Source organism: Ruegeria sp. SCP10 (assembly GCF_040329495.1).
Lineage (GTDB): Bacteria > Pseudomonadota > Alphaproteobacteria > Rhodobacterales > Rhodobacteraceae > Ruegeria.
In genome coordinates, this window is the sequence record NZ_JBDZYF010000013.1 from 1 (window position 1) to 56954 (window position 56954).

The 56954-nt window shown below is 56.3% G+C and carries 56 protein-coding genes and 2 tRNA genes (1 of these 58 running past the window's edge); 27 read left to right on the forward strand and 31 right to left on the reverse strand.

Going from position 1 to position 56954, the window contains the following annotated elements:
• Positions 1-31 precede the first annotated feature (31 nt).
• Positions 32-108 (forward strand) — tRNA-Met (locus ABLN87_RS19355).
• 579 nt (positions 109-687) lie between these two features.
• Here ABLN87_RS19355 and choV read toward each other — a convergent pair.
• The 4 genes from choV to choX are packed head-to-tail and all read right to left on the reverse strand — an operon-like array spanning position 688 to position 4433.
• Entirely contained in the window at positions 688-1740 is a 1053-nt protein-coding gene (gene choV / locus ABLN87_RS19360; protein WP_353013421.1) for a choline ABC transporter ATP-binding protein, read from the reverse strand.
• A gap of 3 nt (positions 1741-1743) precedes the next feature.
• Positions 1744-2577: a choline ABC transporter permease subunit gene (gene choW, locus ABLN87_RS19365; protein WP_353013423.1), complete on the reverse strand. Its 834-nt coding sequence runs from the start codon at positions 2575-2577 to the stop codon at positions 1744-1746.
• A gap of 1 nt (position 2578) precedes the next feature.
• Positions 2579-3487, reverse strand: a complete 909-nt coding sequence (locus tag ABLN87_RS19370) for an alpha/beta fold hydrolase (protein WP_353013425.1) — start codon at positions 3485-3487, stop codon at positions 2579-2581.
• Positions 3488-3506: 19 nt separating this feature from the next.
• On the reverse strand, positions 3507-4433 hold the full coding sequence (gene choX, locus ABLN87_RS19375) for a choline ABC transporter substrate-binding protein (protein ID WP_353013427.1): 927 nt from the start codon (positions 4431-4433) through the stop codon (positions 3507-3509).
• 113 nt (positions 4434-4546) lie between these two features.
• Here choX and betI point away from each other — a divergent pair, with 113 nt between their 5' ends.
• Complete coding sequence (gene betI, locus ABLN87_RS19380) at positions 4547-5197, forward strand: transcriptional regulator BetI (RefSeq protein ID WP_353013429.1); 651 nt, start codon at positions 4547-4549, stop codon at positions 5195-5197.
• 806 nt (positions 5198-6003) lie between these two features.
• Here betI and ABLN87_RS19385 read toward each other — a convergent pair.
• Genes ABLN87_RS19385 through hsdR form a run of 4 tightly spaced genes read right to left on the reverse strand, consistent with a single transcriptional unit; the run spans position 6004 to position 13481 of the window.
• Positions 6004-7869 carry an ATP-dependent nuclease gene (locus ABLN87_RS19385; protein WP_353013431.1) on the reverse strand — a complete coding sequence of 622 codons (1866 nt, stop codon included), beginning with the start codon at positions 7867-7869 and terminating at the stop codon, positions 6004-6006.
• A 6-nt stretch (positions 7870-7875) separates the two neighbouring features.
• Positions 7876-9651, reverse strand: a complete 1776-nt coding sequence (locus ABLN87_RS19390; RefSeq protein ID WP_353013433.1) for a restriction endonuclease subunit S — start codon at positions 9649-9651, stop codon at positions 7876-7878.
• Entirely contained in the window at positions 9648-11126 is a 1479-nt protein-coding gene (locus tag ABLN87_RS19395; protein WP_353013435.1) for a type I restriction-modification system subunit M, read from the reverse strand. Before ABLN87_RS19395 ends, ABLN87_RS19390 begins: the two co-directional genes overlap by 4 nt.
• Complete coding sequence (gene hsdR, locus ABLN87_RS19400) at positions 11127-13481, reverse strand: EcoAI/FtnUII family type I restriction enzme subunit R (RefSeq protein ID WP_353013437.1); 2355 nt, start codon at positions 13479-13481, stop codon at positions 11127-11129.
• 113 nt (positions 13482-13594) lie between these two features.
• On the opposite strand from hsdR, the gene ABLN87_RS19405 reads away from it, so the two are divergent.
• Entirely contained in the window at positions 13595-13834 is a 240-nt protein-coding gene (locus ABLN87_RS19405) for a helix-turn-helix transcriptional regulator (RefSeq protein ID WP_353013438.1), read from the forward strand.
• Here ABLN87_RS19405 and ABLN87_RS19410 read toward each other — a convergent pair.
• Positions 13831-14052: a helix-turn-helix domain-containing protein gene (locus tag ABLN87_RS19410; RefSeq protein WP_353013440.1), complete on the reverse strand. Its 222-nt coding sequence runs from the start codon at positions 14050-14052 to the stop codon at positions 13831-13833. The genes ABLN87_RS19405 and ABLN87_RS19410 overlap by 4 nt on opposite strands.
• 88 nt (positions 14053-14140) lie before the next feature.
• Here ABLN87_RS19410 and ABLN87_RS19415 point away from each other — a divergent pair, with 88 nt between their 5' ends.
• Both ABLN87_RS19415 and ABLN87_RS19420 read left to right on the forward strand, forming a co-directional pair.
• Positions 14141-14536 (forward strand): hypothetical protein, encoded by a 396-nt coding sequence (locus ABLN87_RS19415; RefSeq protein ID WP_353013442.1) that lies wholly within the window; start codon positions 14141-14143, stop codon positions 14534-14536.
• 45 nt (positions 14537-14581) lie between these two features.
• On the forward strand, positions 14582-15148 hold the full coding sequence (locus ABLN87_RS19420; RefSeq protein ID WP_353013444.1) for a metallophosphoesterase: 567 nt from the start codon (positions 14582-14584) through the stop codon (positions 15146-15148).
• A gap of 39 nt (positions 15149-15187) precedes the next feature.
• Here the strand turns inward: ABLN87_RS19420 and ABLN87_RS19425 are convergent, their stop codons facing one another.
• From ABLN87_RS19425 to ABLN87_RS19495, 15 genes are all read right to left on the reverse strand, one after another.
• A complete protein-coding gene (locus ABLN87_RS19425) occupies positions 15188-16324 on the reverse strand; it encodes a DUF4268 domain-containing protein (protein WP_353013446.1) in 1137 nt (378 codons plus the stop codon).
• Between the two features lie 105 nt (positions 16325-16429).
• Positions 16430-17686, reverse strand: a complete 1257-nt coding sequence (locus ABLN87_RS19430; RefSeq protein ID WP_353013448.1) for a hypothetical protein — start codon at positions 17684-17686, stop codon at positions 16430-16432.
• Positions 17687-18005: 319 nt separating this feature from the next.
• Entirely contained in the window at positions 18006-18827 is an 822-nt protein-coding gene (locus tag ABLN87_RS19435; RefSeq protein ID WP_353013450.1) for a hypothetical protein, read from the reverse strand.
• A 150-nt stretch (positions 18828-18977) separates the two neighbouring features.
• Positions 18978-19187 carry a MerR family transcriptional regulator gene (locus tag ABLN87_RS19440; RefSeq protein WP_353013451.1) on the reverse strand — a complete coding sequence of 70 codons (210 nt, stop codon included), beginning with the start codon at positions 19185-19187 and terminating at the stop codon, positions 18978-18980.
• 64 nt (positions 19188-19251) lie between these two features.
• Entirely contained in the window at positions 19252-20025 is a 774-nt protein-coding gene (locus ABLN87_RS19445; RefSeq protein ID WP_353013453.1) for a hypothetical protein, read from the reverse strand.
• Entirely contained in the window at positions 20012-21160 is a 1149-nt protein-coding gene (locus ABLN87_RS19450; RefSeq protein WP_353013454.1) for a tyrosine-type recombinase/integrase, read from the reverse strand. Before ABLN87_RS19450 ends, ABLN87_RS19445 begins: the two co-directional genes overlap by 14 nt.
• A gap of 167 nt (positions 21161-21327) precedes the next feature.
• Positions 21328-21417 (reverse strand) — tRNA-Ser (locus tag ABLN87_RS19455).
• Between the two features lie 141 nt (positions 21418-21558).
• Entirely contained in the window at positions 21559-22350 is a 792-nt protein-coding gene (locus ABLN87_RS19460; RefSeq protein WP_353013455.1) for a hypothetical protein, read from the reverse strand.
• 118 nt (positions 22351-22468) lie between these two features.
• Positions 22469-23365 (reverse strand): RDD family protein, encoded by an 897-nt coding sequence (locus tag ABLN87_RS19465; protein ID WP_353013457.1) that lies wholly within the window; start codon positions 23363-23365, stop codon positions 22469-22471.
• Complete coding sequence (locus ABLN87_RS19470; RefSeq protein ID WP_353013458.1) at positions 23362-24357, reverse strand: stage II sporulation protein M; 996 nt, start codon at positions 24355-24357, stop codon at positions 23362-23364. Before ABLN87_RS19470 ends, ABLN87_RS19465 begins: the two co-directional genes overlap by 4 nt.
• Positions 24357-25619: a DUF58 domain-containing protein gene (locus ABLN87_RS19475; RefSeq protein ID WP_353013460.1), complete on the reverse strand. Its 1263-nt coding sequence runs from the start codon at positions 25617-25619 to the stop codon at positions 24357-24359. The genes ABLN87_RS19470 and ABLN87_RS19475 overlap by 1 nt, the downstream gene beginning before the upstream one ends.
• Before the next feature lie 17 nt (positions 25620-25636).
• The gene (locus ABLN87_RS19480) at positions 25637-26593 is read right to left on the reverse strand and encodes an AAA family ATPase (RefSeq protein ID WP_353013462.1); all 957 of its coding nucleotides are present in this window, start codon (positions 26591-26593) and stop codon (positions 25637-25639) included.
• Positions 26583-27893, reverse strand: a complete 1311-nt coding sequence (locus ABLN87_RS19485) for a hypothetical protein (RefSeq protein WP_353013464.1) — start codon at positions 27891-27893, stop codon at positions 26583-26585. Before ABLN87_RS19485 ends, ABLN87_RS19480 begins: the two co-directional genes overlap by 11 nt.
• Positions 27890-28591, reverse strand: coding sequence for a hypothetical protein (locus tag ABLN87_RS19490; RefSeq protein WP_353013466.1), 702 nt, complete (start codon positions 28589-28591; stop codon positions 27890-27892). Before ABLN87_RS19490 ends, ABLN87_RS19485 begins: the two co-directional genes overlap by 4 nt.
• 133 nt (positions 28592-28724) lie before the next feature.
• Positions 28725-29612, reverse strand: a complete 888-nt coding sequence (locus tag ABLN87_RS19495; protein ID WP_353013468.1) for a MurR/RpiR family transcriptional regulator — start codon at positions 29610-29612, stop codon at positions 28725-28727.
• 94 nt (positions 29613-29706) lie between these two features.
• Between ABLN87_RS19495 and ABLN87_RS19500 the strand changes: the two genes are divergently transcribed.
• From ABLN87_RS19500 to ABLN87_RS19520, 5 genes are all read left to right on the forward strand, one after another.
• On the forward strand, positions 29707-30789 hold the full coding sequence (locus ABLN87_RS19500) for an alcohol dehydrogenase family protein (RefSeq protein WP_353013470.1): 1083 nt from the start codon (positions 29707-29709) through the stop codon (positions 30787-30789).
• Positions 30786-31364: a dimethylsulfonioproprionate lyase family protein gene (locus ABLN87_RS19505; RefSeq protein WP_353013472.1), complete on the forward strand. Its 579-nt coding sequence runs from the start codon at positions 30786-30788 to the stop codon at positions 31362-31364. The genes ABLN87_RS19500 and ABLN87_RS19505 overlap by 4 nt, the downstream gene beginning before the upstream one ends.
• Before the next feature lie 124 nt (positions 31365-31488).
• Complete coding sequence (locus tag ABLN87_RS19510) at positions 31489-31773, forward strand: cupin domain-containing protein (protein ID WP_353013474.1); 285 nt, start codon at positions 31489-31491, stop codon at positions 31771-31773.
• Positions 31770-32876, forward strand: coding sequence for a mandelate racemase/muconate lactonizing enzyme family protein (locus tag ABLN87_RS19515; RefSeq protein WP_353013476.1), 1107 nt, complete (start codon positions 31770-31772; stop codon positions 32874-32876). The genes ABLN87_RS19510 and ABLN87_RS19515 overlap by 4 nt, the downstream gene beginning before the upstream one ends.
• A gap of 33 nt (positions 32877-32909) precedes the next feature.
• On the forward strand, positions 32910-34181 hold the full coding sequence (locus ABLN87_RS19520) for an aspartate aminotransferase family protein (protein WP_353013477.1): 1272 nt from the start codon (positions 32910-32912) through the stop codon (positions 34179-34181).
• Between the two features lie 218 nt (positions 34182-34399).
• Here the strand turns inward: ABLN87_RS19520 and hemC are convergent, their stop codons facing one another.
• A complete protein-coding gene (gene hemC / locus ABLN87_RS19525) occupies positions 34400-35371 on the reverse strand; it encodes a hydroxymethylbilane synthase (protein ID WP_353013479.1) in 972 nt (323 codons plus the stop codon).
• Between the two features lie 107 nt (positions 35372-35478).
• Here hemC and hemE point away from each other — a divergent pair, with 107 nt between their 5' ends.
• Complete coding sequence (hemE, locus tag ABLN87_RS19530) at positions 35479-36513, forward strand: uroporphyrinogen decarboxylase (protein WP_353013481.1); 1035 nt, start codon at positions 35479-35481, stop codon at positions 36511-36513.
• 61 nt (positions 36514-36574) lie between these two features.
• Here hemE and ABLN87_RS19535 read toward each other — a convergent pair whose 3' ends face one another.
• Positions 36575-37684 (reverse strand): CaiB/BaiF CoA transferase family protein, encoded by a 1110-nt coding sequence (locus ABLN87_RS19535; RefSeq protein WP_353013483.1) that lies wholly within the window; start codon positions 37682-37684, stop codon positions 36575-36577.
• A gap of 159 nt (positions 37685-37843) precedes the next feature.
• On the opposite strand from ABLN87_RS19535, the gene ABLN87_RS19540 reads away from it, so the two are divergent.
• The 6 genes from ABLN87_RS19540 (at position 37844) to uvrC (ending at position 44517) form a co-directional block, all read left to right on the forward strand.
• A complete protein-coding gene (locus ABLN87_RS19540; RefSeq protein WP_353013485.1) occupies positions 37844-38773 on the forward strand; it encodes an ABC transporter ATP-binding protein in 930 nt (309 codons plus the stop codon).
• The gene (locus tag ABLN87_RS19545; protein WP_170535638.1) at positions 38770-39531 is read left to right on the forward strand and encodes an ABC transporter permease; all 762 of its coding nucleotides are present in this window, start codon (positions 38770-38772) and stop codon (positions 39529-39531) included. The genes ABLN87_RS19540 and ABLN87_RS19545 overlap by 4 nt, the downstream gene beginning before the upstream one ends.
• 103 nt (positions 39532-39634) lie before the next feature.
• Positions 39635-40432: a S49 family peptidase gene (locus ABLN87_RS19550; protein ID WP_353013487.1), complete on the forward strand. Its 798-nt coding sequence runs from the start codon at positions 39635-39637 to the stop codon at positions 40430-40432.
• Between the two features lie 168 nt (positions 40433-40600).
• Entirely contained in the window at positions 40601-41551 is a 951-nt protein-coding gene (locus ABLN87_RS19555; RefSeq protein WP_170535642.1) for a calcium/sodium antiporter, read from the forward strand.
• 21 nt (positions 41552-41572) lie between these two features.
• Entirely contained in the window at positions 41573-42352 is a 780-nt protein-coding gene (locus ABLN87_RS19560; RefSeq protein WP_353013489.1) for an SDR family oxidoreductase, read from the forward strand.
• 290 nt (positions 42353-42642) lie between these two features.
• The gene (gene uvrC / locus ABLN87_RS19565; RefSeq protein WP_353013491.1) at positions 42643-44517 is read left to right on the forward strand and encodes an excinuclease ABC subunit UvrC; all 1875 of its coding nucleotides are present in this window, start codon (positions 42643-42645) and stop codon (positions 44515-44517) included.
• Here uvrC and ABLN87_RS19570 read toward each other — a convergent pair.
• The gene (locus ABLN87_RS19570) at positions 44514-45398 is read right to left on the reverse strand and encodes a DMT family transporter (protein WP_353013493.1); all 885 of its coding nucleotides are present in this window, start codon (positions 45396-45398) and stop codon (positions 44514-44516) included. The two genes, uvrC and ABLN87_RS19570, sit on opposite strands and share 4 nt — an antisense overlap.
• Before the next feature lie 170 nt (positions 45399-45568).
• Here ABLN87_RS19570 and pgsA point away from each other — a divergent pair, with 170 nt between their 5' ends.
• The 3 genes from pgsA to ABLN87_RS19585 are packed head-to-tail and all read left to right on the forward strand — an operon-like array spanning position 45569 to position 46931.
• The gene (gene pgsA / locus ABLN87_RS19575; RefSeq protein WP_353013495.1) at positions 45569-46237 is read left to right on the forward strand and encodes a CDP-diacylglycerol--glycerol-3-phosphate 3-phosphatidyltransferase; all 669 of its coding nucleotides are present in this window, start codon (positions 45569-45571) and stop codon (positions 46235-46237) included.
• A gap of 3 nt (positions 46238-46240) precedes the next feature.
• Positions 46241-46486, forward strand: a complete 246-nt coding sequence (gene moaD / locus ABLN87_RS19580; protein WP_353013497.1) for a molybdopterin converting factor subunit 1 — start codon at positions 46241-46243, stop codon at positions 46484-46486.
• Between the two features lies 1 nt (position 46487).
• Positions 46488-46931 (forward strand): molybdenum cofactor biosynthesis protein MoaE, encoded by a 444-nt coding sequence (locus tag ABLN87_RS19585; protein WP_353013499.1) that lies wholly within the window; start codon positions 46488-46490, stop codon positions 46929-46931.
• Between the two features lie 81 nt (positions 46932-47012).
• Here ABLN87_RS19585 and ABLN87_RS19590 read toward each other — a convergent pair whose 3' ends face one another.
• The 4 genes from ABLN87_RS19590 to ubiA all read right to left on the reverse strand — a co-directional run bounded on the left by ABLN87_RS19590 (position 47013) and on the right by ubiA (position 50846).
• Positions 47013-47471, reverse strand: a complete 459-nt coding sequence (locus tag ABLN87_RS19590) for a hypothetical protein (protein WP_353013501.1) — start codon at positions 47469-47471, stop codon at positions 47013-47015.
• A gap of 107 nt (positions 47472-47578) precedes the next feature.
• Positions 47579-47899: a hypothetical protein gene (locus ABLN87_RS19595; protein ID WP_170446384.1), complete on the reverse strand. Its 321-nt coding sequence runs from the start codon at positions 47897-47899 to the stop codon at positions 47579-47581.
• Position 47900: 1 nt separating this feature from the next.
• Positions 47901-49820, reverse strand: a complete 1920-nt coding sequence (locus tag ABLN87_RS19600) for an OmpA family protein (RefSeq protein ID WP_353013503.1) — start codon at positions 49818-49820, stop codon at positions 47901-47903.
• A 63-nt stretch (positions 49821-49883) separates the two neighbouring features.
• Positions 49884-50846 carry a 4-hydroxybenzoate octaprenyltransferase gene (gene ubiA, locus ABLN87_RS19605; protein ID WP_353013504.1) on the reverse strand — a complete coding sequence of 321 codons (963 nt, stop codon included), beginning with the start codon at positions 50844-50846 and terminating at the stop codon, positions 49884-49886.
• A gap of 12 nt (positions 50847-50858) precedes the next feature.
• Between ubiA and ABLN87_RS19610 the strand changes: the two genes are divergently transcribed.
• From ABLN87_RS19610 to ABLN87_RS19640, 7 genes are all read left to right on the forward strand, one after another.
• Positions 50859-51584 carry a 16S rRNA (uracil(1498)-N(3))-methyltransferase gene (locus tag ABLN87_RS19610; protein ID WP_353013506.1) on the forward strand — a complete coding sequence of 242 codons (726 nt, stop codon included), beginning with the start codon at positions 50859-50861 and terminating at the stop codon, positions 51582-51584.
• Positions 51581-52426 carry a GNAT family N-acetyltransferase gene (locus ABLN87_RS19615; protein ID WP_353013508.1) on the forward strand — a complete coding sequence of 282 codons (846 nt, stop codon included), beginning with the start codon at positions 51581-51583 and terminating at the stop codon, positions 52424-52426. Before ABLN87_RS19610 ends, ABLN87_RS19615 begins: the two co-directional genes overlap by 4 nt.
• Positions 52423-52950 carry a hypothetical protein gene (locus ABLN87_RS19620; protein WP_353013510.1) on the forward strand — a complete coding sequence of 176 codons (528 nt, stop codon included), beginning with the start codon at positions 52423-52425 and terminating at the stop codon, positions 52948-52950. The genes ABLN87_RS19615 and ABLN87_RS19620 overlap by 4 nt, the downstream gene beginning before the upstream one ends.
• Positions 52951-53017: 67 nt before the next feature.
• Complete coding sequence (locus tag ABLN87_RS19625) at positions 53018-54388, forward strand: glutamate--cysteine ligase (protein WP_353013511.1); 1371 nt, start codon at positions 53018-53020, stop codon at positions 54386-54388.
• Positions 54389-54458: 70 nt separating this feature from the next.
• Positions 54459-55532, forward strand: a complete 1074-nt coding sequence (pheS, locus tag ABLN87_RS19630; RefSeq protein ID WP_353013513.1) for a phenylalanine--tRNA ligase subunit alpha — start codon at positions 54459-54461, stop codon at positions 55530-55532.
• Positions 55529-55969, forward strand: coding sequence for a hypothetical protein (locus ABLN87_RS19635; RefSeq protein ID WP_353013515.1), 441 nt, complete (start codon positions 55529-55531; stop codon positions 55967-55969). The genes pheS and ABLN87_RS19635 overlap by 4 nt, the downstream gene beginning before the upstream one ends.
• A gap of 234 nt (positions 55970-56203) precedes the next feature.
• Positions 56204-56954 carry the 5' portion of an alpha/beta hydrolase family esterase gene (locus tag ABLN87_RS19640; protein ID WP_353013516.1) on the forward strand. The gene runs 53 nt beyond the window's last position, so the window shows 751 of its 804 coding nt (coding positions 1-751); its start codon is at positions 56204-56206; its stop codon lies beyond the right edge, outside the window.

Here is a 56954-nt window from a genome sequence, read left to right on the forward strand (position 1 = left end):
GCCGAATAGGCGGTAGACCATACCAAAGTGTCGCGGGATGGAGCAGCCCGGTAGCTCGTCAGGCTCATAACCTGAAGGTCGTAGGTTCAAATCCTACTCCCGCAACCAACGCTTCGCATTGATCACCAGAACACGGTGAGAGGCGTTTAGTTCCCCCTACCGCAACCAACGCCTCGCACCCATCTGGGTGGAAGTTTAACAAGTCCTCGTTCAGCGAGGACTTGTTGCGTTTTGAGGCAATCGACAGAATTCCTGCCAAATCGCCAACCAGATCGATCTGTGGCTGACCAGCCTGTTCGTCAGGGGTTAGCACAATGCGATCCACAAGAGCTCTGACAAGCTCAGAAGCTTCCTCACGATGGTGTTCGTCATTCAGAGAATCGATCAGGGATGAAACCTCTTGGCGGTATCTTGATGCCATTGCGGGTTCAAAAATGAGCGGCTTCTCGGTTTTGTCTTCGAGGAGAGCTTGCAACTTGGTCATGCGTTCATGCACACGAACTGCGTCATCTTTCACGAACTCAGCAGGGGCACCGCCTCGAGTTGATTTCATGATCTCAGCCTTTTCGCGCTCAAGCGCTGCTAGCTCGCTTTTAAACGTGCCCAGAGATGAATTGTGTGGTCATTGTCGGAGTCTCCGAAACAGGGCGGAAAATCGCGCAGGACGGTCATCCGGCGCAATCCGGGTTAAGCGGCCACTTCGGCCTGTTGCGTGCGCAGCAGACAGGTCAGCGCGGCTTTCACATCGACTTTGCCGACAGGCCCATCCGCCCCCATCACAACGATATCGCTCTGCTCTTCGATCAGCATCGAGATGATGTCCTTGAGCGGTGTCGTATCGGAGATGGTCCGTGCATCGGCGGGCACCGGCCCGGTGTGCTCGACCATAATTTCCATCGCGCGCAGCACGCTCAGCGGGTTCATATGGGCGACAAACTCGGCCACATACGGCGTTGCCGGGTTCAGCACGATATCCTGTGGCTCGGCGCATTGCACGATCCGGCCGCCTTCCATGATGGCGATGCGAGACCCGATTTTCAGCGCTTCGTCCAGATCGTGACTGACGAATACAATGGTCCGGTCCAGCTTTTCCTGAAACTCCAACAGTTCATCCTGCAACTTGTTGCGGATCAACGGGTCGAGTGCCGAGAATGGCTCATCCATCAGCAGGATCGGAGCTTCGGTTGCAAAGGCGCGGGCCAGACCGACCCTTTGCTGCATGCCCCCGGACAATTCCTGAACCTTGCGGTCGGCCCAATCCTCAAGATGCACCAGCTCTAGCTGATCGCGCGCCCGTTTATAGCGTTCGTCCTTGTCGACGCCGGCCACTTCCAGGCCATAGGCCACATTGTCGATCACCGTGCGCCACGGCAGCAGGCCAAATTGTTGGAATACCATGGCAACCCGGTCGCGGCGGATGGCGCGCAGGTTGCGTGGGCTGGCCTGAACAACGTCCACAAGACCACTGCCGGTATTGACCTCGACCTTGCCGCGCACAACGGGGTTCAATCCGTTCACGGCGCGCAACAGAGTGGACTTGCCTGACCCGGACAGGCCCATTAGCACCAGAATCTCGCCATTCTTGATGTCGATCGAACAATCGTGAACGCCCAGAACCTGACCGGTCTGTTCCTGGGTCTCGGCGCGGGACATGCCCTTATCCATCATTGGCAACGCAGTTTTGGGATCGTTGCCGAACACGATGTTTACATTGTCGAAACGTACCATTGTATCAGTCATGGATCACGCCTTCCCTTTTTTGAACATCCGGTCGAAGATGATGGCGACCAGAACGATGGCGATGCCAACCTCGAACCCTTTGGCAATATTGACCGAATTCAGCGCTCGAAGGGTGGGCACGCCCAAACCGTCCGCCCCAACCAGGGCGGCAATCACTACCATGGACAGCGACAACATGATGGTCTGCGTCAGGCCAGCCATGATCTGAGGCAGGGCATAAGGCAGCTCGACCTTCCACATCAGTTGCAGCGGGGTTGAACCAAAGGCCTTGCCGGCCTCGATCAGCGCCGTGGGGGTTGAGGTGATCCCCAGATGGGTCAGCCGGATCGGGGCAGGGATGGCGAAGATCACCGTGGCGATCAGACCGGGCACCATGCCCAAACCAAACAGAATAAGTGCCGGGATCAGATAGACGAAGGTCGGGATCGTCTGCATCAGGTCCAGAATGGGCTCCATGATGCGATAGAACCAGGGCTTGCGCGCGGCGGCGATGCCCAGAGGCACGCCAACACCCATACAGACAACGGCGGCGGCAAAGACCAGCGCCAGTGTCTCGGTGGTTTCCATCCAGTATCCCTGATTGACGATCAGCAAGAGACCGAGGGACGTGAAAACAGTGAAGCCGACGGATTTTCGCACCACCCAGGACAGCACTGTGATGACCGCGATGACCACAAACGCATTCGGTGCCTGCAGCAGCCACAGGAGGGCGAGGATGATCGCCTCCAATACTGCCGACAGCCCGTCAAAAAACCAGAAAAAGTTGTCCGTTAGCCAATCGACAAAAACCTTTGCCCAAGGTCCGATCGGAATTTTATGGGATTCCAGCCACTCCATATCAGGTCCTCCCTCCTGCGTATTTCGCGGTGATCTCCGGCTGGGGGCTGAGCACTCGCCGCAACCAGGTTTCAAGATGTTGTATCGCCCGTGGATCCAGCGCGTGGCCCATGCCCTCGCACAGAACGAGGTTGGACCCGGTGATCAGGTCATGCGCATGGCGCGAACTGTCCGGCACGATGCACCGATCCTGCGCCCCGGCGATCACCAGCGCCGGAACTTTGATCTTCTTCAATTCAGCCTGCCGGTCTCCCGATCCGTAAAGGGCCAGAAGTTGCCGGGCATACCCGCCCGAGGAAAACCCACCTGCAATCATGTCCCGCGCCGCCGCGCGAGCGCCGGTCTCGGACAAAGGTGTCGGCGCCGACCACCAGACCAAATCTTCGGTCAGCCAGTTCAGCAATTCCGCTTCGGTGCCGAAAGGGCGAGCGGTGCGCATGAACCGGTCCCAGGTGTTGTCCGACGACGGTATATGCGCCTCGCCGGCGCTGCTGCACATCTGGACCATACCGGACACCCGACTTCCAGCCTGCGCCGCGATCAACTGCGCGATCATTCCGCCCATCGAGAACCCGACCACGGCAAACCGGTCGATATTCAGCGTATCGACGACGCGCAGAACATCGTCGCGCATATCGAAAAGCGTGTAGGGAACCGTTTTTGGATCGGGCCCGACGGCCAGCATCCCGGTCGCCTCTGTGTCGATATCCGGCCCGCATCGGCCAGATAACCCCATGTCCCGGTTTTCCACACAAATCAGATGAAAGTCGCGCGACAATCTGTGCAACAGATTCTGGGGCCATTCCGTGAGCCGCATGCCTAGCCCGAGGATCATGACGATGCACGGCGCGCTCACGTCGCCGTGCATCTCGATATGAATGGGGCAGTCGCCGGCGATGGTCTTGTTCATCACCGACACCCCGAACCGATCACAGGCCCAGATGTGCGCGGACAGCGTCCAGCCCGTTGCCGCCATCCTTGGTGGTCACGCCGTCAAGCCAAGCGTCCAGATACTCAGGATGCGCTTTCAGCAGCTTGGCACCCGCATCGTTGGGGTCCAGACCTTCTTCGAGGATATAGCCCATCCCTTCGCTTTCCATCGGAATGTCAAAGGTCATCTGCGTGATCAGCTTGCCGACATTCGGGCACTCGTCCAGATATCCCTTTCGCACCTGCGTATGCACGGTGGCGCCACCAAAGTTCGGGCCATAGAAGTCGTCGCCGCCGGTCAGATACTCCAGTTCAAACTGAGCGTTCATCGGGTGCGGAGCCCAGGCCAGGAAGACGATCCAGTCTTCTTTGCGCTGGTTCTTTTTCACCTGCGCCAGCATGCCCTGCTCCGAGCTTTCAACGACTTTCCAACCACCCAGCCCAAAGGCGTCGTTGGCAACGATATCCAGCATAATGTCGTTCGAGCCGGGTTCGATCCCGTACATCTGGCTGTCGAACTTGTCGGCGTTTTCCACCAAATGCGAAAAGTCGGTCACGCCCGCTTCGTAGACGTATTTTGGCACTGCAAAGGTGAATTTCGCGCCTTCCAGATTCTGGTGCACCGTCTCGATGTCGCCGGTATCGCGATAGGCCTGATAATAGGTTTCCATCGCTGGGTCCCAGTAGCCCAGGAATACATCCAGATCGTTACCGACCATCGATTCATAGATGACCGGAATGCCCAGAACATCGCTTTCCGGCGTATATCCCAAACCCTCCAGCACGGTGCTCGCGACACCGGTTGTCAGGGCCAGATCGGTCCAGCCCGGCTCAGCCATACGCACAGTGTCACAATTGGCGGCGGCTTGATGGCCGCAAACGGCCAGTACGGTGGCCATGGTTGCGTTGCGGAGTGTCATTTTCATTCGTTAGTCCTCCCGGTGGTCTTTATGCTGACCCTATGGTCAATAAAAAGACCGTATGTTTAAATTGACCGCTGAGTCAACAAAATCTATTCTCGGGTCAAAAAAGAGGCCAAATGGGACGTAAAAGCATTGCCGAAATTCGCCGCGAAGAATTCGCCGCCGCCGCGTTCGAAGTGTTGTCCTTGCACGGTATGCAAGGAACGACATTGCAGCGTGTCGCCGAGCATACCGGTGCCTCCAAGGCCAGCGTGTTGCACTATTTTTCGAACAAACAAGCCTTGATCGAAACCGCAATGCGCCGTGCCAATACCACGCTGCGCAAGGAAGCGGTCGCCCTTCTATCGTTAGCATCTACACCGTGGGAACGCTTTTATGCCGTTATCGAGGCAAACTTCTCCCCAACCACCTTCAGACCAGAGGTCGCGCATGGATGGATCGCCATGTGCGCTGAGGTTCCACACAACCCTCAGTTCCAACGCTTGCAAAATGCGATTTATCACCGCCTGCATAGCAACCTCTATTCAGCGCTGAAGGAAACAGGGGCAGATCCGGCAAAAGCCAATGTTAGCGCGCATACAGTCAGCTTGCTGATTGACGGGTTATGGATGCGCTGCGGTTTGCAGATTGGCGGGCTCAACCGGGACGAAGCAATGACTCAGATTGAAACTGTGATTGAACAGAGTTTTCCGAATGATATTGACCGGTTGGCGGCCAGGGAAAAGATGTGCACCATTGCCCAGGCATTTGTGGCGAACAAGGTTTAGATCAACGAGCAGGCTGCACCCATCGATGTGTTGAGAATAGAGTAACCTGAGAACACGATCGGGTAAGTTATTTGAGATGCAGGGAATTGGGTTCGTTTGCTGCAACTGCATCCTTTTGGTCCGCTGCTCGTTTGCCGAACATGGCCACCGCGAAAGAATTGTTTGAAACCCTGCGAGATCGACACCCTCAAGCAACCGGTTCGATAAAATCTTCTGCGCAACTGAGAATGCGAGCATTTTTGCGTCGGCGAAAGTTGCACGGAAGGAACGGCAGCTTTTTTGCGTGATCTGTGAGTTCGACCGCCGCCGACTTCTGACTTGGGGATCGGCCCATGCTGACGCCTTTTCCAAACTGAAACGGTCGCCCAGTGCTGCACCCCTCTTAGCGTCGGCCTCCATCGCCCGCACCTCAGCCAAGCGGATGTCACGCAGCTTCTTGGCGGTGGGGAGATGCCGTGTCCCGCCAAGGCTTCTTTTGATGTAGGTGCCGAACTTTTTTCCGGTGGATGGGTCGATCATTCCTTTCAGGGAGGAGGGAGTTCGTATGTTGAAACGATAGTCGGTGCCGTCGCCCCGTGGTTGAATGATATGTTTCATGCCTTCCTTCCCCGCTGCGGGTCTCGATTTGTGGGTAACAGTTACCCCCGCTTCGATATTCCCACTGGAGAATTTCGACATAATATCAGATATTTAGTTATGGTGGCGGAGACGAAGGGAGCATCACAAAACGAGTAACTTATTGTTTTTACTTACTATTTATTCATTGTTGATACAAGATACCACAAATAATACCTCACATCGATTGGTTAGCCTTTCGCTTCGACTGCCTCATTGCGCATAAACTCCAACATTGGGCGGAAGCACTCAAAGGCAGCTGCGGGAAGGTCTGCCGATACTTTCTTTGCAAATGCGACCTTGTCGCCCACGAACTGAATGACCTCACCTCCACCCATAACTTCTTTTGTCTTGAAGTGTTCGTTTAGATTGTCTGGATCGCAAAAGAGCAGCTCGATCGGGACACAAGCACTACCGTCACTATAGGGGGCGCCGTCTGCGTTCAAAGCTTGCTTGCGGATTACGGCATGGCCCGGGACAGGCAACAGAAACGCGCAGTGAGACCTATGTACCAGTCGCTTGCCGAGTCCACGAAGAGGATCTTCTTCAACCATCTCGGATTTTTTCAAACCATCCCAATCGTTAAATGCCTCATCAAAGTCGAAAAGAGCAAACATTCTACGTCCCTTGTAGTTCTTGCGAAGCTCCTCCCTTGAAAAGAGGTTCCGCAAGAAAATCCGGTCAAACGCACCCTGAACAACCAAACCTATGTCTTCGTCGGGGAACAGCTTTTCAATTGCAGCATCCAGGATGATCTTGTCACTCAAACCTTCTGTGAAGAGCACTGCATCCGTCGTATTTTCTAGGATCTCATAGATGCTGAGTTTTGCCTCCTTCTCCGAAAAGGTAATCAACCCAGCTGACAGCGACTTCACGATGCTCGCTTTGTCCTTAGAAACAACGTTTACGCCCTTTTCGCCGAACTGGAACATTCTGATTTCAGGTTCTTGAGACCGCGCAATCGTGGATGCGCTATGGCTGCTCAACAAGACATGGTTGGTCTTTGCTGCATCAGTCCCAGTGATGTCCACCACTTGCTTGAGGAAGCCAAATTGCCACTCTGGATGCAGAAATGAGTCGGGCTCATCCAAAAGCGTGATGCAGTTGCGGTCCTTAAACAACTCCGAGATCGCGAAGATGTAGACCGACTGGAATTGCCCGTCGCTGAAGTCACCAACCTTAGCCACATCGCCGTTCATGAGGCGCAGTGGCACTGACAGCCCTGCAAACATATCGATTGCTTTCAGCTGGTCGAAACTTCGGAAAAGCTCGGCTGCAGGCATCCCGGCAAAGACTTTTTGAAAAAGAGCCAAATCGATCTTGATTACATACTGCCCGCTCTCACTGTCGTAGATCGACCCAATACTGAAGCCACCCTTGATACAATCCGTCAGCCGGTCGAGAAACGTGCGCACCGCACCCTCAGCCCCCCAGAGAAAGGTTGCAGGATCACCAAGATCAACCTCTATCCGCGACGCAAACGAAGGGCGTTTAAGCGTAAGCTCGAATGCTTCTTTCGGCACCACGTCGATTTGCAGCTTCTCGCAGAGGTACTGCCGCGCCACGCAACTATCCTCTTGCATTAACAGGACGGACAGCAGCAGTTCCTTGTAGTCTGATCGAATTCCAACGAACTTGCGCGCAGCGCTGGCTTGCCAGCTTCGGCTCTGGTCTGCGAACCGCTTTTCGTAGCGCGAGACGGTTTGATTGATGGTCGGGTTGTGCCCGGAATAGTAGACGAGGACATTGTCCGGAATTGGCGCTTGGCCAACGGTTTTCTGAACACGGCCATTGATTGTGAATTGTTCGTCGTGGAAACGGATCGTGGTGTCTTTGCCGTCGATTTCATAGGTCACTTCATAGCTGAAGGCGATTTCGTCTTGTTCGGTGCGGCTGTCGAAGATGTGCCGAAAAATCTCGACCAATGCTTCGAAAAAATTGGACTTACCCGTACCGTTCTTACCGACAAAGATGTCGAGGAAGCTTCCGCCATCAAAGGCAATGGAGAAGTCGCGAATGTTCTTGTATTCGCTGATCCAGACAGATTTTAAACGCATGTTTTCTCAATGAATTTTGGAGGTAAGGGTATCGGCCAGTTTCACGCTAGCGCCTTGCGCCTCTCTGATACGCTGGCGCAGAGTCTTACAAAGTTTCAATAAATCCGACACCCGACCGCATATCCGATTTAGCTCCGCTTTTGGTGGCAGCGGAACAAGAACCTCGCCGAGGATTTCCAGATTGATATTCTTCTGTGCGGTGGATGGCGCGTAGTGTTCTAGATCGTTCTTGGCCGTACGGATGAAATAGTCGAAGTAGGTAACGTCCACGTAGTCTTCAAACGGGATGTAGCCAACTACGCTGTCCGGAAAGCAGGCATCTATCGAGAGAATCCCTGTGTCGGCAATGTTGGCCGCGATGGTGATGCAAAGTGTCCCGCTAGGCCACAGTCGGCTCTGCTGAAGGCCAAAGTCGTTATAGAAACTTTCAGACTCGACAATGAACGGATTTGCGCGGGCTACGTCCCCCGTTTGAACTAGTGGGTATTCTCCGCCGTCAAAGAGACGCCTATCATTCCGAGGCCGATGCTTTGATTTTCCCCTGGCAAGCTCGCCGACCTCGGGCAATCTGGCCCATGTCCACGACTCAGGTAAAGCATACGGCTTCGGCAAACCGTCAACATCCTTCGTTGCCTTCGGCTTTCGGATCGCCTTTGCTTTGACCAATTTGTCTCTGGTGCGGGTCGAACGCTCCAACCAAATTGCAGCTGGTTCGTCATCTGGATCTTGAGGAACGAGCAGGCCCCTAATTGCTAGTTCAAGAATGGCCGCCTCAAGCTTTGCTACGCTCTCCTCGGTCGCGAAAAGCGTGTCGAAGTGGGTTTCGATGCGGGCCCAGTTTTGGGTGAACTCTTCGGGGGATTGGCTGTTGGTGAGGGTGGCGAGGCAAGTTTCGACGAGGGTTTGGTGCGCCTTGAGACCGTCCTCGGCCTGCCGCTCCAACGCATCACACAGCCCCATCAGCTCATCCACCTTGGCGACGATACGATGTTGCTCGGCGAGTGGAGGCAGTGGGACCGGGAGTGCTATCACCGTACTTACGTTTAATTCCACTTGCTTTGTCGAACCTGACACCAAGGAACGATCATGTGTCGGTTCGATACGATCCTGGATACCCGCCGACGAAAGGTAAACCTCAAGAAACTTGGGGCATCCAGAAATAGAGCGAACAACCGTGACATGCGAATCCGCAACCAGCGTCTGATCATCTTCGACTTCGACGGCCAATACCCGACCAACTGTACCAGTGCCTGTTGAATTCCAGAGAATGTCACCGCTTCGTAAGAAACGCTCAGGACCATAGCTTTCAACACTCTCGTCGTTGATGAATCTGGCTTTCTCTAAATCGAACAGTCCCCACTGCACGCACTTTTGTGAGACAACTTGAACCCGACCGTCTTCGGCATACTTAGGGCTCTTTCCTCTTTGGATATATCCCGAGAGATCCTGCAGCCTCGCCCATGCCCAGCTTTCCGGTGCACTAAAGGGAATTTCACTTTTGGCGATTGCGTCTAACTTTTTCGCTTTCTTCGTTTTGCCATGTCTCACGAGTTCGTTGCGTAGCCGCAAAATCTCGTCAAAATAGGCTCCTACATCGCCGTCATTTTCATCCTGCGGGACCAGTTTCCCTCGAACTGCGAGCTCAAGTATCAACGCACGCAGTTTCTTGACGCCGTAAAGCGTGACCGCACCATTATTTCCTCGTCCTGCGCCAGACTTCTTCTCGGTCGCAGCCGTCCAGACGTCCAAATGCTCTGTGATGAGCTGGTTCACATCTGTCATGGGCGGCTACCGTTCAACGCGTCTGACAGGATCGATTTCAACTGGTCGCGCAGCTTTTGGATGTCGTCCTGTGCGTTCTGATAATCTGCCAACAGATCGTCGGGATTCAGATCTTTCTTAGCCTCTTCAAAGGGGTTCTTGTCGTCGAGATTGAAACCACGCTGTTCGAAGTACTCTACGCTCCGCTTCCAGGCCTGGTTGGTTTCCTTTCGCGCCTTGAACCCATCAGCCTCATCCCCCCACCAGTCAATCTCGGGCTGGAACTCCTCAAACCGCATGGGTTTGGATTTGTTGTAGTTTTTCACACCCTCCGGATATGGGTGTTCATAGAACCAGACATCCGTCGTTGGCTCGCCCTTGGTGAAGAACAAGATGTTAGTTTTGATGCCGGTGTAGGGATTGAAAACGCCATTCGGCAGGCGGACGATGGTGTGCAGGTTGCACTCGTAGAGCAGCATTTCCTTCAGCCGCGTCTTGGTGCCTTCGCCGAAGAGGAAGCCGTCTGGCAGGACGACGGCGGCGCGGCCATGCTTCTTTAGTAGCTTGATGATGATTGCGATGAAGAGGTCGGCCGTCTCTCGAGTGCGCAAACCGGACGGGAAGTTTCGTTCAATTCCGTCTTCTTCTATCCCACCGAACGGAGGATTTGTGATGATGCAGTGTACGCGATCCTTGTCACCGTAATCGCGGTATTTTCGTGCGAGTGTGTTGTCGAGCCGGATGCTCGATGGCGTGTCGATCCCATGCAGGATCATATTAGTCATGCAGAGCATGTATGGCAGCGGCTTTTTCTCGACGCCCCGGATTGTCTTAGCGAGTTTCTTCCTTTGCTCGTTCGTCTTAGCGTACTTCTCTTTTTTATGGTCGATTGTGCAGGTCAAGAAACCACCCGTACCGCAGGCAGGGTCGAACACGATCTCATCGAGTTTGGGGTCAACGCGGTTCACGATAAAACGAGTTACGGCGCGCGGCGTGTAGAATTCGCCCGCATTACCGGCGCTTTGCAAGTCTCGCAGGATTTGTTCGTAGATGCCGCCGAACGTGTGCCAATCTTCGCGGTTGTTGAAGTCGATCTCGTTGATCTTATTGATGACCTGGCGCAAAAGCGTGCCGGACTTCATGTAGTTGTAAGCGTTCTCGAACACGCGCTGGATGATAAGTGCCTGCTCCCGCTGAGGGCCTTGCACCTTCACCGGTGCCTTAAGCTTGGGAAAAAGTGTGTCTTGCACGAAATCGAAAAGACCTTCGCCGGTCAGGCCTTCGCGCTTGCCTGCCCAATTCCGCCAGCGCAGGTGATCAGGCAAAGCCGATACGAAGTGGTCGTCGATGAGTTCAAGTTCCTGCTCACGATCATCGAGGATCTTGAGGAAGAACATCCAAACCATCTGCCCAATGCGCTGCGCATCACCGTCGACACCTACGTCTTTCCGCATGATGTCCTGGATTGCTTTGATGATGCTTGTTAGGTCGCCCATTTATCCGTCTGCCTGCCTAAATAGTTGTTCTTCAAGCTCTCTTACTGCTTGTTCATATTGTTCTTTGCCGCCGAAAACATCTCTAATGATCTCGACCGGCGTTCCAATCTCATCGAAAGGTTCAAGGCGCAAGACCCGAGCGTCTTCAATGGTTTTCACGCCTTCATCGGCATATTTGTCTAACAACGCCGCCAGAACTTTTCGCGCCTGATCGCCGTACTTTGTGAAGTAGTTGCGCTTTTTTACATTGTTGACGCGCTCCGCTCGTGTCAGCGGCGGTTGATCATACGCGATGTGGCAAAGTAGATCGAAGTCTCCGAAATCCTTGCCCACCTCTTCGGCGAGGTTCTCTAGCAGAACTCCATGCTCTTCGAGCTCAGCGATGATGGCAGCTTTCTTGTCGGACTCATTCCATTTTCGGATGAAGTCATCAAGCGATGCGAACTCTGTCAGCATCTGCTTTCTGGCAAACTCCTTATAGGATTCGGTAATCAATGTGCCATCTGGCCCTATGAAGCTGACCCGCTCGGCGATGATTTCAACTTCCACGCCACTTACGACCAGTTTGGTAGTGCCCGAAATATCTGGCGCATCACCTTCATCGTCCTCTGGATCGAGTGGCGGATCTGGTGGTTCCGGTGGATCGTCATCACTCGGTTCATAGATGACTACAGCTTCGCCATCGAAGTCGGGATCATTGAAGAGCTCGGTTGCCTTCTTGAAGTCCATGATCGTGAAGTACCACTTGCCGTGCTCTTCATCGACACGCGTCCCTCTGCCAATGATCTGCTTGAAAGTCGTCATTGAGGTGATGTTTTTGTCCAAAACGATCAACTTACAGGTCTTGGCATCAACGCCAGTGGTTAGCATCTCAGAGGTCGTCGCGATAACCGGAAACTTGCTTTCTGGATCGATGAAATTGTCCAGATCAGCTTTTCCGTCTTCCTTGGTGTCTCCGGTAATACGTCGCACATACTGAGGATTGTCTATTGCGAGCTGGCCTGCCGCATTGACTATGGCTTTCCTCATACGCTCGGCATGATCGATATCTTCGCAAAAGATAATCGTTTTGCTGAAGGGGTCGGTTGCATTGAGCAGTTGCATGACTCGCGCCGCAACCAGCTTAGTCCGTTGGTTTAGGACAAGGATACGATCCATGTCTTTTTGATTGTACTGGCGATCCTCGAGTGGGTTTCCAAGATCATCAACTGTGCCAGGTGGAGGTGTCCAACCTTCGACATCTTTATCAATGTCGATTTTCATCACCTTGTATGGAGCCAGGAAGCCATCTTCGATCCCTTGCTTAAGGCTGTAGGTGTAGACTGCTTCTCCAAAGTAAGTGCTGCTTGAGACATCTTTGGTTTCCTTCGGGGTGGCAGTAAGCCCGATTTGCACAGCTCCGGTGAAATACTGCAAAATCTCACGCCATTCAGAGTTCTCCGATGCGCTCCCCCGATGGCATTCATCGACAACAATCAGGTCAAAGAAGTCGGGTGAGACAGTCTTAAAGGTCTTATCGGCGTCGGCTTGCCCAGTAAGAGATTGGTAGAGCCCCAGGTGTATTTCGTAAGATGGGTCAATCTTCCGATTGCCAATCTTGGTCATCACCGAGCCAAAGGGCTTGAAGTCATTCACCAACGTCTGATCCACAAGGATATTGCGGTCAGCGAGGAACAAAATGCGCTTCGCAGCTCCGGCCTTCCAAAGCCGCCAAATGATCTGAAATGTCGTGTAGGTTTTTCCGGTGCCGGTGGCCATTACAAGCAAGACCCGGTCTTTCCCCTTAGCAATTGCTTCAATGGTTCGATTGATTGCCTCTGCTTGATAGTATCTGGGCTCCTTGCCGGAACCGTCGTCGTGGTAGGGCTCCATCAGTAGGTCCTGTTCGTCTTCGCCGATCCCACGATACGATTTGTACCGGGCCCAAAGAACTCGCGGTGCAGGAAACTGATCAAGGCGCAGAGAGGTCTCGATTTCTTCGCCTGATTGAGGATGCTTGTTGTGTTGTTCAAACCCATCCCCGTTTGAACTAAGTGCAGTAGGAACCTGCATAATTTCAGAATAGCCAAGCGCCTGCTGCATCCCGTGCCCGACAGAGTGATTATTGTCCTTCGCTTCTAGGACCGCGACAGGGAGCGAGGGCTCCCAAGACAACACGTAGTCGGCGAATTTCTTTTTCTTCTTGTTTCGAGACGACATATTGCCCCGAACAATGATGGGCCCAGGCGTCAGTGTAACTTCTCGCCTAATCTGCGTGAAAGGATCCCAACCAGCTTGTTTAAGCGCTGGAGTAATATACAAATCGCAAATGTCAGACTCGCTGAGTTTTTTCTTTTCTTCAGGCGTCAAAGACATTTGCTAGCTAACTCCTAAGGGCGCATATTGCGCCAATATCGTGACCTCTCGGCAATGCTGTGGCTATACATTTATACGCAAAAGCGTATAGTGCCTAGTGCGAAGTGAGCTAGATGGCAGGACAAATGAGTAGTTTGATTTCAAGTCCACAAAGCTTAGGAAATGTGCTTGCCCGTACGCGCAGAGCATCGGCAATGACTCAAGCCGAGGTTGCTGAGAAAGCTGACCTGCGCCAGGCCACCGTTTCCAAAGTTGAGAACGGAGATCAAGGTGTTAGGCTCGAAACCGTCCTTGCCCTATTGGAAGCCAACGATCTAGAGCTAGTAGTTCGAGCTCGGGAAGATGCAGCTTAACCCTGCAGTCGAAAGAGGTCAGCAACATCAAGATTTAGTGCGTCTGCTATTCTGATGACAGTCTTGAGGCCGGGGTTTCGCTCCCCCCGCTCGATTCCACCAATATACGTACGATCCAAGTCAACTGCATGGGCAAAGCTCTCCTGCGAATAGCCTTGCGCCTTGCGGGCAGATCTCAGGTTTTTCCCAAAATCATGAGCTGTGAACCGATTTCTCATCCCCCTTAACGGCAAGAAAGATGTTTAATCGTCTACGGACTTATCGTATCATTTTGACAGTGATTGCTTTACACCGAGGATTTTTCACATGTTTGGCAGATACCTAGACGGTAAGATCGAAGCTGGTTCGGAGCAGTTTGCGGACATGAGCATGATTGCCAAATCCCGCCTGGACGACATCAATAATGCTCCCGGTGTTGGTCTTGGCTCAAAGCTGAAGCGCTACATTGCGATCTCTAAACTCAACGCACAGCTTTCATTCTTTGGATGGGCAATTCGTAGAGATGGAACTCTGTTTGAAGTGCGCGTGCGCGGTGAAACGGTAAATCTGTCAGTGGGCGACAAGTCTAAGCCGCCTCTCGGAAGCGTTGAAGACCTAAACGAACAGGCTAGGATCATTTATACCGAAACCGGTAAATTGGTGGATCCTACAACGGGTCGCCGCTTACCGAATTCCGAACGCCATCGCTTTGGTATCGTTTAACACTATTCAACCTAACAGAATTTTTGAATCAGTAGGAGGCCGCCTATGGCCAACTGGTATACAGCCAATACGCACTTCGGCCATGAAAACGTCATCGCCCATTGCGACCGCCCATTTAAATCGACATCCCACATGGATGGCATCCTGATTGAAAACATGTGGAAAGTTGTGGGCCCGGAGGATGTGTTATGGATCATCGGGGATTTCGCTTTTGGACCTGCAGCCAAAGACGAAAGCTATCTACTTCGAACTTTTGAACAACTTCCCGGCAAAGAAAAGCGTTTGGTCATCGGGAACCACGATGGCCCTCTTACCCTTGCGCTGCCCTGGAACTCTGTTGGACATCTATCTGAAGTGCGCGATGGCACACTTAAGCAGAACAACACGCTGTGCCACTACCCAATGATCACATGGAACCATGCTCGCCGAGGAGCACTACAGCTCTTTGGTCACGTGCATGGAAATTGGCGTGGGAGCCGGAACTCGGTGAACGTCGGTGTTGACGTCTGGGACTTCACCCCCATCTGTTTTGCCGACGTTGAGCGACGAGCACGCGGATTACCAGTCAATAAGCATTGGGCTGACGCAGAAGCGCGGAAAGAACTGTGCTGACGCACTCTTTTCCAAATCTTGCGTCGTTCGCAGTGTCTGTCACTTACCTGCTTCACCAGACTTGAGGCGGTTGTTGAGCTCTGACAAGGGGGCGGTGAATGCAGTTTCCAGCTTTTCCACGTGTACGCCCAACCAGCGGATCATTTCCGGCCACGACTCGCGATTAAAGCCGTCAAACGACTTAGAAAACTGGACTCTGCTGGACTTCTTGTCTTCCATGCGCCTCCAATCCATCTCTGCGCCAAAGGCATCGTCAATGGCAGGTCTGGCAGCTTCCAACTGATCATAGATCCACTTGTTCTCGTCTCTTGAAGAACGCTGCAGCGACAGCTCCACGCGCGCCTCACCCTTACCGAAAATCAGACTGTATACACAGCCCGAAACCCCGGTCCCTGAGCTCAACCAGTGATCTTTTGTTGGGCTTATGTTTTGATAGCGGGAAAGTCCTTGCTCTCGTAGGGCATCAAGAGCGCGCTCCCAAAACTCTAAGCGAAGCTTGTGGCTTCGGCGCTGCGCGCCTTGCGCCGATTTTTCTTCTGTTTCCTTTGACGCCATGCCGATCATGAAATCAGCCGCTTCAGGGGTTGGGATGATCTGTTGAAGGTCCACAAACAACTCTTCGGAAAATGTGTAAGGGACAACCCGGAAACACTGCGCGCGAATGCCATGGCCCAAGAGCCACATAACAGTCGATGTGACCTCCTTACGGAAATTGGCCGCGATGAACATGACACGTTGCTGGTTGCCAGGGTTCAGCACCACAGAGTCCAACTCGACCTCATCCAGAAACTCACAAATCAATGCTGATGCGTTGCCACCGCCACAGTATCGATCAAGATACTGCTGAAAAATGTCGATGATTTCAGCCTTCTTCAGGTTCGAGCAATAAGCTGCGTATTTGATCGCCTGCCAAACAACGTCTCTTCCCGAGTCATCGAGCTTGTTCTCGATAACAACCAACTGCCCATCTTTGTCGAGCGCAAGCAAATCGAGACGCTCTCTGGTATCGGCAAAGCCATCAAACTCCTTTTGTATGACGAGCAGTTCCTCTCCAAGTGCTTCCGGCATGTCAGCAAGCCATTCTTGGAGATGTTCGCGCTCCCTAAGCTGAAGATCAGAAAATTTGCGTTCTTCAAGACGGCGAAGTTTGTTTTTGGGGCGATCAACTTGAAACATAAGGACTTCTCAAATGGCATTCAGATTTCTCTTTACGCGAATTTCAAGCGTCGCACCACAACCATAGCAAATAGCCCTAGGCGAAGCGGCTGCTGCCGTTGCAGCTCAAATGCTTGGCTTGCTTTGCTCACCACTACCATTCGGTTTGGCATCTTGATTGATTCTTTCCCAACCGGCATCAAACGCGCTTCTGACTAGCTTTCGCAGCCCTGCTGGCAGGACCGTTTTCAGGACTTCGTTCAACAATTTTATTGTCTTGCCCTGACGAATGACCTCGGCCTGAAGTCGAGTATTCTCTTCTTTGATTTCCAAATACTCTTTTACATCAGTTGATAGCATTGACTGTGTGATTGCTCGCGCATCGTTCTCGGCCCCTCGGATAATGCCATCCATGAACGCATCAGCGCTCTTTTGTGCATCGGCTACAATGTTTTCGGCGGCTTGATGAGCTGCGAACTCTGCTTTTTGGCGCGCCTGTTCGATCAGTTGAGCAGCGGCCTCTTGGCGACGACCTCCCAGCTCGACCTTCTCTTTTCTATTCCGAATCTGGTGTTCAACCTCGGCCAACAGCTTTTGCCGTTCCTGTTCCGCCGCATAATCTTCGGGCGACAGGCGGTCAGGGTCTCGGCCTTTCTTAGGCTTGCCACGCTCAATCTCATATTTTCCACCAACGTGCGCTTTCAAATGTTCAAACCACGCGTCTTGAAGAGCCCTACCTTGAAAAACATCGGCATCGTTCCAAACCATGATCGGCTTACGATCAGCGCCGAAGGCCGGCTCAAACTTGTTCGTCTTCTTGTTCTTCACTTCTTTTTGGCGCTTGCCGTATCGCTTTCGCGCGTTTTCCTTGGAAAATTTTGAAAGCGATATCCATTGCTCCGTGCCCTTTGATGCAGTGTGCTTTTCGTACCTTGGCGCAAAGAAGACATCGACGCCGTGTCGGCCTTTCTCATCTCGATCAATCCGCGCATGAAAAACGGCGTTACCACCGTAAGTCTGGTTCACAAAATCCACGGCTATAGCAAGCATCAGTCGCTGATTACGATCTGTGATTTTGAAATCGGTCGGGAACTGCATGAACCCATGCAAAAACACCTTCTTGGCATTGGCACTCTTCTTCGCACCCGCGACATGCGCAGCACAAGCATCCATGATCGTGAAGTTCCTGCCCTCTGGTTTCTCCTCGACGAGCGACAAAATTTCATTGATCCGATCATCCTTTTTGGTCGAACTCTTCTTAGAGGTTTCGACAAACGGATCTGGTGCCTCTGGCCCTGCGTATGGAGAGAAGACGTAAGGGCGTGCATCGCGTATACTTCTACGATAGCCAGCTTGATCGTTGCGCTCCTCGTGATCTTGCATGACAGTTCCGTACGCAAAGTCGTGGGCTGTTACTCTTGCGGCTCCTGACTTACCCATATTTGATCCCCGCTTTTCTGTTACTCTTTTGAAAAAGAGTAACCCGCTTACCCTTTTTCTTCCTGCCGTTGGCATTCTTAAAAAGAGCGGTCGAGGGTTCCCCTTCGATCCCACTCCGGCTTCGCCTGCGCAGATCATTCTGATCTTTGCCTGCCACCCGTTGGGCGGCGCAAAACCCATCCCTCCCCTGCCTATTGGTGGGCGATGTCTGGACGGGTTTTGCTGGTTGGCATTCACGCAACCAAGGTTGCCCTATCGACGGTCACACCTTCTTTGCTGCCAATGCAAGCGGGCTGTTCAGAGTGGACGCAGTGGGCCCAATGGACTTTTGGAATCGGTCCTGACAGACAGAAACCTGCTGTGAGGCGTAAGGTTTTCCTTTGTTTTTGGTTTCAGTGTGATCTGGTGTTGTCTTGTACTCGGTGGGGGCATCAGAGCCGCTCGGAAGCCCCTTCGATGGGGCTGCGGAAATGGCCCGTGCGGCAATCGCCTCCCCCTCTATCAGACCCAGGAACACCTCATCAAAGCCGAGCTTTACACCAATTCCATGCTGCTCCATCTCAGCTAGAAGAGATGCTTCGATCTCTGGAAATTCGTTGACCGCTCTGCATAAGAAGCCTCGCAGAACCTCAAAAACCTTGGGTCCGTGATCGCTTTCTTGTCCATATCCGCTGACACCTTTCAACGAGGCCACGACGAATTCGGCAGCGGCTCTCGAAACGCTAGCAATGCGCGGCACATCCGATTTGAGAAAATCGCGTGCTGCGCGTTTTACCGTGTTCGCACTCGTACGAATGTTTGAAGTGTAGAACCAATCCCTAAGCCGGAGGTTTTCCTCTTCCAGATCATACTCGATCAACCCAACGTCCTCGAGATGACCTACGACACCAACCAAATCTTCTACGGGAATCTTGGATTCGCTTGAGAACCAGTCGAGAGGATACCTAAAAACGCCGATGTAATTGGCCTGGCTGCTCAATGTCGCTGTTAGGTAAGCATTTCTCTCTGAGCATGTCTCAAGCGAATGGAAGCTCTTCCTTCGAAGTAGGGCGGTCTCGATCATCACAAAATCCTTTTTGGCCATTTGGCAAATCTCCTTCGTTCACCGGAACAGGGTCCGGCATTTTGTCAGCCTTTCGGCTCATGATTTTCTTGGAAATGCGCTGTAGCTCTGTTAGAATTCAGTTGTTAAAGCTAACGAAACAGGGCCCTGCGCAAGCGGGGTTTTGTTGTCTTAGGCTACTTCATTTGTCTGGATCGTATTTTTGTCGATCCAGGCGTTCAAATGAGCGCCGAGATATTTCACCCTACGTCCGAATTTTGCGTATTTTGGCCCGACTCTACGATGTCTCCATTGCGCCCGCATCGAGCGAGTCGCGATCAGATCTAACTCCTCATCCGTATCATCATAGAAAATGGTTGGCTTGAAAGGTCCATCATTCATCATTGTCTCCTCATGAAACTAACTGCCACCAAATGAGACCAACCGGATCGCAATGTCGAAAGAATTAGGCAGTAAAACTCGACCTTTTTTGGGCGGCTACGCGAGCAGGCCCATCGATGAGCTCTCGCTTGAAACGAATTAATAGCGGATCGCTGGCAGGCAGGTCTCTGGCCTCTGTTGCGTAGTGGCGAAATCCGGCTGTGATGCCTCCAATCTCAAAAATCTCTTCGAGGCATTTGCAAAACGGCCCTGTCGGAGCACCGTGCTTGTCACCGGACCGTGCTGACAAATCGCCATAAGTCTCAAAAATCGCCCTCAGAGCCACGGCAGTTCGAAATGCACGGTAGTCGCCGCGACGCCCGATCTCCGAGGCAACGCATTGCTCCAAGTGCTCAATGATCAATTGGACAGCCGACAACAACTGGCCCGTTTCCTTTGAGCGGATTGCATCAGAAACAAAATAAAACAAAGGCCCCGAAAGAGCAGGAAGCCTTGTGATGATTTTCTTTTGCCGTGAATTAGATAACTCTTGAAACTCACAGCTCCGCAACCACAACTCAAAGCGCTTCAGCAGATCTAATGAATCCTTTGTCTTGGTCTTCCCGTAGCCTTTGCCAAGGTTGATCCAAAGGGCATGGTCTGAGACCAGCGGATTAAAGATCAAGGCTGCTGGCACATATTGAACATCACCTTGGAAGGATCGCCCTAGGTGTCGACCGAGAGCTTTCGTGGTGTCATCAAGTACCTGATGCAGCTTCAACATAAAGTGCATCACATCTTGCTCATCGCTGCCCAATGAGAGCCCGCCAGATGGTTTTGAGTGCTCACCCCACGACATGATTTGACCAACTCTTGAGAAGTTCACGCCTCTTTTCCAATAGATCGGATCTTGCGTACGCTCGTTCGACATCAGAGCCAACTTGGTGGGCAAGGCTCATTTCGGCAACTTCCCGAGGGATGCCTGGTTGTTCCGCGGCCCAGTCGCGAAACGTCGAACGAAAGCCATGAACCGTAATGCCTTCCACTTTCATTCGGCGAAGCAGCATCAGCATGGCCATGTTGCTCATTGGTCTATGGCGCTTTTGCCCTTCGAAAACGATGTCGGACCGTAAGGCTTTGAGTGGCTCAATGATTGATAACATCTCTGGTGTCAGAGGTACTCGATGCTCTTGGTCAGCTTTCATCCGAGCCGCAGGCACAATCCAGAGCTGTTGGTCAAAATCGAATTCCTCCCAACGTGCATGGAGAACTTCGCTTGTGCGGCTAGCGGTGAGGCAGGTGAACATAAGCGCCTTCGCCGCCATCGCATCTTTGGTCGCCAGCTCCGCATAGAAAGCGGGAACATCTTTCCAGTGCATGGCCTTGTGGTGCTGCACCTTCTGCTTAACTTGCGGCAGAACACGAGCATCGCGGATAGTGGTCACAGGATTTTCTCCGTCACGAAATCCCTTTGACTTCGCCACGTCGAGAACGGCCTTTATCCGCTGTGCAAGCCGCTTTGCAGTTTCATGTTTCTCAGTCCAGACTGGCAATAGCACTTGCAGAACTTCGGGCTGACCTATCTCAGAAACAGGCAGACGGCCTATTTTGGGGAATGCATAGTCGGCTAGAGTATTGATCCACTGCTGGCCGTGTTTAGGATTCTTCCACGTCGGCAAGCGTTCAATATGAACTTGCCGCGCAATCTCTTCAAAGCAAGGTATCTCCTGTCGCCCGTTGTAGCGCGGGTTGATGCCCTGCTTTGCGAGGCGGCGATATTCCAAGGCTCGGTCACGCGCTTCATTCAGTGTCACAACATCCGCGCCACCAAGGCCAAAATCAGTTCGCAACGGCTTACCTTCACGATTGCGCTGACCCCTCACTGTGACGCGAACAATCCAGCGCCGAGCGCCGGATAGATCAACAACAAGGTACAACCCGCTCCCGTCGCCATGGCGACCGGGGCCGAGTGTTCGCACCAGATTCTTCGTCAACTTTCCGCTCAGAGCAGCCATAACATACCACAATTCCTACCACGCAATGAATAGAAACGAGTCTAATCGAAGAAAATCCAATAGCAACAACGAATACAGATAAATCAACGAAAACAGCCCCATAAGGGGTTGAATGAGTACCAACTGAATTGAATGAAAATGGTGGGTGGCGGAGACGAAGGGATTCGAACCCTCGAGACGGTTTCCCGCCTACTCCCTTAGCAGGGGAGCGCCTTCGACCACTCGGCCACGTCTCCGCCGACGGGTATATCCGTGCATGTCACGGAGTTACAAGGTCGATTCTGGTGCTGGAGTCATTTTTTATGGCCGCAAGCCAGGTTCTGGTAACGAAGCAAGGCCCCGGCGGCAGTTATGCCGCCGCCGGACTTAAGCGAGCTTTAACGGAATACGTCGACCAAGTCTGAGACGCTGACGCCTTCCTTGATTTCTTTCAGGCGGGCAAAGATCATCGCGATTGCGACACCTGTCCAGCCATAGGCCAGTGCGTTCAGGACAGCCTCGGCTACGATCCACGTAAGGGTGGGTTCAAATCCGATGGCAGAGGTGTCGCCAAATCCAAACGCAAATACGAACCCCACTGCCGCAGACACCAAAAAGATGCATAGAATAAGTAGGACCAACGTGCCGACGATTGGCCAGCGATAGCCCTTTGTGAGCTGCGAGCTGCGATTGAGCGCTCCGAAACCGGATTTGTCGATGACGATGGCCGGGACAATGACCGAGAATACCGCGTAGAGCCAAAGCCCGGGTACAAACACTAGCGCAAACCCGATTACGATCAGAATGCCGCTTACGATGGACAAAACCGCCAAGGCTGGCAGGTTGACCAAGGCGTTTTTGAAGTATTGGCCAATCTGGGCGGGCCGTCCGGATTTCGCGTCATAGGCCAGTTGGATGACCATGGCAGAGGTTAGCGAAATGGCGACGGATGAGATCAACAGGGCCACGACAAAGGTGGAACTGAAGGTCGCCCAATCGAACTCAACCCCCGGGACAGCTTCGAAATCCGTATCCCAGGCATATGTATTTACAATGACGTCGATCAGAGCGGGGATGAAGCCCAACAGGATCACGATGTGAATTTTCCGGAAGAAAATCGAAAATGTATCACTCAAAACCGCGCCTACTCCGAAGGGTGCGTGGAGGTCAGAAGTTGCAGTGTCAGCCATCTGTATATCCTAAATTAAACGATATGGTCTTGGCTCAGATAAAGCAGCGCACTGCCTTTCATCTGCAAGGGGAAACTGCACGTTATGTCTCGCCCCTAGGCAAAACGGCAACAGCTTCTTATTGGACGTCTCCGTTCTCGGCGGTGTGGTGCTTGTCCTTCCGTTTGTCTCCGAACAGTTGTCGTTGTTCGAGAAAGGCACGCTGTGCCTTGTAGAAGGCTTCGAGGAAGGCTTGGTGGTCTGCATCCGGAACCGGGTCGGCATAGTCGATCTTGCGGCGCACTTGCGCAAAGACTGCGGCCAGCGTTTCTTTTTGCTGCTTGTAGGCGGCGGGGCCTTTGGCGCGATTGGCACTGCGCAGAACCCCTTCGAGGGTCTGCAATTCGAACGCGCCATAATGTTCCAATTGATGTGACAGGAATTGATAAGAGGATTGCGTAGCCGTCAGCGGCCGGTTGGTTTCTGACATGTCCGGCAGCAAAACGGGTTTCGGCAAGTGGATCACGTAGGTGCCGGCGATGATGTCCCCAAGCCGCTGGCGGCGCTTGTTGAACAAAGGCACGGCCAGAACGCCCAAGATCCATGTCAGAGAGATAAGTGACGGCACCAGAGCATCCGTTGTCAGCGTCAGGACCATTGTACCGGGCAGGAAGATCTCGGCCTCTTTCATCAGGTTGCGCACGACCAGCGATTGCGTCGTCAGAGCTTGGCCATCCGCCGAGACAACCTTGATCTTCATCAGCCGTTTGCCAAGGGTCTGACCGTTCCAGACCAACTCGGATGCGGCGTAGTAGGGGATGCGGATGACAAAGAACAGCATCGCTCCGATGGCAGTGGCGGTGAAGGGTGTGACCAGATCGAATGCGACAGACAGCAGGAACAACGCAACCGCCACAGCACCGGTGATCAGTATGTCGGTCAGCTGCGCTGCGGTTCGGACGCCTACACCCGCGACGCGGAAATACAGCGGTACGCCCTCGGGTGGCAGTAGGCGGTCCATTGCGGCAAGGCTCATGACCGCTTCCTCCCGCCCAGCGCGAACCACAACAGCCATAGCGCGCCGATGCTCCAACCGATGGCGATGCGGGTGGATTGGTCCTGTACCAATTGCCTGCCGAACCCTTCCAGAAGAGCGGCGACAACCAGCATCATTGCTGCAATTAGTGCCAGCTTGACCGCGTCATGACCTGCTGCGCGGAGGGCTGCCGCTCGAGTCTGTGGGCCGGGGAACAGGACCGCCAGCCCCAATTTCAACCCGCCCGCGCCTGCGATACAGATTGCCGACAGCTCGGTCACACCGTGGATCGACAGCCAACCGAACATGTCCCAGCCCAACCCGCGATCAATATGGAGGGCGTAGAAGACGCCAAGGATCAACCCGTTGTAAAACAGCAGCATGATCGTCGGCGCGCATAAGAACGCGCCCAGGCCAAAGACAAAGATTGCAACGCGCGTGTTGTGGGAAAACAGATAGGTTGCAAAGGCGCCGAGACCCGAGGTGTCTTCCTCATCATAAATAGCCGAGCGCAGATAGTCAGTGCTGGCGTCAGGTCCGCGCCCTCCTGCCAGATCCGATGGCATGAAGACATAGAACCATTCGGGGTTGTCGAAATAGAAGAGATATCCAGCCAGCGCCCCGGCGGCCATGCACAGAAATCCCAGCAGGGTGACCCTCCACGAGGACCGCATCGCCCGTGGCCCACCGCTGGTCAGGAACCTGCGGATTGTGCCACCCAACCTTTGTTGCGGGGCATAGACGCTGAGATAGGCTCGGCTGGTAAGGGCTTCGAGATAGTCCAGCAAACCGCGATCCAGTGAGATCTCACGCGCGATGGACAGTGAGGTGGTGGCCTGACGGTACAGATCTGCCAGATCGCGTGCTTCTTGGAAGCTCATGCGATGCAGGCCCTGACCCTCGGCCTTGTCGACCAGATTGGACAATCTGCGCCAGTCGTCTTCACGTTCCTGCCGAAACCGGGCCGAGCGGATCAGATCACGTTCAGACATCAGATCATCTCTCGCGCTTTGATTTCCAGATAGGTCGAAATCAGGCGGGCCGAGACCTCGCCCGGTTCCGCGTCGATCACAGTGACGCCCAGTTGGTGCAACCGTTCCAGCACAAGGCGGCGCTCGCGCAGCAGCTGCCCGGTTGAAACTGTCTCTGCCACCCCGTCCATATCCGAAGGGGCTTCATTCACCTGCGCTTCCAATATCGGATCACGCAGTGTGACGAAGACGATCAGATGCCGTTTGGCCAGAACGCTGACATTCTCGACCATCAACTCGGCCGTTGTGGTGTCCACGAAATCCGAGAATACGATGATCAGACTGCGCTTTGGCGTGCGCCCGTTCAACTCGGTCATAGCCAAGGTGTGGTTCGTCTCGACGCTTTCATAGCTGAGTTCGGCCGTGCGGCTGCGTAACCGGTTGAACGCGGCGCGCCCTGGTTCCGGCGGCAGGAACATGCGCGGTTTGGCGTCATAGACGTAGAACCCAACCTGATCACCGCCGATGGCTGCGGCCCAGGCGGTTGCCAGCGCAGCGGTGATGGTCTGGTCGATCTTTGGCAATCCAGCGACCTCTTCACGCATCTGATAGCCGTTATCCAGCGCGATGATCACATGATGGTTGCGTTCCGCCCGCACCTCTTTGGCCACAAGCGAGCGATACCGGGCCGAGCGTTTCCAGTCGATCGAGCTGGCATCCATCCCGCGCACGAAATCGCGCAACTGGTGAAATTCGGTGCCTTCGCCAATGGCGCGGTTTTCTTTCACACCGAACAGCCGTGATTGCACGGTGGTCGAAATCTCACCCGACATGACCCGGCGGATGTTGGGCACCACAGGGACCTTCAGGCCAAAGGCCAGCTTTGGGACGAATTCAAACAGCCTTAGCCGAGAAGACCAAGACAGCCAAAGGTGCGACAGGTCCCAGGTGCCCCGTTGCCCTGCACGAAACGGGATTTGAACCGTGCCTTTCGACAGGTCAAAGCCCGACGGGCCGTTCAGGCCCGATGGCCAGTCTAACTCCCCCAACATTCCCTGCGCAGTGGGGGAGACGGTCAGGTCGATCTGACCTGCCTCGCCTACAAAGATATCCGGCATCGGTTCAACCGTGACAGACCGTCGACGTGGCCAGGACAACAGCAAATCAACAATTGCCAAACCGCACAGCACAACCCAGGGCAAACCGGCGATGGGCCGGGTTGCATCCCCCAGAACAATCGCCAGCAGCGACAGGCACAGCGCCGCACAGGCTGCGATCAGCAATATGCGAGATGGCCGGATCAGCGGGGGGCCTCGATCTGGTTGAGGATGTTTTCCAGTACCTGTCGCGGGCCGCGCCCTTCGATCTCGGCCGACGGGGACAGCACGATGCGGTGTTGCAGCGCGTGGATGATCAGGGTTTTGACATCATCGGGGATCGCAAAGTCGCGCCCGTTCAGGGCGGCCGTCGCGCGGGTTGCCCCGGCAATGGCATCCGCCGCACGCGTCGAGGCGCCAAAGGCGATGTCAGCGCTTTCCCGCGTTGCCCGCACTAGCCGCAAGATATAGGCCAGAATGTCGTCATCCAGCACGATCCCGTCGATCAGCTGGCGCGCCGCCATCATGGTGGGTGCGTCCAGCAGGGGCTGAACGGTTTGTGTTGCGCTCAGGAAATCCAGCGGCTCATTCGCATGCTGACGCAGGATCGACAGTTCCACATCTTCGGGCGGGAAACTCAGGTTGACCTTAAACAGGAACCGGTCCAACTGCGCTTCGGGCAAGGGGTAGGTGCCTTGCTGTTCAATCGGGTTTTGGGTCGCGACCACGATGAACTCCGAGCCCAGCATGTGGTCGGTGCCGTCAATCGTCACCATCCGCTCGTTCATCGCCTGTAACAGGGCGGCCTGCGTTTTTGGCGGGGCGCGGTTGATCTCATCCGCCAGCAGGATCTGGCTGAAGACCGGGCCTTTGGTCAGAACAAACTCGCTGGTCTGGAAGTTGTAGATCGAGGTGCCCAACACGTCGCCCGGCATCAGGTCGGGGGTGAACTGGATGCGCCCGAACTGCAGATTAAGTGCCCCGGCAAAGCTGCGGGCCAGCAGGGTTTTCGCGGTACCCGGAGGACCTTCGAGCAGCACGTGCCCGCGCGCGAACAAGGCGGTCAGCAACAGATCGACAGCCTCTTGCTGGCCTTGCACAACTTTGCCGATCTCGGCACGCAACGCCTCGGCCCGGGCGAACAATTCTTCAAGCGTCATTGGCAAGGTGCTCCAGTATCAGTTCGAATTGGTCAATGTAGGAAATCGCGTCATCCGCCCCCAAATGCGGGGGCAGGGCGCGTATGGTTTGGATCAACCTGTCCAGCTGGGTGGCCAGATCAGGCTTTCTCGCGTGGACGTATTTCAGATACGCCTCTTCAGGTGTGCCGAGTGTCCTTTGCGTATTGCCAAACAGCGTGGCGGCGCGGGCGCGCAACCGTGTGTCGACATAGTCCGACAGCATCGCACCATCCTGATCCGTCAGGCGCATCAACCGTGCCCGCGCCCGATTGGCTGTCCGTTTGCCGGTGCCCAGTGTCGGGGCAAGGCCTACCACGGGCCCGCTGCGCAAACCGCCGCGCCAGATCGAAAGCGCCAGCAATAGGCCCGCCCCGATCCACAAAACCCGAAACGGAGGTTCGAACAGGCGTTTCAAATCATCCCATGTGCGTTCACGGGCGACGACATTTTCTGGTGCCGTCAGCCAGTTCTGGTCGCTGTAATCGATGATGATCCGCTGACCCCCTGCAATCTGAGGCAAGACCTGCGCTGCAATCCAGGCATTGTCACCAAGGGTCAGGCCGTGATTATTCAACAGATCCGGGTCTGACAGGATGTAGACTTGTTGCTCGTCCTCGGACCCCGGCAGCGGGCACAGGCCCAACAGCATTTCGCCTGGTTGTCCGACGATGGGATCGCACCCGTTTCCGGCAAAGGTTTGGGCCGCATAGATACGGGCGTTCAACTGTGGGTCTGCGACCAGTTCATAGTCCAAAAACGGTCTGCGTGCGAAGTGCAGGCCTCCGATCTCGGGTCCGACAAGCCCGTGCAGGATCGTTTCAAGATCGGTCCTTTGCGCGATCAGAAAGGGATGTCCGAACCCGGTCAGGCGCATGCCGCTGCGCCATTTCGGCAGAATGATCAGGCTGGGAACCGATTGCGCCTTGTCACGAATGACGTCGATGTCCTGATCGAACTCATCGGGCTGAAACAACAACTCTTCTTTGGTCTTCGCGGCGGTCCGATCTGTATCGAGGCGCGTGTCGTAAAGCGGCTGAACCAAAAGGCCCACAGTGCTGCGATCCAAAGGCCAGCCGCCCGTAAAGCTTTGTGTGGCATGCGATTGGCTGTTCAACCAGCGATCCAGCCCGTCAAACCCGCTGGCTGACTCGCGCAATGCGTATTGGCGGCCTGCCATGACATAGAGGAATATACCGATGCAGATCGCAATCACGACGCCGACGATGATCCAGTCCAAACGGATACGATCTGTCGGTGGGAACCCTGTTGTCTCGCTCATGCCCGCACCTCGCGCAGGACGGGCCGGATACGTGAGAGCAGTGCGTCAAAATCATCTTCACTGATCGAGTGATGACCGAAATTCACGCGTTCGCTTTCCAGAACCAACGCGCGAAGATCAGGGATGTACCACAGGTTCTGCGGCATGCTGCGCAAAGCCTCGCGGTGGGTCCAGCTTCGTTTGAACAGCACCTCATTGGCGGCCAGACAGCGGCTCAGTGCCAGCTGGGCCAACCCGGTGACGGCCAGATCACGATCCTTAAGCCTGAGCAGCGCGTCCAGATCAGGCATTTCCTCGCCGTTTATCGCCGCCTCGGGGTCACCATGCCGTCCCTTGCGCCTGGTGTTGTCCGAGGATCTGCGGAAAGAAACAGATGTTTTACTCGCACTGTTATGGATGAAAAGCGCCAGAAAAATCAGGGCAATCGCAGAGACCAGACCCACGATCCAGCGACTATCTGCAGACAGTTGAACCGGTTGGTTCTCAGCCTGAGGCGTGAAATCCGTGTCGAGCGGCGGCGCGGGTTTGGTGGGGTCGAAATACAGCACATCCGTGTCGATCCCCCGATATCTGACTGCTTTCAGATAGTCCTGCCCTGAGGCGCTCAGATCCGGTCGGGATAGCGTCGCCTCCTGCGCGTTGGCAGGGGGTGAAGCGCACAGAAAACACGCAGAAAAACAGGCCAAAACAAATCTCATCGCGGTATCGATAGATCACTGGCGAATGGCAGGCAACAACCTAGACGCGTTTGCCAGGATCATCGCCCACAACCTGTTGCTATGGGCACATCGACGATGTGAAATCAGGCTACGCCAGGGGCGCTTTGCAGGCCTATTCGGGTTCTGCCGTATATAGACCCAACTGGTGCCTGCGCTGGTGAAACCGTTCGACACGTTCCACGATCTCATCGCTGGAAACCGAGATGACGAAGGACAACAGCGTTTCCAGAAGTGCGATGGTTGACACCGAGGATGGGAAGAACTGCGGCGTATCCGCGGCCACGACAAACCCGTGTTGTGCATTCAGGATCACCGGGCTGGCTGGGCTGTCCGAGATGCCGACAACCGTCATCCCCTGCCGCCGGGCCAGCTTGATCGCATCAATCACTTCGGTCCGGTAGGGGTGGCAGGTGATGGCGATCAGCACATCTTGTTCATCCGCCCAGGCCAGATCATCGACCGGGGTTGAGCCTGACCGGGGGATGGCGTGAAACTGCTTCATCCCGGTTGAGGCCAAATAGGTGAAGTTGCGCGCGTTCGAGTTGTTCACACCAACGCCCAGCGTGAAAATCTGGCGACAGTTCCATATATCTTCGGCTGCCGCGCGCAGACGGTCGACATCAATGCCGGCAAATGTCTCTTCAATATTGCGGATGGCTGCGCCGATCATGTCGGCATAAAGGCCCCCCATCTCACCGGATTTGCCGATTTCCTGTAACCAGCGGGCGCGGTCGGGAAATGAAACCGAGCCTTTGCGAATAGCCTCACGGAAGGGCGCGCGGAAATCTTCGTAGCCTTCGAACCCGACCTGGCGCGCCATGCGGACAAAGGTGTTGGGTTTGACATTGGCCGCCTCGGCAATCTCGCGCACGGTGGATACGCCCACATCCGTGGGGTTTTCCAGCACATACCGCGCGGCCTTTTGGGCTTCGGGCGTTAGTGCGTCCCATTCCTCGGACAGGCGATCCAGAACGATTGATGATACATTTGTGTCATTCATGATTGACGATGGTACAGTTGTGAAATTAGCCTGTCGAGCAGAATCGCAGGCCATGAAACGCGCATCGATCTGTGGCCCATCAGGAGACTAGAGCATGACCCTGCACAATACAATGAAGGCCATGGTGACCATGGGGCACGGCGGCCTTGAGCAAATGGTGCTGCACAACAACTGGCCGCGTCCCGATCCTGCGCCGGGTGAGGTGTTGATCCGCGTCGCCGCCTGCGGGCTGAACAATACGGATGTGAACACGCGATCTGGCTGGTATTCGAAGACCGTGACTGACGCCACGACCGGCGGCGCGTTCGAGGAAGTGGGCGAGGATGATCCCACCTGGGGCGGTGCCCCCATCACTTTTCCTCGCATTCAAGGCGCTGATATCTGTGGCCATATCGTTGCGGTTGGCGATGGGGTCGATCCAATACGCGTCGGAGAGCGGGTGATCACCGACGGCTGGCTGCGCGATCCTAACGATCCTGAGAATATGGATAAGACGGGCTACTATGGGTCCGAACGGGATGGCGGCTTTGCTGAATACGCAACGACATTGGCGGTGAATGCCGTGCCGATTACATCGGAGCTGACGGATGCGGAGCTTGCGACCTTCTCCTGTTCCTACTCGACTGCCGAAGGGATGCTGACCCGCGCCAATGTGACCGACGCGGATACCGTTCTGGTGCCGGGCGCATCGGGTGGTGTTGGCGGTGCTTTGGTGCAGCTGGCCAAACGCAGGGGTGCCCGTGTGATCGCTATGGCTTCCGAGGCAAAGCACGAAGACGTGGCCAAGCTTGGCCCGGACAGAATCTTGCCGCGTGCGCCTGAAAATATGCGCGCATCGCTTGGGGCTGAGAAAATCACAGTTGTGGCCGATGTGGTGGGTGGCCCCTACTGGCCGCACCTGATTGACGTGTTGGAACGCGGCGGGCGGTATACATGCTCGGGTGCCATTGCCGGGCCGATGGTCGAGTTCGACCTGCGCACATTCTATCTTCGTGATCTGACTTTCACCGGTTCCACCGTGATTGACCCTCAGGTCATGCAGAACCTCGTCAAATACATCGAAGCGGGTGAGATCAAACCGGCCCTTGCCGCAACCTACCCGCTTGAGGAATTGCGAGAGGCCCAGGCCGCGTTCATCGCAAAACAGCATACCGGCAACATCGTGGTGATCCCATGACTCTGGATGATGTCCTAGAAGCTGCTCGGCAGGTGCATCAGGCACATCCCGAGCTGTCCGCGTTTGGCGCGTGGCCTTCGGACCTGTCATTTATGCACGCCCACCCCAGTCTCATTGCAGCGGCAGACCAAGTGCGGGATTTTGAGATCGAAGGCAGCAAACTGACCCAAAACTTGGTTGCTGCAGTACGAAACACCACGCATCTGGCCCATTGGAAACAGACCTATGCCGAAGACGAGGTCGGCGCGGATTTTCTTGCCCGCTATGGATATTATGAGCTGTTTGGTCCAACTGGGCATTTCTACTCGACCCAGTTGCGCGGCTATATCGGGTATTGGGGCGCCGGGTTGAACTATGACTGGCACAGCCATCAGGCTGAGGAGCTTTATTTGACCTTGGCGGGCGGCGCTGTATTCAAGACCGCCGAGGATGCGGCATTCGTTGGGCCAGATCAAACCCGAATGCACTCCAGTTGGGAAAGCCATGCCATGGTAACAACAGATCAGCCAATCCTGACCTTTGTTCTGTGGCGCGGCGCGGGCATGGGTGATCTGCCAAGAATGGATGCGGCATGAAGATGACACCCACCCGCATCTATCAGCTCTGGCTGCCCTATGTCGGCGGACCGGACTCGCGGGAAGGTAATTTTAAGACCTTAGATTCTGAAAGCCTCGGCGCAGCATTGGCGGAGTATGCCCTATGAAACCACAAGCCATTGCAACCCAGATGATCGACGATGCGCGCGTGCGTGTCACACGCTTTGACTTTGCCCCTGGCGCAGAAACCGGGTGGCACCGGCACCAGATGGATTACGTCATCGCGGCCATCACTGATTGCCACATGCGTCTTGAGCTGCCGGATGGGTCCGTCAGCGAGATCACAGTGCCAGCCGGAACGGCCTACCGCCGTGACGAAGGGGTTGAGCACAATGTGATCAACGCGGGCGATGAACCGATGTCCTTTGTCGAGGTGGAACTGAAATGAAGATCACGCGCCTTTCGGTCTATCACGTCGATCTTCCGCTTGAGCACGCTTACTGGCTGTCCGGCGGGCGGCTGAAATTCGAAGTCTTGGACGCGACGCTGGTTAAGGTGGAAACCGATGCCGGGCTGATCGGTTGGGGTGAAGGCACGCCTTGGGGTCACACCTATGTGCCCGCACATGGGCCGGGTATTCCGGCTGGGATCGAAACCTTGGCACCGTTCATTCAGGGCCTCGACCCGCGCAAGCTGCTGGACGTGGAACGGGCGATGGATCTGGCCTTGCCCGGCCATCTCTACGCCAAAAGCCCGATTGATATGGCCTGCTGGGATATTGCCGGACAGGCGGCGGGGCTGCCGATTGCCGATCTGATGGGTGGCGGGTCCCGAACACCGCGCCCGATTGCCTCGTCCGTTGGGGCGAAGACAGTCGAAGAAACCCGCGAGGTGATCGAACGCTATCGCAGCCGGGGCTATGTGGCCCATTCGGTGAAGATCGGTGGCGATGTGGAACGTGACATCGCCCGTGTCCGCGATGTTGAGAGCATACGGCGACCGGGTGAGATTGTCCTTTATGACGTCAACCGGGGCTGGACGCGGCAACAGGCCCTACGGGTGATGAGCGCCTGTGAAGACCTGAACGTGATGTTTGAACAGCCCGGCGGGTCACTCGACGATATCGCCGCCCTCTCTGGCCGTCATGCCTCACCCGTGTCAGTCGATGAAAGTCTGGTGACGTTGCAGGATGCCGCCCGCATCGCCCGCGAAGGGATCGCCGAGGTCTTTGGGATCAAGTTGAACCGGGTCGGTGGTTTGACCAAGGCCGCGCGGCTACGGGATATCGCGCTGGCCCACGGGATCGACATGTTCGTCATGGCGACTGGCGGAACGGTTCTGGCCGATACCGAGGCCCTGCATCTGGCTGCGACCATCCCGGATCACAACTGTCACGCCGTCTGGGCCTGTCAGGATATGATCACCGTCGATATTGCCGGTGGTCGCGGCCCCCGCAATATCAACGGCCACTTGCATTTGCCCGAGGCTCCGGGCCTTGGCGTGCACCCCGACGAAGACGCGCTGGGCGATCCGGTCGCGGTTTATCAATAGTCACTGAGTTTATTACGATGGAGATCGCGTGACATGCTGAAGATCAACACTCAAGCCGAATGGATCGACCGCGCGAATGCTGTTTTGCCAGCGGGCGGGTTTGGCAATTTCGATCCGGGGATCATTATCTCTCGTGGTGAGGGCAGCCGTGTCTGGGATGAGGATGGCAACGAATACATCGACTATCTGATCGGATCAGGGCCGATGTTGCTGGGCCACGGTCATCCCGAGGTGATGGAGGCCGTGCTGGAGCAACTGCCCAAGGGTATGACCTTTTTCGCCAACAACGCCAAGGGCATCGAACTGGCCGAAGCGATCATTGAGGCGGTGCCCTGTTGCGAACAGGTCCGTTTTGTTGCTTCGGGGGGTGAGGCGGATATGTATGCCATCCGTCTGGCGCGGGCCTATACCGGGCGCGATAAAATCCTAAAATTCGAAGGTGGCTATCACGGGATGAGCGCCGAGGCACAGATGAGCCTAGCCCCTAGCCGACAGGTTAATTTCCCACAGGCGGTGCCCGACAGCGCCGGTATCCCACAGGGGGTCGCGGATCAGATGCTGATTGCACCTTTTAATGATCTCGACGCGGTTGAGGCCCTGCTGAACGAACATGGCGACATCGCCGCGATCATGGTCGAACCTCTGCAGCGGATCATCCCGCCCATGCCCGGCTACCTGCAGGGCCTGCGCGATCTGTGTGACAAGCATAATGTCTTGCTGATCTTTGATGAAATCGTCACTGGTTTCCGCTTGGCCTATGGCGGTGCGCAGGAACGCTATGGCGTGACACCCGACATCTGTACGATGGGCAAGATCACCGGTGGTGGCTTCCCGCTGGCTGCTCTGGGCGCACGTGCCGATATCATGAAGCATTTCGACAAATCGCAAGTGGGCGAGGGCGGATGGCTGATGCAGCTTGGCACCTTGTCAGGTAACCCCGTCGCTTCAGTCGCCGGGCTGAAGACGATGGAGATTCTGCGCCGCGACGGCACTTATGATCGCCTGCGCGACATTGGTGCGCGGCTGCAAAATATGCTGGCCGATACGTTGAATGAGGCCGGGATCGCGCACCAGATTTGCGGTGACGTGACCCTGTTTGACGTCTACTTCACCAGTAGTGACTGTCGGGACTATCGCAGCGCCAAGCATGACGATCCGAAGCGCAACGTTCTGTTCAATGACGTGTTGCGCGCGCATGGTATCTTCAAATCGCCAGGTAAGCTCTATCCGTCCTTGGCGATCACCAAGGCGGATCTGGAACAAACACAATATGCCATTCAGCAAGCTGTCAGCGCCATAAGCTGAAGATACGCCATGATCCAAAAAAGTCGGGCCGCTGTTGACCCCCAACAGCGACCCTGGACCTTTTGAATTTCGGGGTCAGCCTCGCCCCCTCGAACACTGATTAAAACACTAACAACTTGAAACTTTTCGATACTTTCGAGACTGTCCCGATTTTTCAACCGGTATGAACACACTATCAGCTTAATTCCGGAGCCGCGCTGTGAAAAAGTTCACATTGGTTAAAATTTTTCGATTTTTTTCCAATCAAAGAATCCCGGACCTGCATTTTTTAGCAGGATGTCAGCCACGGCGCGGCCCATTTCGACGCCATCTTCGATAGTGCCGGTGGCGTTTTCGGCAATCGCTTCGGACCCATCGGGGCGCAGAACTTCGCCACGCAGTCGCAGTTGGCCATTTTTGATCTCGGCCAACCCAGCGATCGGGGTTTCACACGAGCCGTCCAGCGCTGCCAGCAAGGATCGCTCGGCTGCCAAACGTGTGCTGGTCTCCACATGGTGGATCGCCTCAAGCAGCTCGGCGGCGCGGTTGTCATCACCACGGCGTTCGATCCCGATGGCACCTTGTGCGATGGCAGGCAGCATCTCATCGGGCGAGATCGGGCTGGCTGGTACATCCGCCATGTCCAGACGACGGATGCCCGCCATGGCCAGAAACGTGCATTCGGCCACGCCATCTGCCAGTTTCTTAAGACGTGTCTGAACATTGCCCCGGAATTCAACGACATTCAGATCGGGACGGCGATTGAGCAGTTGTGCCTTGCGCCGCAGAGAAGAGGTGCCAACCACCGCACCTTGGGGCAGGTCCTGGATTGCCTGAAACTGTGGAGAGATGAAGGCATCCCGCACATCTTCGCGCGGCAGGAACGTGTCCAGAACCAGACCTGCGGGCTGTGCAACCGGCATGTCTTTGGTCGAATGAACCGCGATGTCGATGTCACCGCGCAGCATCGCCTCTTCGATCTCCTTGGTGAACAGGCCCTTGTTGCCAATTTCTTTCAGCGGTCGGTCCGCATCGATCATGGCGCGGTTGTCGCCGGTGGTTTTGATCACCACGATGTTAAACGCGTTCTCGGGCAAATCGAACGCATCACGTAGCCGCTGGCGCGTTTCATAGGCTTGCGCCAGAGCAAGCGGCGAGCCTCGGGTGCCAATCTTCAGCGGCGATGCGGGGGTGGGCAGGGTCAGTGTCATGGGCACAGCTTTAGTCGCGTCACATTGCCCTGACAATGGGGGCTGCGCTTGACAAATTGCCGCCAAAGGATGACCCCGTGGACCAAATAGAACACTTGGGGGCAAAGATGGCCGAGACGAAAAAGCTGTTGCGGACGCTGGCGGGTGAAGTCCAGGACGTGCCGCCGATCTGGATGATGCGTCAGGCTGGCCGGTATCTGCCCGAATATCGCGCAACGCGGTCACAGGCCGGAGATTTCCTGTCGCTATGCTATAATCCGGAGTTGGCTGCCGAGGTTACGTTGCAGCCGATCCGCCGATACGGGTTCGATGCGGCGATCCTGTTTGCCGATATTCTATTGGTGCCGCAGGCGCTGGGTGCTGATCTGTGGTTCGTGACCGGTGAGGGCCCGCGTTTGTCGACGGTCACGCAGCAATCGGACTTTGATGTTCTGAAGCCGGTTGCGGATATTCATGAAACACTGTCTCCGGTCTATGAAACTGTGCGGATTCTGTCGCGCGAGTTGCCATCCGAGACTACATTGATCGGCTTTGCCGGCGCGCCCTGGACGGTGGCGACCTATATGATCGCCGGGCGCGGCACACCAGATCAGGGTCCTGCGCATGCGCTGCGCGAGGGGAACACTGCGCTGTTTGAAGCTTTGCTGGATCGGATCACGCTGGCGACGATCGAATATCTCTCGGCTCAGATCGAAGCGGGTGCGGAAGTGGTCAAAATCTTCGACAGCTGGGCTGGTTCTTTGAAGGGTGAAGCGTTCCGGAAGTACGCGGTCGAGCCTTGCCGAGTGATCACCCAAGCCATCAAGGCGCGCCATCCCGGTATCCCGGTCATTGGTTTTCCGCGAGAAGCGGGCGATGGCTATATTGGCTTTGCCAAAGAAACCGGCGTGGATTGCGTCGCTTTGGACAATTCGGTCGCGCCCGATTGGGCGGCGGCCCATGTGCAGGTAGACGGCTGTGTTCAGGGCAATCTTGCGTCATCGCACATGATCACAGGCGGTCAGGCGCTGGTGGATGAAACCCGGCGCATTGTCGAGGCGTTTTCGAAAGGCCCCCATATCTTCAATCTGGGGCATGGGATCACGCCGGATGCCGACCCCGAGAATGTGCAGTTGATGATCGACACTGTGCGTGGGCGGTAAAGGGGGAAAAGGGGGCCAGCCCCCTTCTAGGCCTGCGGCCAATTCATCCCCCGGGATATTTTTAGCCAGATGAAGGGTTAGATCGGCGCAAGCGGTCGAGTTCGGCTTTGATCTCGGCACCGTGTTCGCCTCGGGCTGGGCTGGGCTGCGGGGTCCAGCGGCGGTTTGAGAAGCGCGGCGCGGCTGCTGCCTGAAGGGTGCCGTCGACACTCCGCCATGTTTGACGCATATCGTTCATGGGATGGGTGAGGGCTTCGTCCGGGCTGAGAACTGGAGCGACACAGGCGTCTGAGCCTTGGAACAAGGTCGCCCAGTGGTCCCGCGGATGTTTGCAGAATAGCTGCGCCAAGCGACGGGTCTGCTCGGGCCAGAGCGTCGGCTTGTATTGAGGTTCGAAGGTGGCGTCGTCAGACAACCCCATGATCTTCAGGAACTCGGCGTAAAATTTGGGTTCGAGACATTGAACAGTGATGTAACGCCCGTCCGAACAGGTGTACGTGCGGCTCCAATGCGGGCCGTCCAGCAGGCTTTGACCGCGTGCCTCTTGCAGGTTGCCAGTTTGGCGCATGGTCATCAGCAGGTTCATCATATGGGCCGAGCCGTCATAGATGGCGGCGTCAACCACCGTGCCTTCTCCAGTGCTTTGGGCGTTGATGATGCCTGCGAGCAGCCCTGCTACCAGATACATCGCACCGCCGCCGATATCGCCCACCAGTGTGGCTGGGGTTTGTGGAACCGCATCGGATGCTGATGCGTACCAAAGCGCACCGGAAAGAGAGATGTAGTTCAGATCATGGCCTGCGGTCAGGGCCAGAGGGCTGTTCTGCCCCCAACCGGTCATGCGTCCATAGACGAGTTTTGGATTGCGCCGTAGGCATTCATCGGGTCCGAGACCCAGCTTTTCCATCACGCCGGGGCGGAACCCTTCGATCAGCGCATCGGCGGTGTCGATCAGCTGTTTTGCGGTTTTCAGGTCGTCCAGGTCTTTGAGGTCCAGCGCGATGGATCGTTTGCCCCGGTCCAGGATCGAGCGATCCGGCATTCCCGGTGGTGGAGTGCCTGTTTTGCGATGGATGGTGATCACATCCGCGCCGAGATCGGCCAGCAGCATGGCGGCAAAGGGCGCAGGGCCAAGCCCTTCAACCTCGATGATGCGTAGTCCGTTCAGCATGTGGCGCCTCCTGTTTTGGCCAAGGTTTCCGGCGGATTGGTAAGATTGCAAGGGCGGCGATTGATCTTTCCGCAATAAATGCGGAGAACACTGTGCGGAACTGACCTGTCGCATGCTGGCAAGGCGCGATATGGTTCCGACCAGAAACGAGGGCCAGCCATGACTGCAATTTTGTCCATCAAGGATTTGCGCAAATCCTATGCCGACGGGTTTGAGGCGCTGAAAGGCGTGTCGCTGGACATTGAAGAAGGGGAAATTCTGGCGCTGCTCGGGCCGAACGGGGCGGGAAAGACCACCCTGATCTCGACGGTCTGTGGGATCACCACGCCCAGTTCCGGGTCAGTTACCGTTGGCGGCCACGACATACAGGCCGAGTTTCGCGCCGCACGCAGGATGATCGGTCTGGTGCCGCAGGAAATTGCGCTGGAGCCTTTTGAGAAAGTGTACAATACCGTCCGGTTTTCGCGCGGCCTGTTCGGATATGGGCGCGACGATAGCCGGATCGAGGAAATACTGCGGAAGCTGTCGCTGTGGGACAAGCGCAGCAATGCGATCAAAGAGCTATCGGGGGGCATGAAGCGGCGGGTCCTGATAGCCAAGGCACTGGCGCATGAGCCCCGTATTCTGTTTCTGGATGAGCCCACGGCCGGGGTCGATGTCGAACTGCGCAAGGACATGTGGGAGATCGTGGCCGAGTTGAAACAGGCCGGTGTTACCATCATCCTGACGACCCATTACATCGAAGAGGCCGAGGCGATTGCGGATCGGGTCGGGGTGATCGACAAGGGTGAGTTGCTGCTGGTGCAGGACAAGGACACTCTGATGGCGCAGATGGGCAAGAAGCAGATCGAAGTGATGCTGGCGGCTTCGATATCAGAGATACCGGATAGTCTGGCTGCTCATAATCTGGCCTTGAACGGAAACGGCGATGCGCTGGTTTATACATATGACACCAATGCCGATCGAACCGGGATTACGACGCTGTTGAATGATGTGGCTCAGGCCGGATTGGTCTTGCGGGACGTTCAGACCCGGCAATCCAGCCTAGAAGAGATATTCGTCAATCTGGTATCGGGAGAGCCCGCATGAACTGGTCTGCTGTCGCTGCGATCTACCGATTTGAAATGACCCGTTTCTTCAGGACTTTGGCGCAAAGCTTTCTGTCACCTGTTCTGTCGACCTCGCTGTACTTCGTGGTCTTTGGCACCGCCATCGGCAGCCGCATTCAAGAGGTCGAGGGCGTGTCTTATGGTGCCTTCATCGTGCCCGGGCTGATCATGTTGTCGATTGTGACGCTGTCGATTTCAAACGCGTCTTTCGGCATCTATTTCCCTAAGTTTCTAGGCACAATTTACGAGCTGCTCTCGGCCCCGGTGAACTTTATTGAGATTGTTATCGGTTATGTTGGTGCGGCCGCGACCAAGGCTTTGTTCGTTGGTCTGGTGATCCTGATCACGGCGACATTCTTTGTGGATATCCGAATAGAGCACCCATTTGCGATGGCGGCGTTCTTGATCCTGTCCTGCCTCAGCTTCTCGCTGCTGGGGTTCATCATCGGTATCTGGGCCAGCAACTTTGAACAGATGTCGCTGGTGCCGCAGCTTGTTGTGACGCCGCTGATCTTTCTGGGGGGCACATTCTATTCCATTTCGATGCTGCCCCCTTTGTGGCAGACCATCACCTTGTTCAATCCGGTCGTGTACCTGATATCGGGTTTCCGCTGGTCGTTCTACGGGCTGGCGGACGTGCCAGTTGTGTTCAGCTTGCTGGCCATTGTGGCGTTCACGCTGATCTGCCTTGCGGTGATCGGTTGGATATTCAAAACCGGATGGCGTATCCGCAGCTAGGCGTTGCATTTTTGCCCGTCGACTGTGTGAATTTGGTTCACGTCGCATTTAAGGCCGGATGAGTCCCTTGTTTACGGGTTGGGGGCACTCTACATCGGCACCCATGAAACTCAGCCTGCCATTTGTCAAAAAACATCCCGTCGTCGCTGTTATACGCTTGTCCGGGGCCATCGGAATGGCCGGGCGCGGGGCGTTGAACGATACCTCGCTCGCCCCGGTTCTGGAAAAGGCGTTTCGCAAGGGAAAGCCGGTTGCCGTTGCGCTGGAGGTCAACTCTCCGGGTGGCTCACCGGTTCAAAGCTCGCTGATTGGATCACGTATTCGGCGACTGTCTGATGAGCTCGACATCCCGGTGGTTGCCTTTGTCGAGGATGTGGCCGCCTCGGGTGGCTATTGGCTGGCGGCGGCGGCGGATGAGATTTGGGCCGATGAAAGCTCGGTCTTGGGTTCGATCGGAGTGATTTCTGCCAGCTTTGGAGCGCATGAATTTCTGGCAAAGCAGGGGTTCGAGCGGCGCGTGCATACGGCTGGCAAGTCGAAATCGATGCTCGACCCGTTCCGGCCGGAAAAGAAGGAAGACGTCAAGCGTCTGCAGGGCCTGTTGGGCGACATCCATGAAAACTTCATTGCGCATGTCAAAGCCCGCCGTGGGGACAAGCTGGACGAAAGTGCCGATCTTTTTACGGGCGAAGTCTGGCTTGGAAAACGCGCTCAGGAGCTGGGGTTGATCGAAGGCATCGCCCATCTCAAACCCAAGATGCAAGAGCGGTTCGGCGAGAAGGTCAAGTTTCGTCGTTACGGCGTGCGCAAACCGATTTGGTCGCGCTTCGGGGCTTCACTGGCGCAAGACGCCATTGCCGGGCTAGAGGAGCGGGCGGCCTACGCGCGTTTCGGTTTGTGACGTGATCATCAAAATTGTCACCTTGTTTCTGGTTGCCATGGGTGTTTTGGCGATGTTCGGCAAGCTGCGGTTTCCTGGGCAAAAACGTTTGAGCTCGGTCAAATGTCCGCGTTGTGGCAGATTCCAGATCGGCAAGGGGCCTTGTGCCTGTGAAAAAGGAGGCCGGACATGACGGCATGGCTGCTCTCCGGCCTGGGTTTGGTGATCCTGCTATTGGCAGGCGATGCGCTGGTACGCGGCGCAGTGAACCTGAGCCTGAGGTTGGGGGTGCCTGCCCTGATCGTCAGCCTGACCATCGTGGCCTTTGGAACCTCGGCGCCTGAATTGTTGATCGCCATCAGCGCGATTGACGAAGGTGCGCCTGGTCTTGCGCTCGGCAATGTCGTTGGATCCAATACGGCCAACATCCTGTTGGTACTGGGTGTGCCCGCATTGCTGGCGACCCTGCACACAAGCGAGTGCGACAGCCGCAAAAGCTATGTCTTTATGTTGCTGGCGAGTGTTCTGTTCATTGGCCTGGCCTTTTGTGGTGTCTTCAACCTGTTCAGCGGCGCAATCCTGTTGGCCGCACTTGGGCTGGTTCTGTGGAACGCGTTTCGGGATGCAAAAGCACATCGCAAAGCCTGCGCGGCTGATGATGAGTTGGATGGTCTGGAAGAGGCTGATCCAGACATGCCGTATTGGAAGATTTCGATCTACCTGATCCTGGGCCTGATTGGTTTGCCGATGGGCGCGCACCTTCTGGTGGACAACGCCACAATTATCGCACGTATGTATGGCATCAGCGAAACCGTGATCGGCCTCACGCTGGTCGCGATTGGGACGTCTTTGCCCGAGTTGGCGACAACGGTTATGGCCGCGCTGCGGCGGCAGGCAGATGTGGCGCTAGGCAATGTGATCGGGTCGAACATGTTCAACCTTCTGGCCATTGTCGGCATTGCCACTTGGTTCGGCAACATCCCCGTCGACCCGGAATTCCTGCGCTTTGACCTGTGGGTGATGCTGGGGGCCTCGCTGCTGCTGATCCCGTTTGTGTTTTTCAAACAGGATATCTCGCGCATCTGGGGTCTGGTCTTGACGTTTCTTTATGCGCTTTATCTCACTGCATTGCTGATGTGATCTGACAAAGAGAGGTAGCCCATGTCCCGAGCCTTAGTGACCGGAGCAGGTATCCGTTTGGGACGAGCCATGGCGCTGTATCTGGCCGGGCGCGGGTATGATGTGGCCGTTCATTATGCGACCTCGGAACAGCCTGCATCAGAGACGGTTGCACAGATCGAAGCCCTGGGCCGCAAGGCGGTTCCGCTGCAGGCGGATCTGTTGGACGAGACTCAGGTTGCGGCGCTGCTTCCACGCGCGGCTGAGGCGCTGGGCGGACCCATGACCTGTCTGGTGAACAATGCCTCGATCTTTGAGTATGACAACATCCACACGGCCACGCGACAAAGCTGGGACCGGCACATCGATAGCAACCTGCGGGCACCCTTCGTGCTGACGCAGGCCATGGCAGAACAGGGCCTGCAGCCCGAAACCGATGCGCAGGGTGAACCGGTGGCGACCGGGCTGATCGTCAACATGGTGGACATGCGGGTACGCAAACTGACGCCGGAATTCATGACCTACACCATTGCCAAGATGGGGCTTTGGGCACTGACTCGTACCGCGGCGCAGGCACTGACACCTGCGATCCGGGTCAACGCCATTGGGCCCGGCCCGACCATGCAAGGCCATCGACAGTCTGAGGAGCACTTTCAGGCCCAACGCGCGAGCACGGTGCTGGAACGTGGTGCGAATCCCTCGGATATCACGGCGGCACTTGGCTATTTTCTCGATGCTCATGCGGTCACAGGGCAGCTTTTATGCGTTGATGGCGGGCAGCATCTGGGGTGGCAAACCCCCGATGTTCTGGGCGTAGAATAGGTAAATCCGCTGCAAGTTTTGCACCGCTCGCTTTTCTGTTACATGCGCGTTACAAAAATGTCTTTTTTTTCATGCACTTGTCAGCGTCTCAAAAAAATAACATTATAAAACAAAGCATTAGGAGAGCGCCTAATTTTTGTGCAAATCGGCGAACTGGCAATGAATCAAGGAAGATTCCCAGATCAGGGAAACTTATCTGCATACTTATCCACAGAAACCGTGGATTTGTTTTCTCTTGAACTGCGGTCCACAAGATTGCAGCCAATGTCAGAGAATCATATCTCAGAGTTATGACCGGCCCAAGCGAATCGACCTCGGACACTCAGCCAAGCGGCTACGCCTGCATTCAGCGCTATCTGAAGACGCTGGACAGTTCGCCTGGCGTCTATCGGATGTTGGATGCCGATAGTCGGGTTTTGTACGTGGGCAAAGCGCGAAACCTGAAAGCACGGGTGTCGAACTATACGCGCCCGGGGCATTCGGGGCGGATCGAGAAGATGATCGCCGCAACCGCATCGATGATGTTCCTGACCACTCGGACCGAGACCGAAGCGCTGCTGCTGGAGCAGAACCTGATCAAGCAGCTCAAGCCCAAGTACAACGTGCTGCTGCGCGACGATAAGAGTTTCCCGAACATACTGGTTGCCAAGGATCATGCCTTTCCGCAGATCAAAAAGCATCGTGGGGCGAAGAAGGAAAAAGGCACGTATTTCGGCCCCTTCGCCAGTGCGGGTGCGGTGAACCGGACGCTGAACCAGTTGCAAAAGGCATTCCTGCTGCGCAATTGCTCGGATTCCATGTTCGACAGCCGTACGCGACCCTGTCTGCTCTATCAGATCAAACGATGTTCGGGACCGTGTGTTGGTCTGATTTCCGAGGGTGACTATCGCGAAAGCGTTAAGGATGCAGAACGGTTTCTGTCGGGTCGATCCACCAAGGTGCAGGAAGATCTGGCCGGCCAGATGATGGCCGCGTCTGAAGCGATGGAGTTCGAACGCGCCGCTGGCCTGCGGGATCGTATCCGGGCGTTGACCCAGGTTCAGACCTCTCAGGGCATCAACCCGCGCGGCGTGACCGAGGCGGATGTGATTGGCCTTTATATGGACAGCGGACAGGCTTGCGTGCAGGTGTTTTTCATCCGCGCCAACCAGAACTGGGGGAACAAGGATTTCTATCCTCGGGTCGGGGCGGATGTGTCCCCGGCTGAAGTGATGGAGGCCTTCCTCGGCCAGTTCTACGACAATAAGGAACCGCCGCGTCAGTTGATCCTGTCCGATGGGATCGAAAACGCCGACCTGATGCAAGAGGCGCTGACCGTGAAGGCAGGTCGCAAGGTTGAAATCCTTGTGCCTCAACGCGGTGAAAAGCAGGAGCTGGTCGCCGGAGCCCTGCGCAACGCGCGTGAGTCGCTGGCGCGCCGCATGTCGGAAAGTGCCACACAGGCCAAGCTGCTGCGCGGTGTGGCCGAAGCGTTTGATCTGGATGCGCCTCCGGCACGAATCGAGGTTTACGACAACTCTCATATCCAGGGCACCAATGCGGTGGGTGGCATGATCGTGGCAGGGCCCGAAGGGTACATGAAAAACGCCTATCGCAAGTTCAACATACGTGGCGATGACCTGACACCCGGCGATGACTTTGGCATGATGAAAGAGGTTCTGACCCGTCGCTTTACGCGCTTGCAAAAGGAAGACCCCGACCGCGACAAAGGCATGTGGCCGGACCTGTTGCTGATCGACGGTGGGGCCGGGCAGGTGAGCGCAGTGCAAGAGATCATGGAGCAGTATGGCGTTGAAGACATCCCGATGGTTGGTGTCGCCAAGGGCGTCGACAGGGACCACGGTAAGGAAGAATTCCACCGCATCGGTCAGCGCCCCTTTGCCCTGAAACGCAACGACCCCGTATTGTATTTCATTCAACGTCTCAGGGATGAGGCACACCGCTTTGCTATCGGCACCCATCGCGCGAAACGCGCCAAGGCCGTTGGGGCGACGCCACTGGATGAAATTCCCGGCGTGGGTGCGGCGCGCAAACGTGCTTTGCTGACCCATTTCGGCAGCGCCAAGGCGGTCAGCCGCGCCAATCTGGCGGATCTGAAAGCGGTCGAGGGGATCTCAGCCGGGTTGGCGCAAAAAGTCTACGATTTCTTCCATGACAAGGGCTAGGTCCGCCGCCCGCGCCACAGTATGTAAAGCCCAGATGCCACGATCAGCGCGCTGCCGATCCACATGGTCTGATCCAGATGCTCGCCAAAGAAGATCACGCCCAACGCAACCCCGAACAGCAGGCGCGAGTAGCGGAAGGGCGTCACGGCCGACACTTCTCCGGTCCGCATGGCCTTCATCAGCGACGCGTAGGCAATGGTTCCAAGGATCACGGCGCCGGTCATATGCAGGCTTGTGTCGAGGGGTAGCGATACAATGGGTGCTTGCTCCCAAAAGCTATAGGCAAACCCCGCGATGATCACACAGACGAAGCCATAAAACCCTAGTACTTCGGTGCCCAGACTGGCCGGCGCCGCGCGGCTGGCCAGATCACGCCCCGCAAACCCCAGCATCCCGAACACGGCAAGCAAAGATAGGACGCTGAAGCTGTCGCCTGTTGGTTGGATGATGATGACAACACCGATCAGACCCACAAGAATGGCGCTCCACCGCCGCCAGCCAACGGTTTCGCCGAACAGCAGCGCCGCACAGGCGACAACAACAAGCGGTGTGGCTTGCAGAATTACTGTGGCCGAGGACAATGGGGTCAGCGTGAAGGCCAGAATGTAGAACAGGCGCCCCAGAATTTCAAAAACTGCACGGATTTTCATTGCAGGCGACAGGACATCTGGCTGCCACAGGCGTGTGCCACGCGCCATGGCGACGCTGGCAAAGATCAACGACCCGCCCAGCCCGAACAGGACCAGTGTTTGCCAGATGGGCAAGGCCAGGGCGGTGGCTTTCAGCAGCGCATCCTCCAGCGCGAAACACGCCATCGCGCCGATCATCCAGGCGCTGCCGATCAAATTTGCGCGCGCGTCCGTTTCGATATGTGCGGTCATTCTGTGCCCTTGGCAAATTCATCCGCAATCTGACGTCATTCCGGCCCTGGGCCAAGGGCGAAAAAGCGTGCATCTGGTCGGCTGTGCCACTTTGACCAAGCCTCTGGGATTGGTGCGGATTTTTAACCCTTTGTCTTTTCTGTCCTGACCCGGCGATGTAGGGTCTGCCCATGAAGTGGAACTTGCCGAATATTCTGACCCTGCTGCGCCTGCTGGCGGCCCCCGGTCTGGCCGTAATGTTTCTGTATTTCACCCGCCCTTACGCGGATTGGTTTGCGCTGATCCTGTTCATGACTGCGGCGATTACCGATTGGTTCGATGGCTATCTGGCGCGGGCGTGGAAGCAGGAAACCAAGATCGGGGCGATGCTGGACCCGATTGCAGATAAAGCCATGGTGGTCATCGCGCTGATGATCCTTGTTGGCTATTCTGGTGCACATTGGACCCCGTGGCTGGTTCTGCCCGCCACCGTGATCTTGTTTCGTGAAGTCTTCGTTTCCGGACTCCGGGAGTATCTGGGTGATGTCGCAGGAACGCTCAAGGTCACCAAATTGGCCAAGTGGAAGACCACTGCGCAAATGATCGCAATTGCGACTTTGTTCTCGCAAGGTATTTTCGAACACTACTTCTATATGTCTCAGTACGGCATGGACGATTTTCTTGTCCAAGAGATACTCTCAGGTAGGGAAGAAGACCTACAAGGCCTAGTCTGGAAAGATGCTGGAAGGGAATGGTCAGGCCAGATCGGCCTATGGCTGCTGTGGATCGCTGCGACCCTGACATTGATCACCGGCTATGACTACCTACGTAAAGCCATGCCTCATCTGAAGGAGAGCTAACCGATGAACGTGCTGTATTTTGCCTGGGTGCGCGAGCGGATCGGTCTGCCGAAAGAGAAGGTCGAGACAGACGCAGCGACCGTGTCGGAACTGGTTGCGGAACTCAGCGCGCGTGAAGAGCGCTATGCTGCTGCATTTGCCGATATCTCTGCCCTGCGGGTGGCGTTGGATCAGGAACTGTCGGATTTCGATGCGCCCTTGGACGGTGTACGCGAAGTGGCGTTTTTCCCGCCCATGACCGGCGGCTGACATGCGTATCGTCGTTCAGGAACAGCCGTTCGATCTGGGGGCCGAGGCCAATGCTTTTGCAACTGGAGACGACGTCAATGGCGCCATCGTGACCTTTACCGGCGTGGTGCGTGATCTGGCCTCGGGCGATCTGGACGTGATGGAGATTGAACACTATCCGGGCATGACCGAGCGTGCCCTGACCAAGATCGCCGAAGAGGCGCAGGCGCGTTGGTCATTGGGGGACGTGCTGGTAATTCATCGCTATGGGCGGTTGTCGCCAGGGGACCGGATCATGATGGTGGCCACTGCCGCGCCACATCGCAAGGATGCGTTCGAGGCGGCCGAGTACCTTATGGACTACCTCAAATCCCGCGCGCCGTTTTGGAAGAAAGAGATCACGCGCTCTGGCGCGGAATGGGTTGCCGCCAAGGATGAGGACGAAGACGCGCTGGGGCGGTGGTAAGGAAAACTCTCAAAGCCACGAACGCCGCTGCTACAGGCATTATTTTGGTATTTACAGCTCGGATGTAACCGAACCTTGCATTTAGGTACTTTCGTTGATTGACAATCTGAGGGCTTGCTTCAAACGAGCCACGCTGATTCCCGCTTTGCGCAGATCGACACAAATATAGAACAGAATTCCGTCTTGCGCAGTGCTCCAGGGAACGTCGCCAGTCAGAAATTGCATCCCCATCAATACGTCGTTCAGGTCTTCGGACGATCCGAGAAGAGAGCGACGATAAAGGTTAATCGCCTTAAGAGATACCTGACGATCGCCTCTCACCCAATATTCGTGATATTGTTCAACGAGATCATGAATCTGAGCGTCAAGGTCGGGTTTGAGTTCAAAGAATAGTGCCGCAATCAGGTGAATTGGGTACCCACCTTTCGAACTTTTTTGGCATACCTGAGAGCTTGTGGCCCAAAGAACGTTTTCGCAATCATCGATGACCAACTCCAATCCTTCTAGCAATGCCCAAGTCATTTCGTCTGCGCCGCTCATAATATCTTACTTTCTCAATCGCGAATTGCAGCTGAGGCTGCTTGGACTGACACAGAGGTGAGACCGTTTCCAATTTCCACTAGATTTGCGGGCGTTCAGAACTATCTTTAATCCGCGTTGTTGATCCGACCGCGCAGTTCTTCGGCCTCTTGCCTTGCGGCGCGCAGCCCGTCCATCGCGGCGGCCAGCTCGGCCTCGGTCTGCGTAAGCTGGTTGGTCAACTCGGCCTCGCGCTGTTGCAGGTAGGTGATCGCCTGATCGCGGGTTTCTTCGGCTTCGTGCAATTCCTGGCTCATCCGGTCCAGATCGGCCACGTCGCTTTGACGGACCCGTGACAGGCGGTGCGCCAGCCAGTTGGCGAACCAGCCCATGCAGAACGCCGCGAACAGGATGATGGCTGTGGCGATGATGAATTCGATTCTGTTCAACTTACTGGTCCTCTGCATCCGCATCGGGTGCCGATGCGGTCGTGTCGGTCTGTTCTGCCGCGCCTGTCTCGGACTCAAGCGCTTCCAGCCCTGTCTCGGTGTTCTCAGTGGGCGCGGGGCGGATCAGACGAAACTCGATCCGACGGTTTTCTTCTCGGCCCTCTTCGCTGTCATTGTCGGCGATGGGCTGAGTTTCACCATAGCCAACGGCCGTGTAGCTCGAGGTCGGAATTCGCCGTCCGCGCAACTCGTTTAAGATGGATTGCGCGCGCGCCTGGCTGAGTTGCTGGTTCATCTCTTCACGGCCTTGACTGTCGGTATGACCCTGAATCTCCATCCGGATAGGACCACAATCGCGCAGGATGTCAGCGATCTGATTAACTGTATCGCGCGAGTCGCTTGCAATCGTGGCAGAACCGGGCTCAAACGCGATTTTGCTGGCGGACTGTATCTGGGCGATCTGTTCTTCGCATTGCTCTGGGTCGGGCAGGGCGTCCTCGGGCTCGGGCGGCTCCACGTAGGTGATCGACAGGCTGAATTCTTGCGCGTCGCCCAGTTTCTCGGACAACAGGCGAGCGATCCGGGCCTTTGCCTCTTCGTCATGGCTGATGCCGTGCAGGTCGACCGTCTCCGTCGTGACGGTCAGCGCACCGTTGTGAAGCTGGGACAGTGCCTCAAGCCCGGCCAGCACGCGCACGGGCCAGTCCCCCGGAAGGTCGGGAACAACGCGGGTGGCTGTGTGCACCTGTTCCGAGCCAAAGGTTGCGCGGGCATAACTGTCGACCATGTCGCGCAGTGTTTCGTCACCGACCCGGCCGCGCAGTTGCACAAGGCCCTCGGGGCTGCGGGTAGCCGAGAATTCGGTGGGTTCGTTTGCCCCCTCCGCCTCTGGTTCCGGCAGAACGGCGTGCAGGGCGAAGACCTCGGGCAGGGCGTTTTCCAACTCGCCCACCACACGATCAAACACGTTCGGATTTGTGCCCTGCGCAGCGATCAGGGTCATATCTGCGTCTGATATGGTCAATGACCCCTGGCCGATTTCAGCCAGAGCCTTGATCCCCAGCGAAGCCGCCTCGGGCCAGCGCGGCGTAGGGACGCCCAGGCCAATCGTACAGCTGAACGGGGCGGTCAAACCTGCGGACTGAGCCGCCGCCATGATCTGGTCGCGGGCTTTTTCATCCTGGGCCGAACACGCATCGAACTGCCCGCCATCAGCCCCGATGAGATATCGCAGCGTGAAGGGTGTGATCACCGGACGCGGGGCCGAGATCGACAGGCCGATCTGCAAGCTGGGTGGGGCAGAGCGGGTCAGCGCCTGCTCCAGCCGTTCTTTCTCGGCCTGACTGTCGGCAATCGCAGTCACTCGGACCAGCCCTGGGCTGGCCGATATTTTGGCACGGGGAAGCCGTGACAGCGCGCTGATGGCATAGGTGATGGCATCGTCCCAGCCATCTGGCTTGGGATAGTCCGCGGTTTCCATCAGATCCGACACCGCCACGGTCGGGTCCAGATCGTTTAACCTGTCTACAAGTTCCTCCCGATCCTCACTGGCCGGGATCAAGCCAATGATCGAGATACCGCTGTCATTGCGCAGAATCTCAGTCGAAAAGCGGGGCGCGGCCAGAGCGGTGGTTAGGGTGACATCCATCTCGTCGATGACCCGCGAGGTATCGACCTCGGTGCCTGCGGCGGTCAGAGCGTTAAAGCGTTTGGCTTCATCCGGTGCGGTCCCGGTCAGAACAACGCGCAACCCGTCGGATTGCACTTCGGCCCAATCGTGGCCGTTCAGGTCCAGCGCGCGGCGCACCGCAAATTCCGACGTTTCCTCGATCTTTGTGACGGCAAAACTGGCCGCCAACAGTGAAAGCCCCGCAGACACAACAAAGATCAGGGAAACAGACAGAACATAGGGCAGACGCATGTGCGGGCTTTGAACTCCTCGGGCGTTTGGCGAACTCTTACAGACCCCGGCCAGCAGGTGCAATCAGAGCAGCAATGCGACGCAGAGGAAGATCAGCGGAATAAGGCCGGTGTCCCGGTTGGAATGGAACAGTTGCAGCAGCTTTCTATTGTCTTCGATATCCAGCCCGCGCAACTGCCACATCATGTGCCAACCCATGGCCCAGGGACCGCCAAGGGCGATGACCAGTGCCAGAATAGATGCGTGGGGCACCATGGCATCCACAATCGCCAACCCCATCAGCGCAACTGTGGCCACCAGAAAATATTTGAGCCAATTTGCGGTATCGGTACCAAACAGGCGTGCTGTGGATTTGATGCCTACAAGCTCGTCATCTTCCGCATCCTGATGCGCGTAGATGGTGTCATAAAACAACGTCCACGCAATCCCCGCCAGATAGAGCGTGATTGCGGGCCATCCCAAACTGCCCGTGTGGGCCGCCCAAGCCAGCAAAGCGCCCCAGTTGAATGCAAGGCCCAGAAACACCTGTGGCCACCATGTGAACCGTTTGGCAAAGGGATAGATCGTCACGGGCAACAGCGACAGGACGCCCATCGCAATTGCTGCTTGGTTGAAGCTGAGCAGGATGCCCAGAGCGAGCACACATTGCAGGATCATCCAGATCACAGCTTGCCGAACGGTGACCTGCCCGGATGGCAGAGGGCGCGACCGCGTGCGTTCCACTTGCGCGTCAAACTCGCGATCCGTGATGTCATTCCATGTGCAGCCCGCCCCGCGCATCAGGAAGGCACCCAGTGCACAACCAATGGCGATCCACAAATCTTCGAGCCTTGGTTGCCCGTCATGCAAAATTGCGAGCGCCAAACCCCACCAACAGGGAATCAGCAGTAGCCATGTGCCGATAGGTCGGTCCGCGCGGCTGAGGCGCAGATACGGGCGGGTGAAGTCCGGGGCATATGTGTCTACCCAGTTGCCGCTTACGGCATCAGCGACCTGACCATCTGGTGTTGGGGCATTGCCTTGCATATGTAAGGCCTCATGAGTGCGAAGATCAGACTGTATGTAGATCAGCCTTTGGGTCAGGGGCAATCCGTTGAATTGACGCGTGAGCAGGCCCGTTACCTGTTCGGTGTCATGCGCCTGTCGGTGGGTGGGACTGTGGCGCTGTTCAATGGCGAGGATGGCGAGTGGCTGGCCGAGGTGGCCGAGGCCGGAAAACGCGGCGGCGTTCTCAGCTGTATGGAACAGATCAAACCACTGCAACTGCCCCCTGATTTGTGGCTTCTTTTTGCACCGATCAAAAAGGCGCGCACGGATTTCATCGTGGAAAAAGCAACCGAGATGGGGGCCGCTCGGATTCTGCCTGTTCAGACCGAATTCACCAATTCCGAACGTATCCGGCAAGATCGCCTTCAAGCCCATGCTGTTGAGGCAGCCGAGCAATGCGGTGGAACCTACGTGCCCGAAGTCGCTGATTTGCAGCGTCTGGAGCGGGTGCTGGACACATGGCCCGAGGGGCGGAACCTGATGTTTTGTGATGAGGCCGAGGTCGGCTCGGCCCTTCGATTGGCCGCCAATGAGAAAGGCCAGCCCTGGGCCATTCTGATCGGTCCCGAGGGCGGGTTTTCTAACAAAGAGCGCGCGCGTTTGAATTCATTGCCCTATGCGCATGTGGCCAGCCTCGGGCCGCGTATCCTACGCGCCGATACCGCGGCAGTGGCGGCGCTGACCATGTGGCAACAGGCATTGGGGGATTGGTCGTGATCCGGGAAGCCAACCAATCTGATGCCCCGGCGATTGAGGTGTTTCTGGCCGACTATCCGGATACATCCATGTTCCTGCGCAGTAATCTAGCAGCGCATGGCGTGGGGTTCACAGAGTCTGAGCATTCGACTCGATTCTTTGTCTGGGGAAAAAACCAGATCGAAGGCCTGTTTGGCCTGACCCAAAAGGGGTATCTGATGGCGCAGCTGCCAGACGCCACGCCAGAGGCTGCGCACGGTTTCGCAGACATGATCAAGGGTCAGACAGTATTGGGTATGACGGGCGTTGCCCCGCAGGTTCAGGTTATTCTGAACGCGCTGGGCCTTGGGGAGGCAGCGTATCGCCTGCACCGTGATGAGCCGCTTTATCGCCTTGATCTGCAGAAGCTCCCGACAGCTCCGATGCCATATCGCGTCCCTACCGACGCGGACCGCCCGATCCTGCTAAATTGGTTTGCAGACTACTTCGAGGACACTGGTCAGGCCAGCGGTCAGGAAGCGCGCGATATGGCTGACGGTCGCGTCACGATGGATGTCCAATCCGGCCGCTCCGTTCTTCTGCTGGATGAAGGTATCCCGGTTGCCATGGCAGCGATCAACGCGACGGTGGCAGGCCACATCCAGGTTGGCGGTGTTTTTGTGCCACGCGAGACCAGAAACCGAGGGTTTGGCCGCAAGGTCACCACCGCTCTGCTACAAAAGGCAAAAGCGCAGGGAGCGGATACCGCCGTTCTGTTCGCCAATAATCCACCTGCCGCACGGGCTTACGAGGCGCTCGGGTTCCAGCAAGTTGGCTGGTATCGCATCGCGCTTCTACAAAACCCACAAAAGGTAATCGCATGAGCTTTATCCGACCCGAAGCAAAACTTGCCCTCTGGCGCTGGCGCGAAGTGCTGATCGCTGTGTTTGTTCTGATCCTTGGCCTTAGCTGGATTGGTGGGCCGGGTGGTTTGCTGGGATGGCTTGGATGGGTGCTGGTCGTGGTCTCTAGCGCCTTGGCCGTGATCGGGGTTCAGCGTGCCCGGTTCCGCACGGGATCGGGCGGGCAGGGCATTGTGACGGTGGACGAGGGCCAGATTACCTATTTCGGCCCGTTGGACGGTGGCATGGTCGCCACGCGTGAGATTGAGAGGCTGGCGCTTGATCCCACCTCAGCCCCGGCACATTGGGTTTTGGATCAACCCGGACAACCAGCGCTTCACATTCCTGTGAATGCGGAAGGGGCTGAGGCGCTATTCGATGTCTTCTCGGCGCTGCCCGGGTTGAAAACCGAACAAATGCTGATGGAATTGAACGGCCGCTCGGCCCATCCGGTGGTCATCTGGGAACGCACACCATCCCGCCCCGCCCACCTTCGGCTGCATTGACACTGGCGCCAATTGCGCCCACGACTGACCGTCAAGACAGACACAGCAGGATCGGAGCACAGGTCTCATGTCCATCCCTCAGTCCGGCGGCGGTCCGATCGAGCGCCACGCGCAATTGGCCGAATATCTGGAGTCGGGCTGCAAGCCCAAGGAAGATTGGCGCATCGGAACCGAGCACGAGAAGTTCGGCTATTGCAAAGACACCCTTAAGCCGCTGCCGTTTGAAGGCAAACGCTCGATCGTGGCGGTGCTGGAAGGACTGCGGGATCGCCATGGCTGGGGCGAGGTGCGTGAAGGCGACAAGCTGATCGGTCTGGAAAAGGACGGGGCCAATGTCAGCCTTGAGCCCGGTGGCGCGCTGGAGCTGTCGGGTGCCCCGCTCGAAACAATCCACGAGACTTGCGATGAGGTGAACACTCACCTGCGTGAGGTGAAGGACATCGCCGACGAGATCGGCGTGGGCTTCATCGGACTGGGTGCCGCTCCGATCTGGACCCATGATGAGATGCCGCTGATGCCCAAGGGCCGCTATCGGTTAATGAACGACTACATGGAAAAGGTCGGCACCATGGGCCGCGCCATGATGCGGCGGACCTGCACGGTTCAGGTCAATATCGATTTTGGCTCCGAGGCCGACATGGTGCAGAAGCTGCGCGTGGCGCTGGCGCTGCAACCGGTGGCAACGGCGCTGTTTGCCAATTCTCCGTTCTTCGAGGGCAAGCCCAACGGCCAGAAAAGCTGGCGTAGCCATATCTGGCGGCATCTGGATGATGCGCGTACCGGTATGTTGCCCTTTGTGTTCGAAGAGGGGTTCGGTTTTGAACGCTACGTGCAATACGCGCTGGATGTTCCGATGTACTTTGTCTACCGCAACGGTGAATACATCAACGCCTTGGGGCAATCCTTCCGGGATTTCCTGAAAGGCGAGTTGCCCGCTTTGCCCGGTGAAACACCAACCTTGTCGGATTGGGCCGATCATCTGACCACCGCCTTCCCTGAGGCAAGGATCAAGAAATTCATGGAGATGCGCGGCGCTGATGGTGGCCCGTGGCGCAGGCTGTGTGCGTTGCCCGCGTTTTGGGTTGGCCTGACCTACGACCAAGGCGCACTGGACGCCGCCTGGGATCTGGTCAAGCGCTGGGATGCCGAAACGCGCGAGGAATTGCGGGTGCAAGCCGCCGTCAAAGGCCTTCAAGCACAGGTTGGCGACATCAACATGCACGATCTGGCGCGCGAGGTTGTGGCGATCTCAGAAGCGGGCTTGAAATCCCGCGCCCGTCCGGGTGCCGGGGGCCTTGTGCCAGATGAGACGCATTTCCTGAACGCGCTGAAGGAAAGCATCGAAACCGGCAAGGTGCCTGCTGATGAGTTGCTGGAACACTACAATGGTGACTGGAACGGCGATCTGACCCGGATTTATCCCGCATACAGCTATTGACCCACCGCGTCCCGCTTGCATTCACGGGGCTGGCCCGATAGCAGGTTGGCGACCAAATTCAGAGGGCGTCATGGACGATCTTAAGGCAAAATATCTGGGGCAGATTTCTGAGGCGGGCGACGAAAACGCGCTTGAGGCGATCCGCGTCGCTGCCGTGGGCAAAAAGGGCGAGGTCGCGTTGAAGATGCGCGAGCTGGGCAAGATGACACCCGAAGAACGTCAGGTTGCAGGTCCGGCGCTAAACGCCTTGAAGGATGAGATCAACTCAGCTCTGGCTGCCAAAAAGGCCGCTCTGGCCGATGCCGCGCTGGATGAGCGTCTGCGCACCGAATGGCTGGATGTCACCCTGCCGACTCGCGCGCGCCGTCAGGGCTCGATCCACCCGGTCAGCCAGGCAACCGAGGAACTGACCGCGATCTTCGCCGAACTGGGCTTCTCGGTGGCCGAAGGGCCGCGGATCGAAACCGACTGGCACAACTTTGATGCGCTGAACATCCCCGGTCACCACCCCGCGCGGGCCGAGATGGACACGTTTTACATGCACCGTGCTGAGGGCGACAATCGCCCGCCGCATGTGCTGCGGACGCATACGTCTCCGGTGCAAATCCGTTCGATGGAGAAACAGGGCGCGCCGATCCGCGTGATCTGTCCGGGCGGCGTCTACCGCGCCGATTACGACCAGACCCACACGCCGATGTTCCATCAGGTCGAGGGGCTGGCCATCGACAAGGACATCTCGATGGCCAACCTGAAATGGGTTTTGGAAGAGTTCGTGAAAGCGTTCTTTGAGGTCGACGATGTCGAACTGCGCTTCCGCGCCTCGCACTTCCCTTTCACCGAACCCTCGGCCGAGGTCGATATCCGCTGTTCCTGGGACAACGGCCAGCTGAAGATTGGCGAGGGCGACGACTGGATGGAGATTCTGGGCTCGGGCATGGTCCACCCCAAGGTGATCGCCGCCGGAGGGATCGATCCCGAGGTCTATCAGGGCTTTGCATTCGGCATCGGTATCGACCGTCTGGCGATGCTGAAATACGGCGTTCCCGATCTGCGGGCGTTCTTTGATTCCGACCTGCGCTGGCTGCGCCACTATGGGTTTGCGGCGCTGGATATGCCGAACCTGCATGGTGGTTTGTCGCGTTGAGCGGCGAAACCACCATAATTGATTGGCTACAATTGGCGGCTCCATTTGTTGCTGCTGGGCTGGGTTTGCTCGCCTATGGACGTCAAAAGAAAGTCGACCGAAAAGAACAAGTTCTTTCAGAGTGTCGCGTGATCTACACGAAGTACTTGGCGGAGGCAGAGAACCTTCTTCGAGTTATGTGTACGGAAAGTGATGAAGGAGAAGTCGACGCGCAGACAGTAAAGTACCGCGAAGCCTTTTTGGCTTTGAAAGTTTATGGTTCAAAGAAGGTCATTGACCAAGCGAAGCCATTGCTAATGGCAATAGTGAACTTTGCGAGACTGGAAGAAAATGCGTCCAATTTTGATGAGTGCCGGGACGACATAAGAGTTAAGCTCGACGGTATTGCTGATGCCATGCGGGAAGATTGTGTCCAGGAACACTGGAGAGCAACTTGAAAGCTGCGCGGAGCAAAGGCCGATAGGCCGCCGCGCCATCGCCAGACCGCCCGCATGGGCTGGCGATTTGTCTCCGCCAGCGCACCGCTCGAACAGTGCACGGATTTGGCTGGAATAAAGTGCCCACCACAAACTAAGGATCGCCACCCCACGGTCTGGCGATGGCGCGGCTTGTTACATTGCCCCACGGGCTTGTGACGTGACTCGGCGCTCAGGCTGGGTAGGGTCAGGCCCATGATCTATCGACTGCTTCTCCTTCTGATGACAGCCACACCGGCCTTTGCCATAGGGCCTTGGAATACCGAATGCCACGGCGATACCGCTTGTCAGGTTGGCGACCGTTCGTACCACGTGCTGGAGCCGGACGGGTGGGATGGCGAAACGCCTCTGCCGGTTCTGCTGCATTTCCACGGCTGGGCGCGGCAGGGGACTGTGGTGGTGAACCACGAACGCATTGCGGGCGCGACCAAGCTGCGGGGCGTGCTGCTGGTGGCCCCCAACGGGTTGGGCAAAACCTGGAACTTCTGGTCGGCGGATACGCGGGATGTGCCCTTTGCCGACCGTGTGTTGGAGGATGTGGCCAAACACTATCCGATTGACCGCGACCGCATCTATGTTTCGGGCTATTCCTATGGCGGCGCGATGGCGTGGCGCTATGTTTGCCAGTCAGGCGACGACATCGCCGCCTTGCTGGCCGTGGCCGGTTCAATCCAGCAGACCGAAACCTGCCCAGAGGCCCCGGCCGAGGCGCGCCATGTGCATGGCCTGCGCGACAAAGTGATGGATTTTCCCTATGGCGCAAACGGCGACGCGACCTATCCGGTGGCCCTGTGGCGCGGGGCTTATGACTGCCATGATGCAACCCCGCGCGGGGATTGGAGTGTCGAGCCGTTCCTGACGCTTAGCCGCATGGAATGGACCGATTGCGCGCAGGGGCAGGTGGTGCTGGATACCCATCCGGGCGGGCATTTCATCCCCCATGGCT

Excerpts from the sequence above, each read along its gene's own strand:
- choV (WP_353013421.1), bottom strand. The coding sequence starts at position 1,740 with ATGACTGATACAATGGTACGTTTCGACAATGTAAACATCGTGTTCGGC.
- choW (WP_353013423.1), bottom strand. The coding sequence starts at position 2,577 with ATGGAGTGGCTGGAATCCCATAAAATTCCGATCGGACCTTGGGCAAAG.
- ABLN87_RS19370 (WP_353013425.1), bottom strand. The coding sequence starts at position 3,487 with ATGAACAAGACCATCGCCGGCGACTGCCCCATTCATATCGAGATGCAC.
- choX (WP_353013427.1), bottom strand. The coding sequence starts at position 4,433 with ATGAAAATGACACTCCGCAACGCAACCATGGCCACCGTACTGGCCGTT.
- betI (WP_353013429.1), top strand. The coding sequence starts at position 4,547 with ATGGGACGTAAAAGCATTGCCGAAATTCGCCGCGAAGAATTCGCCGCC.
- ABLN87_RS19385 (WP_353013431.1), bottom strand. The coding sequence starts at position 7,869 with ATGCGTTTAAAATCTGTCTGGATCAGCGAATACAAGAACATTCGCGAC.
- ABLN87_RS19390 (WP_353013433.1), bottom strand. The coding sequence starts at position 9,651 with ATGACAGATGTGAACCAGCTCATCACAGAGCATTTGGACGTCTGGACG.
- ABLN87_RS19395 (WP_353013435.1), bottom strand. The coding sequence starts at position 11,126 with ATGGGCGACCTAACAAGCATCATCAAAGCAATCCAGGACATCATGCGG.
- hsdR (WP_353013437.1), bottom strand. The coding sequence starts at position 13,481 with ATGTCTTTGACGCCTGAAGAAAAGAAAAAACTCAGCGAGTCTGACATT.
- ABLN87_RS19405 (WP_353013438.1), top strand. The coding sequence starts at position 13,595 with ATGGCAGGACAAATGAGTAGTTTGATTTCAAGTCCACAAAGCTTAGGA.
- ABLN87_RS19410 (WP_353013440.1), bottom strand. The coding sequence starts at position 14,052 with ATGAGAAATCGGTTCACAGCTCATGATTTTGGGAAAAACCTGAGATCT.
- ABLN87_RS19415 (WP_353013442.1), top strand. The coding sequence starts at position 14,141 with ATGTTTGGCAGATACCTAGACGGTAAGATCGAAGCTGGTTCGGAGCAG.
- ABLN87_RS19420 (WP_353013444.1), top strand. The coding sequence starts at position 14,582 with ATGGCCAACTGGTATACAGCCAATACGCACTTCGGCCATGAAAACGTC.
- ABLN87_RS19425 (WP_353013446.1), bottom strand. The coding sequence starts at position 16,324 with ATGTTTCAAGTTGATCGCCCCAAAAACAAACTTCGCCGTCTTGAAGAA.
- ABLN87_RS19430 (WP_353013448.1), bottom strand. The coding sequence starts at position 17,686 with ATGCAAGATCACGAGGAGCGCAACGATCAAGCTGGCTATCGTAGAAGT.
- ABLN87_RS19435 (WP_353013450.1), bottom strand. The coding sequence starts at position 18,827 with ATGGCCAAAAAGGATTTTGTGATGATCGAGACCGCCCTACTTCGAAGG.
- ABLN87_RS19440 (WP_353013451.1), bottom strand. The coding sequence starts at position 19,187 with ATGAATGATGGACCTTTCAAGCCAACCATTTTCTATGATGATACGGAT.
- ABLN87_RS19445 (WP_353013453.1), bottom strand. The coding sequence starts at position 20,025 with ATGTCGTGGGGTGAGCACTCAAAACCATCTGGCGGGCTCTCATTGGGC.
- ABLN87_RS19460 (WP_353013455.1), bottom strand. The coding sequence starts at position 22,350 with ATGGCTGACACTGCAACTTCTGACCTCCACGCACCCTTCGGAGTAGGC.
- ABLN87_RS19465 (WP_353013457.1), bottom strand. The coding sequence starts at position 23,365 with ATGAGCCTTGCCGCAATGGACCGCCTACTGCCACCCGAGGGCGTACCG.
- ABLN87_RS19470 (WP_353013458.1), bottom strand. The coding sequence starts at position 24,357 with ATGTCTGAACGTGATCTGATCCGCTCGGCCCGGTTTCGGCAGGAACGT.
- ABLN87_RS19480 (WP_353013462.1), bottom strand. The coding sequence starts at position 26,593 with ATGACGCTTGAAGAATTGTTCGCCCGGGCCGAGGCGTTGCGTGCCGAG.
- ABLN87_RS19485 (WP_353013464.1), bottom strand. The coding sequence starts at position 27,893 with ATGAGCGAGACAACAGGGTTCCCACCGACAGATCGTATCCGTTTGGAC.
- ABLN87_RS19490 (WP_353013466.1), bottom strand. The coding sequence starts at position 28,591 with ATGAGATTTGTTTTGGCCTGTTTTTCTGCGTGTTTTCTGTGCGCTTCA.
- ABLN87_RS19495 (WP_353013468.1), bottom strand. The coding sequence starts at position 29,612 with ATGAATGACACAAATGTATCATCAATCGTTCTGGATCGCCTGTCCGAG.
- ABLN87_RS19500 (WP_353013470.1), top strand. The coding sequence starts at position 29,707 with ATGACCCTGCACAATACAATGAAGGCCATGGTGACCATGGGGCACGGC.
- ABLN87_RS19505 (WP_353013472.1), top strand. The coding sequence starts at position 30,786 with ATGACTCTGGATGATGTCCTAGAAGCTGCTCGGCAGGTGCATCAGGCA.
- ABLN87_RS19510 (WP_353013474.1), top strand. The coding sequence starts at position 31,489 with ATGAAACCACAAGCCATTGCAACCCAGATGATCGACGATGCGCGCGTG.
- ABLN87_RS19515 (WP_353013476.1), top strand. The coding sequence starts at position 31,770 with ATGAAGATCACGCGCCTTTCGGTCTATCACGTCGATCTTCCGCTTGAG.
- ABLN87_RS19520 (WP_353013477.1), top strand. The coding sequence starts at position 32,910 with ATGCTGAAGATCAACACTCAAGCCGAATGGATCGACCGCGCGAATGCT.
- hemC (WP_353013479.1), bottom strand. The coding sequence starts at position 35,371 with ATGACACTGACCCTGCCCACCCCCGCATCGCCGCTGAAGATTGGCACC.
- hemE (WP_353013481.1), top strand. The coding sequence starts at position 35,479 with ATGGCCGAGACGAAAAAGCTGTTGCGGACGCTGGCGGGTGAAGTCCAG.
- ABLN87_RS19535 (WP_353013483.1), bottom strand. The coding sequence starts at position 37,684 with ATGCTGAACGGACTACGCATCATCGAGGTTGAAGGGCTTGGCCCTGCG.
- ABLN87_RS19540 (WP_353013485.1), top strand. The coding sequence starts at position 37,844 with ATGACTGCAATTTTGTCCATCAAGGATTTGCGCAAATCCTATGCCGAC.
- ABLN87_RS19545 (WP_170535638.1), top strand. The coding sequence starts at position 38,770 with ATGAACTGGTCTGCTGTCGCTGCGATCTACCGATTTGAAATGACCCGT.
- ABLN87_RS19550 (WP_353013487.1), top strand. The coding sequence starts at position 39,635 with ATGAAACTCAGCCTGCCATTTGTCAAAAAACATCCCGTCGTCGCTGTT.
- ABLN87_RS19555 (WP_170535642.1), top strand. The coding sequence starts at position 40,601 with ATGACGGCATGGCTGCTCTCCGGCCTGGGTTTGGTGATCCTGCTATTG.
- ABLN87_RS19560 (WP_353013489.1), top strand. The coding sequence starts at position 41,573 with ATGTCCCGAGCCTTAGTGACCGGAGCAGGTATCCGTTTGGGACGAGCC.
- uvrC (WP_353013491.1), top strand. The coding sequence starts at position 42,643 with ATGACCGGCCCAAGCGAATCGACCTCGGACACTCAGCCAAGCGGCTAC.
- ABLN87_RS19570 (WP_353013493.1), bottom strand. The coding sequence starts at position 45,398 with ATGACCGCACATATCGAAACGGACGCGCGCGCAAATTTGATCGGCAGC.
- pgsA (WP_353013495.1), top strand. The coding sequence starts at position 45,569 with ATGAAGTGGAACTTGCCGAATATTCTGACCCTGCTGCGCCTGCTGGCG.
- moaD (WP_353013497.1), top strand. The coding sequence starts at position 46,241 with ATGAACGTGCTGTATTTTGCCTGGGTGCGCGAGCGGATCGGTCTGCCG.
- ABLN87_RS19585 (WP_353013499.1), top strand. The coding sequence starts at position 46,488 with ATGCGTATCGTCGTTCAGGAACAGCCGTTCGATCTGGGGGCCGAGGCC.
- ABLN87_RS19590 (WP_353013501.1), bottom strand. The coding sequence starts at position 47,471 with ATGAGCGGCGCAGACGAAATGACTTGGGCATTGCTAGAAGGATTGGAG.
- ABLN87_RS19600 (WP_353013503.1), bottom strand. The coding sequence starts at position 49,820 with ATGCGTCTGCCCTATGTTCTGTCTGTTTCCCTGATCTTTGTTGTGTCT.
- ubiA (WP_353013504.1), bottom strand. The coding sequence starts at position 50,846 with ATGCAAGGCAATGCCCCAACACCAGATGGTCAGGTCGCTGATGCCGTA.
- ABLN87_RS19610 (WP_353013506.1), top strand. The coding sequence starts at position 50,859 with ATGAGTGCGAAGATCAGACTGTATGTAGATCAGCCTTTGGGTCAGGGG.
- ABLN87_RS19620 (WP_353013510.1), top strand. The coding sequence starts at position 52,423 with ATGAGCTTTATCCGACCCGAAGCAAAACTTGCCCTCTGGCGCTGGCGC.
- ABLN87_RS19625 (WP_353013511.1), top strand. The coding sequence starts at position 53,018 with ATGTCCATCCCTCAGTCCGGCGGCGGTCCGATCGAGCGCCACGCGCAA.
- pheS (WP_353013513.1), top strand. The coding sequence starts at position 54,459 with ATGGACGATCTTAAGGCAAAATATCTGGGGCAGATTTCTGAGGCGGGC.